Source organism: uncultured Desulfosarcina sp., assembly GCF_963664155.2.
GTDB lineage: Bacteria > Desulfobacterota > Desulfobacteria > Desulfobacterales > Desulfosarcinaceae > Desulfosarcina.
On sequence record NZ_CAXXXH010000001.1, the window covers coordinates 3514941 to 3572611 of the forward strand.

46 protein-coding genes (2 of these 46 cut by a window edge) are annotated in these 57671 nt (G+C 56.9%); 25 read left to right on the forward strand and 21 right to left on the reverse strand.

Going from position 1 to position 57671, the window contains the following annotated elements; translation table 11 throughout:
* From ACHZBS_RS16005 to ACHZBS_RS16015, 3 genes are all read right to left on the reverse strand, one after another.
* Window positions 1-261: the 5' end (the start) of a transporter substrate-binding domain-containing protein gene (locus tag ACHZBS_RS16005; protein ID WP_319407519.1), read on the reverse strand. 504 nt of this gene lie to the left of the window's left edge; 261 of the gene's 765 nt are visible here — the first part of the coding sequence; it begins with the start codon at window positions 259-261; its stop codon lies off the left edge, out of view.
* Between the two features lie 431 nt (window positions 262-692).
* Window positions 693-1049 (reverse strand): hypothetical protein, encoded by a 357-nt coding sequence (locus ACHZBS_RS16010; RefSeq protein ID WP_319407520.1) that lies wholly within the window; start codon window positions 1047-1049, stop codon window positions 693-695.
* 258 nt (window positions 1050-1307) lie between these two features.
* Window positions 1308-4196, reverse strand: coding sequence for a DEAD/DEAH box helicase (locus tag ACHZBS_RS16015; protein WP_319407521.1), 2889 nt, complete (start codon window positions 4194-4196; stop codon window positions 1308-1310).
* Window positions 4197-4376: 180 nt separating this feature from the next.
* Here ACHZBS_RS16015 and ACHZBS_RS16020 point away from each other — a divergent pair, with 180 nt between their 5' ends.
* Both ACHZBS_RS16020 and asd read left to right on the forward strand, forming a co-directional pair.
* Window positions 4377-5201 carry an alpha/beta hydrolase gene (locus tag ACHZBS_RS16020; RefSeq protein WP_319407522.1) on the forward strand — a complete coding sequence of 275 codons (825 nt, stop codon included), beginning with the start codon at window positions 4377-4379 and terminating at the stop codon, window positions 5199-5201.
* Window positions 5202-5530: 329 nt separating this feature from the next.
* Window positions 5531-6658 (forward strand): aspartate-semialdehyde dehydrogenase, encoded by a 1128-nt coding sequence (asd, locus tag ACHZBS_RS16025; RefSeq protein ID WP_319407523.1) that lies wholly within the window; start codon window positions 5531-5533, stop codon window positions 6656-6658.
* 395 nt (window positions 6659-7053) lie between these two features.
* Here asd and ACHZBS_RS16030 read toward each other — a convergent pair whose 3' ends face one another.
* Window positions 7054-8058 carry a hypothetical protein gene (locus ACHZBS_RS16030; protein ID WP_319407524.1) on the reverse strand — a complete coding sequence of 335 codons (1005 nt, stop codon included), beginning with the start codon at window positions 8056-8058 and terminating at the stop codon, window positions 7054-7056.
* Window positions 8059-8468: 410 nt separating this feature from the next.
* On the opposite strand from ACHZBS_RS16030, the gene ACHZBS_RS16035 reads away from it, so the two are divergent.
* The 7 genes from ACHZBS_RS16035 to ACHZBS_RS16065 all read left to right on the forward strand — a co-directional run bounded on the left by ACHZBS_RS16035 (window position 8469) and on the right by ACHZBS_RS16065 (window position 15166).
* A complete protein-coding gene (locus ACHZBS_RS16035; protein ID WP_319407525.1) occupies window positions 8469-8999 on the forward strand; it encodes a hypothetical protein in 531 nt (176 codons plus the stop codon).
* 1 nt (window position 9000) lies between these two features.
* Window positions 9001-10638: an apolipoprotein N-acyltransferase gene (lnt, locus tag ACHZBS_RS16040; protein WP_319407526.1), complete on the forward strand. Its 1638-nt coding sequence runs from the start codon at window positions 9001-9003 to the stop codon at window positions 10636-10638.
* Between the two features lie 3 nt (window positions 10639-10641).
* Window positions 10642-11755, forward strand: a protein-coding gene (gene prfB / locus ACHZBS_RS16045; RefSeq protein ID WP_319407527.1) for a peptide chain release factor 2 whose coding sequence is annotated in 2 segments (ribosomal slippage) — window positions 10642-10698 and window positions 10700-11755 — 1113 coding nt in all. Because the reading frame shifts where the segments join, the coding sequence is not laid out codon by codon here.
* 118 nt (window positions 11756-11873) lie between these two features.
* On the forward strand, window positions 11874-12497 hold the full coding sequence (locus tag ACHZBS_RS16050; RefSeq protein ID WP_394708000.1) for a phosphohydrolase: 624 nt from the start codon (window positions 11874-11876) through the stop codon (window positions 12495-12497).
* Entirely contained in the window at window positions 12494-13144 is a 651-nt protein-coding gene (gene thiE, locus ACHZBS_RS16055) for a thiamine phosphate synthase (protein ID WP_319407529.1), read from the forward strand. The genes ACHZBS_RS16050 and thiE overlap by 4 nt, the downstream gene beginning before the upstream one ends.
* 30 nt (window positions 13145-13174) lie before the next feature.
* Window positions 13175-14137 (forward strand): threonine/serine dehydratase, encoded by a 963-nt coding sequence (locus ACHZBS_RS16060; protein WP_319407530.1) that lies wholly within the window; start codon window positions 13175-13177, stop codon window positions 14135-14137.
* Between the two features lie 21 nt (window positions 14138-14158).
* A complete protein-coding gene (locus ACHZBS_RS16065; protein WP_319407531.1) occupies window positions 14159-15166 on the forward strand; it encodes a potassium channel protein in 1008 nt (335 codons plus the stop codon).
* Between the two features lie 40 nt (window positions 15167-15206).
* Here ACHZBS_RS16065 and ACHZBS_RS16070 read toward each other — a convergent pair whose 3' ends face one another.
* The 4 genes from ACHZBS_RS16070 to priA all read right to left on the reverse strand — a co-directional run bounded on the left by ACHZBS_RS16070 (window position 15207) and on the right by priA (window position 20920).
* The gene (locus ACHZBS_RS16070; protein WP_319407532.1) at window positions 15207-16796 is read right to left on the reverse strand and encodes a SidJ-related pseudokinase; all 1590 of its coding nucleotides are present in this window, start codon (window positions 16794-16796) and stop codon (window positions 15207-15209) included.
* Window positions 16797-16817: 21 nt separating this feature from the next.
* Window positions 16818-17438, reverse strand: coding sequence for an HAD-IA family hydrolase (locus tag ACHZBS_RS16075; RefSeq protein WP_319407533.1), 621 nt, complete (start codon window positions 17436-17438; stop codon window positions 16818-16820).
* 81 nt (window positions 17439-17519) lie between these two features.
* On the reverse strand, window positions 17520-18323 hold the full coding sequence (locus tag ACHZBS_RS16080; RefSeq protein ID WP_319407534.1) for a DUF1573 domain-containing protein: 804 nt from the start codon (window positions 18321-18323) through the stop codon (window positions 17520-17522).
* A gap of 95 nt (window positions 18324-18418) precedes the next feature.
* The gene (gene priA / locus ACHZBS_RS16085) at window positions 18419-20920 is read right to left on the reverse strand and encodes a primosomal protein N' (protein WP_319407535.1); all 2502 of its coding nucleotides are present in this window, start codon (window positions 20918-20920) and stop codon (window positions 18419-18421) included.
* 189 nt (window positions 20921-21109) lie between these two features.
* On the opposite strand from priA, the gene ACHZBS_RS16090 reads away from it, so the two are divergent.
* The 5 genes from ACHZBS_RS16090 (at window position 21110) to ACHZBS_RS16110 (ending at window position 24815) form a co-directional block, all read left to right on the forward strand.
* Complete coding sequence (locus tag ACHZBS_RS16090; RefSeq protein WP_319407536.1) at window positions 21110-21409, forward strand: hypothetical protein; 300 nt, start codon at window positions 21110-21112, stop codon at window positions 21407-21409.
* A gap of 30 nt (window positions 21410-21439) precedes the next feature.
* Window positions 21440-22108 carry a uracil phosphoribosyltransferase gene (upp, locus tag ACHZBS_RS16095; RefSeq protein WP_319407537.1) on the forward strand — a complete coding sequence of 223 codons (669 nt, stop codon included), beginning with the start codon at window positions 21440-21442 and terminating at the stop codon, window positions 22106-22108.
* A gap of 196 nt (window positions 22109-22304) precedes the next feature.
* Entirely contained in the window at window positions 22305-23540 is a 1236-nt protein-coding gene (locus ACHZBS_RS16100; RefSeq protein ID WP_319407538.1) for an MFS transporter, read from the forward strand.
* 40 nt (window positions 23541-23580) lie between these two features.
* Window positions 23581-24153 (forward strand): cob(I)yrinic acid a,c-diamide adenosyltransferase, encoded by a 573-nt coding sequence (locus ACHZBS_RS16105; protein ID WP_319407539.1) that lies wholly within the window; start codon window positions 23581-23583, stop codon window positions 24151-24153.
* Entirely contained in the window at window positions 24141-24815 is a 675-nt protein-coding gene (locus ACHZBS_RS16110) for an FAD-binding oxidoreductase (RefSeq protein WP_319407540.1), read from the forward strand. Before ACHZBS_RS16105 ends, ACHZBS_RS16110 begins: the two co-directional genes overlap by 13 nt.
* Here the strand turns inward: ACHZBS_RS16110 and ACHZBS_RS16115 are convergent, their stop codons facing one another.
* On the reverse strand, window positions 24816-25004 hold the full coding sequence (locus tag ACHZBS_RS16115) for a CooT family nickel-binding protein (protein WP_319407541.1): 189 nt from the start codon (window positions 25002-25004) through the stop codon (window positions 24816-24818). It abuts the gene before it with no gap.
* 215 nt (window positions 25005-25219) lie between these two features.
* Here ACHZBS_RS16115 and ACHZBS_RS16120 point away from each other — a divergent pair, with 215 nt between their 5' ends.
* Window positions 25220-25696, forward strand: coding sequence for a rhodanese-like domain-containing protein (locus tag ACHZBS_RS16120; protein WP_319407542.1), 477 nt, complete (start codon window positions 25220-25222; stop codon window positions 25694-25696).
* 168 nt (window positions 25697-25864) lie between these two features.
* Here the strand turns inward: ACHZBS_RS16120 and ACHZBS_RS16125 are convergent, their stop codons facing one another.
* The 5 genes from ACHZBS_RS16125 to ACHZBS_RS16145 all read right to left on the reverse strand — a co-directional run bounded on the left by ACHZBS_RS16125 (window position 25865) and on the right by ACHZBS_RS16145 (window position 31415).
* The gene (locus ACHZBS_RS16125; RefSeq protein WP_319407543.1) at window positions 25865-27268 is read right to left on the reverse strand and encodes a sigma-54 dependent transcriptional regulator; all 1404 of its coding nucleotides are present in this window, start codon (window positions 27266-27268) and stop codon (window positions 25865-25867) included.
* Window positions 27243-28787 carry an ATP-binding protein gene (locus ACHZBS_RS16130; RefSeq protein ID WP_319407544.1) on the reverse strand — a complete coding sequence of 515 codons (1545 nt, stop codon included), beginning with the start codon at window positions 28785-28787 and terminating at the stop codon, window positions 27243-27245. The genes ACHZBS_RS16125 and ACHZBS_RS16130 overlap by 26 nt, the downstream gene beginning before the upstream one ends.
* The gene (locus ACHZBS_RS16135; protein WP_319407545.1) at window positions 28784-29293 is read right to left on the reverse strand and encodes a hypothetical protein; all 510 of its coding nucleotides are present in this window, start codon (window positions 29291-29293) and stop codon (window positions 28784-28786) included. The genes ACHZBS_RS16130 and ACHZBS_RS16135 overlap by 4 nt, the downstream gene beginning before the upstream one ends.
* 275 nt (window positions 29294-29568) lie before the next feature.
* A complete protein-coding gene (locus ACHZBS_RS16140; RefSeq protein WP_394708001.1) occupies window positions 29569-30132 on the reverse strand; it encodes a hypothetical protein in 564 nt (187 codons plus the stop codon).
* 134 nt (window positions 30133-30266) lie between these two features.
* Window positions 30267-31415 (reverse strand): sulfite exporter TauE/SafE family protein, encoded by a 1149-nt coding sequence (locus tag ACHZBS_RS16145; RefSeq protein WP_319407547.1) that lies wholly within the window; start codon window positions 31413-31415, stop codon window positions 30267-30269.
* Between the two features lie 632 nt (window positions 31416-32047).
* Here ACHZBS_RS16145 and ACHZBS_RS16150 point away from each other — a divergent pair.
* The 6 genes from ACHZBS_RS16150 to ACHZBS_RS16175 all read left to right on the forward strand — a co-directional run bounded on the left by ACHZBS_RS16150 (window position 32048) and on the right by ACHZBS_RS16175 (window position 38602).
* Window positions 32048-34132, forward strand: a complete 2085-nt coding sequence (locus tag ACHZBS_RS16150) for a molybdopterin-dependent oxidoreductase (RefSeq protein ID WP_319407548.1) — start codon at window positions 32048-32050, stop codon at window positions 34130-34132.
* Between the two features lie 70 nt (window positions 34133-34202).
* Window positions 34203-34718 carry a 4Fe-4S dicluster domain-containing protein gene (locus ACHZBS_RS16155; protein ID WP_319407549.1) on the forward strand — a complete coding sequence of 172 codons (516 nt, stop codon included), beginning with the start codon at window positions 34203-34205 and terminating at the stop codon, window positions 34716-34718.
* A 181-nt stretch (window positions 34719-34899) separates the two neighbouring features.
* Window positions 34900-37056 (forward strand): FAD-dependent oxidoreductase, encoded by a 2157-nt coding sequence (locus tag ACHZBS_RS16160; RefSeq protein WP_319407550.1) that lies wholly within the window; start codon window positions 34900-34902, stop codon window positions 37054-37056.
* Window positions 37057-37091: 35 nt separating this feature from the next.
* Window positions 37092-37304, forward strand: a complete 213-nt coding sequence (locus ACHZBS_RS16165) for a hypothetical protein (protein WP_319407551.1) — start codon at window positions 37092-37094, stop codon at window positions 37302-37304.
* Between the two features lie 64 nt (window positions 37305-37368).
* The gene (locus ACHZBS_RS16170) at window positions 37369-37818 is read left to right on the forward strand and encodes a CBS domain-containing protein (RefSeq protein WP_319407552.1); all 450 of its coding nucleotides are present in this window, start codon (window positions 37369-37371) and stop codon (window positions 37816-37818) included.
* 4 nt (window positions 37819-37822) lie between these two features.
* A complete protein-coding gene (locus ACHZBS_RS16175) occupies window positions 37823-38602 on the forward strand; it encodes a 2Fe-2S iron-sulfur cluster-binding protein (RefSeq protein WP_319407553.1) in 780 nt (259 codons plus the stop codon).
* 112 nt (window positions 38603-38714) lie between these two features.
* Here ACHZBS_RS16175 and ACHZBS_RS16180 read toward each other — a convergent pair whose 3' ends face one another.
* The 7 genes from ACHZBS_RS16180 to ACHZBS_RS16210 form a co-directional block, all read right to left on the reverse strand.
* Window positions 38715-39611, reverse strand: a complete 897-nt coding sequence (locus ACHZBS_RS16180; RefSeq protein WP_319407554.1) for a dihydropteroate synthase — start codon at window positions 39609-39611, stop codon at window positions 38715-38717.
* Between the two features lie 153 nt (window positions 39612-39764).
* Complete coding sequence (gene acsC, locus ACHZBS_RS16185) at window positions 39765-41102, reverse strand: acetyl-CoA decarbonylase/synthase complex subunit gamma (RefSeq protein WP_319407555.1); 1338 nt, start codon at window positions 41100-41102, stop codon at window positions 39765-39767.
* Between the two features lie 107 nt (window positions 41103-41209).
* Complete coding sequence (gene acsB, locus ACHZBS_RS16190; protein ID WP_319407556.1) at window positions 41210-43423, reverse strand: acetyl-CoA decarbonylase/synthase complex subunit alpha/beta; 2214 nt, start codon at window positions 43421-43423, stop codon at window positions 41210-41212.
* Between the two features lie 40 nt (window positions 43424-43463).
* On the reverse strand, window positions 43464-45482 hold the full coding sequence (gene cooS / locus ACHZBS_RS16195) for an anaerobic carbon-monoxide dehydrogenase catalytic subunit (RefSeq protein WP_319407557.1): 2019 nt from the start codon (window positions 45480-45482) through the stop codon (window positions 43464-43466).
* Window positions 45483-45531: 49 nt separating this feature from the next.
* Entirely contained in the window at window positions 45532-47100 is a 1569-nt protein-coding gene (locus ACHZBS_RS16200; protein WP_319407558.1) for an acetyl-CoA decarbonylase/synthase complex subunit delta, read from the reverse strand.
* 550 nt (window positions 47101-47650) lie between these two features.
* Window positions 47651-49597 (reverse strand): ASKHA domain-containing protein, encoded by a 1947-nt coding sequence (locus ACHZBS_RS16205; protein WP_319407559.1) that lies wholly within the window; start codon window positions 49595-49597, stop codon window positions 47651-47653.
* A gap of 10 nt (window positions 49598-49607) precedes the next feature.
* Window positions 49608-51491 carry a GNAT family N-acetyltransferase gene (locus ACHZBS_RS16210; protein ID WP_319407560.1) on the reverse strand — a complete coding sequence of 628 codons (1884 nt, stop codon included), beginning with the start codon at window positions 51489-51491 and terminating at the stop codon, window positions 49608-49610.
* A gap of 350 nt (window positions 51492-51841) precedes the next feature.
* Between ACHZBS_RS16210 and ACHZBS_RS16215 the strand changes: the two genes are divergently transcribed.
* The 4 genes from ACHZBS_RS16215 to rapA form a co-directional block, all read left to right on the forward strand.
* Complete coding sequence (locus ACHZBS_RS16215; protein ID WP_319407561.1) at window positions 51842-52375, forward strand: TRAP transporter small permease subunit; 534 nt, start codon at window positions 51842-51844, stop codon at window positions 52373-52375.
* Window positions 52375-53700, forward strand: coding sequence for a TRAP transporter large permease subunit (locus ACHZBS_RS16220; protein ID WP_319407562.1), 1326 nt, complete (start codon window positions 52375-52377; stop codon window positions 53698-53700). Before ACHZBS_RS16215 ends, ACHZBS_RS16220 begins: the two co-directional genes overlap by 1 nt.
* 141 nt (window positions 53701-53841) lie before the next feature.
* A complete protein-coding gene (locus ACHZBS_RS16225) occupies window positions 53842-54984 on the forward strand; it encodes a TRAP transporter substrate-binding protein (protein ID WP_319407563.1) in 1143 nt (380 codons plus the stop codon).
* Between the two features lie 120 nt (window positions 54985-55104).
* Window positions 55105-57671: the 5' portion of an RNA polymerase-associated protein RapA gene (gene rapA / locus ACHZBS_RS16230; protein WP_319407564.1), read on the forward strand. 253 nt of this gene lie beyond the right edge of the window; 2567 of the gene's 2820 nt are visible here — the first part of the coding sequence; it begins with the start codon at window positions 55105-55107; its stop codon lies beyond the right edge, outside the window.

Below are 57671 nucleotides of genomic sequence, written 5' to 3' on the forward strand. Positions count from 1 at the left end.
GATGGTGACCAGGATGTCGGCGGCACCTTCTTTGACCATGGATTGGCAGCGCTTCCAGGGATAAACGGCAATGTCCACATGGATGCCCAGTCCCTGGTCAAACACTTCCATCACAATATCATGGAAGAAACCTTTGAAATGGCCGTCCTCCGTCTGAAAGTTTGCCGGCGGATAATTGGTAAACACCCATTTGACCGTATCCTGGGCAGATGCGGGCATGGACAGACTCAATAGCAAGGTGATGATGCAGAGTGATTTCATCAGGTCGTCGTGGACTCGGTAACTTGATCATCCTGTTTATATAAAGGAATAGGTGAATCTTGCCAGTACCTCTGCAATTTGTCAAATCAGTTTGCCCAATCTTTATGCTTCTCGTCTGAAAATTATCGGCCGGTTTCCAGGCAGGAGATCATCATGGCCTCAAGGTGACGCGTTGCTGTTTGAAAGTTTCCGTCCTGAACCGGAATGTTCCGCTGTTAATACGAATGAAAATGTTGAGAAAGCGTTGAACCTTCGGGGGGCCGGAATCGATCGTAACATAGGGTTCATGGATACCCGATAGGTTGGGGTTGGTTGACCCTGACAAAAAAAGCGGACATCCTCAATTGAAGTCCGCCCGCCATAACCGGCATTCAATGACCGCTTAACTCAGCCTTGTATGGCCGTTGCTGAATTGCTGTTTCAAGACCCTGTCAGAAGTTAATGGCCGAGCTGGGTTCCTGGCTGAACGGTTTCATCTCTTTCCCGCATTTGGGGCAAAAAATGGTGGCCATGTTGTTTTTGTCCATGATCGCTTCACCCGGCAGATCAATGAAAAAAAGACCATTTTTGTTCTGGTTGCAGGCATCGCTGTGACAGTAAAAGCGATGATTGCTGGTACTTTTCTGCGAATCGGATGGCAATGGTTTCATGGGTTGGCTGCACCGAGGACAGAAGATGGTAGCCAGATTGTTGCCGTCCATCACCGATTCCTGGGGCAGTTCGAGAACGAAGGGCCCTTTGTCCGCATGAGTACAAACTTCACTGTTGCAGTAGAATTTTGTCGACATGATTAATACTCCTTGTCTGGATTTTTAAAAGACATTTGATAACCTGTTTGGTATTCAATAGGAAAACAGTTGTATCGCCGGTTATTTTTCGGTGGTGCGGCAACATTCAACTCCAACCGCCTGCCGCGATTTTATCGGTCTATTGTTAGTAAACAATTAGGCAACTCGTGCTTTTTTTCAGATTTTTTATAATGCGACCGATATCGGCAGATGTCAAAACTATCAACCCAAAAATGAGTCGCCGCCTGTTTGAGTCTTTCAGGATAAAAACGCAAGCAATTCCTGTCTATTGAATGATTTGAGCAGCCCCGGGTCGTCTTCGCGCACGATGTCGGCCATCAGCTTACGTTTTTTTTCAATGATGGCCGAGATCTTTTCTTCGAGCGTCCCGAGTGTGACCAGTTTGAAAACCTGTACGCCACGTCGCTGGCCGATGCGATGCACCCGGTCGGTGGCCTGATCTTCCTTGGCCGCATTCCACCAGCGGTCGTAGTGGATGACGACCGATCCGGCCACCAGGTCGATGCCGGTGCCGCCGGCTTTCAGGCTGCCCACAAAAACACGGCAGCCCGGTTCGGTGTTGAACGTTTCGATCAGCCTGCCGCGATTCCGGCTGGCGCCGGTGAGGACCACGTGGCCGATGCCGCTCCGGTTCAAGTGGGCGGCGATGATGGCGATCATTTCGGTGAACTGGCTGTAAACCACCACCTTCTGTCCCGATGTCAGGCTCTCTTCCAGCAGTTCCTTGAACAGTTCCCATTTCCCAGAATCCTGCCGGTCGGGGTGCGCCGGTTGCTTGTCCACCAGGGCGGGGTGGTTGCAGATCTGTTTGAGCAGGGTGAGCAGGGCGAATATATGGATATAGGGGATCGCTGTATTTTCATCCTTCAACGAGGACACGAGTCCCTTGGCTCGGGAGTCGATGGCGTCTCGGTAAAGCTTGACCTGCCTTTCGGTGAGTTCACAGAAGCGGATGTCCTCGATTTTTTCGGGCAGTTCGTCCAGTACGCGACTTTTGAGCCGCCGCAAGGTAAAGGGGAAGATCAGGCGGCGCAACTGCTCCCGATTCTCCGATGTTGTCCGGTCCACCGTGGTCTCCGGCACGAACCGCTGACAAAACGCCTGGTCTGATCCCAGGTATCCGGGAGCCACCACATCCATCAAGGCTTTGAGCTCCAGTATTGAATTCTCGACGGGTGTGCCGGTCAGCCCCAGTTTAACGGCTGCATTGAGCTGGCGGGCAGCCACATGGGTTTTCGTATCCGCATTCTTGATATACTGAATTTCGTCAAACACACTCAGGGAAAAGGGGATCTCCCTGAGTTGGTCAATGTCCCTGAGGAGAAGACCATAGGAGGTGATCAGTACTTCCGTATCCTGCATGGCCGCGGACAGGTCCCGGTCGCCGCCGTAGTAAACAATTGTTTTCAGCGTCGGTGCGTGCTGCTTGAGTTTCATCATCCAGTGACTCAATACGGTTGTCGGGCAGACCACGAGAAAAGGTTTTTTTTCTTTGTTCCGCTGCTGGATGCACGCCATCATCGCCATGATTTGATGGGTTTTGCCCAGTCCCATGTCATCGCACAGCAAACCACCAAGGCGATTCTCCCACAACCACCAGAGCCATTTGAGTCCCGCACGCTGGTATTTGCGAAGGGCGGTGGTAAGCCCCGGATTTTCCGGCGGTGAGGCAGGTTCCATCCCCAGAAAACGGGAGAGGCGGCCGGCGCTGGCATCCGTGCCGACGACGATGGGCTCGTTACCTTCCAGGGCGGAGAATTGAATCAACTCCTGCCGGCTCAATCTTACCGTGTCTTCTTTTTCGCTGAAACGGTCCAGAGGCAATGTGACGGCAAGGGCCGCCATGGTTTCCATGGCTGGTGATTGGGTGTCCACCCAACCGCTGGCGGTACCGATATATCGGGTGGCTTCCCTTCGCGCGCGCAGCAGGTCCGCCAACGAGACGAATTCGTCTCCAAAACCATAGGTGATGGAGAGCCAGCACCAGTCCTTATCGATGGCCGTGGGTGCCAGCGTCATGGTGTTCCAGCGGCGCAGCAGCTGGAGTCCCTTGATATCGGGATCGATGACGAATCGGTTTCCATCGAGTTCGTCGCCGACCGATTCCAGGAAGTTGGGGATCTGATAGTGCTTGAAGGTCATTCGCCGGGGGGTACTGAACTGACGGGCGTTGCCCGGCTTTTCAAGTTCCGCCAGGAGGTTGAGCTCAGGGATATACACGATATCCCCGTAAATGAACCGTTCGAGCCCTTCCCGGGAAAAAAACCGCTGCTCACCTTCGGCCTGCAGCAGTTGGATGACAGGATATACATCCAGGTCCGTTTTGGTATTCTGACTCACCCTGAAAAGACTTTTCAGGGGGATGGGGTGGATCGGCAGGTCGTGCTGGTTGGGAAGGTGTTGACGGAAGGCGTCCAACAGGGGGCGAACCCGGTTTCGTGCAATGCTGGCGTGAAAGATGGTGCCCCGTTGCGGGGCTTTGCAGGTCAAGATGAAGGCGCCGGTCGCTTCATCCACCGACGGATGAAAACGGCATCCGTCTATGCCGAATTCAAGGAAGCAGTGATAGGCGAGCCGAAACCACAGGCTGCCTTCGAGTGCCTGGCGCCTGGATTTCATTTTCAGGTCGTCCAGTTGCCGTTCCGAATCGGTCATTGTCAACAGTCCGAGGCGATGGAGGATTTCCGCCCGGTCCGGAACCTGCTCGTTCCCTTCCGATGAAAATGCCCCGAGCCGTTCGGCAAACCGGTTCCTGTCACCGTTGGCCGACCCATAAGTGATTACGACGTTTCCGTCAGGAGTCAGCACCTTCAGCAGCGTCTGATTTTTGCTCATGCAAAACTGCGCCTTCGTGTTTTTGGGTGTCAGCCGGTCGCCCTGGTTCAACACGGTGGCCAGATCATGCCAGACACTGCTGCGAAATTGTGCCTCCAGATTCAGTCCCTTGTCGATGGTCTTAAATAATGATTTTAGATGCGAGCAGGTTTTTTTGGTTTTTCTCTGACAGGTGCAGTAATGCTGGGGTGGGTTGCCGCCCACGTAAAAAGCGATGCCCGGATGGCGATCCTCGGCGGGAGGGATCAGGGCTATGGCGTTTCTGTGAAATTCTAATGCATGATCGATCATGGACGATGGGTACCTCGCAGTATTCAAAATAAAAATTCTTTTTAAATGTGGATGCTATTGGAGTCAAGACCGACCGTGGTTTTGAAATCACATGGCAGCATCTTCAGAATTGACCGGGAGTATGGTATGCATCATGATGAGCCTTAAGCGGCAACCCGACAAACAAAGGATGGCCGGAAAATGGCCTATTTCAGGACCCAGGATGGATGCAGCCTCTATTATGAAACCATAGGCTTCGAGCTCGCCAGGCCGGTGGTTATTTTTTTGAACGGCACCCTGCAGACGACCATGTACTGGAAGGTGATCGCGGCGTCGTTAAAACCCGAGTTCCGCTCCCTGCTATACGATGCCAGGGGACAAGGAGAGAGCGAACTGGGCGAACTGCCGCTTTCCCTGGATTTGCATGCTGAAGACCTTTCCGCCCTGATTCGTCACCTCGAACTGGGGTCGGTCTGCCTGGTGGGATTGAGTCATGGGGCGCTGTTGGCCTATGCCATGGCCCGACGGAGGCCAAAGACGGTCAGTCGACTGGTCATTTGCTCCATCGGGGTTCGGGCACCGATTCGTGCCCGGCTCATTGTCCGGTCATGGCTGAAGATTATCGAGGACGGAGGGATCGAGGCCCTGGTGAGCGCAGCGTTGCCGCATGTTTTTGGCGAGGACTATCTTATCCGGAACAGCCGGATTCTTGATCGCATCGCCAAAACCATCATTCGACGTAACCGGGCGTCGTCCCTGTTGGCGCACTTATCGGCCATGACCGGCTATCCCAGCCTGAGATCCATGCTGGAAAAGCTGGATGCGCCCGCGCTGGTGATGTGCGGTTCGGACGACCCCCTGGTAAGCATCAACGGAGCGGCGGAGGTGGCCGAGAAAAGCGGGGGCCGGTTCCTGATGGTCAAGGGTGCCGGACATTCCATTCCGGTTGAAGCGCCTGAGTTGTTCCTGAAGACCATTGCACAATTTTTGTCGGGCCGGTGGACGGATATGCCTGAGGCCATCTGACCCATCACCGCCGTATCGTTCGTTGAAACGATCCTTTTCACTCGGATCGATGAGACCCACGATGGTTTCGAAATGGGGAAATGGCTATCGTCCATTCACCATCACGGCAAGCCACGGGCAGGCCGTTTTCGATGGCTCTTACCGCGGGTCGCTTTCACTCGGTGAAACCGACGGGTTCCTACCCGCTGATGGTTTATAAAACACCTTGACAACCCGACCATCCGAACTTTATTGGAATAAGGATCGCAGTGTTGGTGATAGCAGCCAGTCTGCCGATTAAAAACGTTTCTGGTGAGTTGATTATATTAAGATCAAGGAGTTGTTATAAAATGGTCAGCGTAGGCATTGTTGGATGGCGCGGGATGGTCGGGTCGGTCCTCATGGATCGGATGAAGGCTGAACACGATTTTTCAGGCTTTGAGCCGGTATTTTTTTCCACATCCCAGGCTGGAAAAACCGGTCCGGACATCGGCACCGGGCCTCAGCCGGTATTGGATGCGAACGATTTGGGCCAGCTGGCCGACATGACGGTGATTGTTTCATGCCAGGGCGGCAGCTATTCGGAGCAGACACACCCCGCGCTGCGGCAAAAGGGATGGAACGGCTACTGGATCGATGCCGCATCTACACTGAGAATGAAAGACAACAGCGTCATCGTATTAGACCCGGTCAACCGCAACGTAATCGACAACGCCCTTGAAACCGGCATCCTCGATTTTATCGGTGGCAACTGTACGGTTTCTCTGATGCTCATGGCCCTTGGCGGATTGTTTGCAAAGAACTGGGTGGAGTGGATGACTTCCATGACCTACCAGAGCGCCTCGGGAGCAGGGGCAAACAATATGCGGGAACTGGTGATGCAAATGGGAATGCTGGGCGACAGTGCCAAGGGACTGTTAGGTGACCCGGCATCGTCCATCCTTGATATTGACCGTCAGATTACCCGGACGCTGGCCGAACCGAATTTCCCGATCCAGCACTTCGGTGCGCCCCTGGCGGCCAGTCTGATCCCCTGGATCGATAGGGCTTTGGATAATGGCCAGACCCGGGAAGAGTGGAAGGGGCTGGTGGAGACGAACAAGATCCTCGGGCGTTCAGACTGTCCCATTCCCATTGACGGACAATGTGTCCGTGTGGGGGCCATGCGCTGCCACAGTCAGGCATTAACCATCAAGCTGACCAGAGAGATTCCTTTGGACGTGATTGAAAACGCCATTGCATCGGCCAACGACTGGGTAACGGTGGTGCCCAATGAAAAGGCTTCCACTTTGGCGAACCTCAGCCCGGCGGCGGTTTCCGGTACGCTTTCCATACCCGTGGGGCGTATTCGCAAAATGAACATGGGGTCACGCTATCTGACCGCCTTTACCGTGGGTGACCAGTTGCTTTGGGGGGCGGCCGAACCCTTGCGTCGGGTGCTCAGCATTATCCTTGACCGTATCAACGGCACGGCTTGACACAGAGATCGGCGTTGAATCCCATCCGTTGTCCCAGCAGTCGGTGAATGCAATAGACTACGTGTTATAAATACGTAATTTATACCAAATTTTCGAGTGTTGTTTTTTGTCTATATTGCTGTATTATGAAAGCAATGGGTGTGCGCTTTTTGTTTTAGCTCCTCTGATCCACCGGATTCGAGGAGCTTCTTTTTGAGCCATACCGTGTCGAGGTCCCGCCTGCCGCAGGCTATCAATCGACAGGCTTTTTTTTGCACCGGTCCGATGGTGATACCACAATCCCTCCTTGACCCGCGGCAAGCCTGAAGATGGCAACCTTTGCATATCGAAACCCAGTTACTTGTCTTTCTGCCCGCCTTTCGCTTTTACGCTGTGGTCAGCGGCAATGAATGAGATCAGAATTGGCAGGAAACGCCCGCTTCAAAAGTGAATGAGCGCCAGACGACCTCGTTGAGACGGGTGTCGGAGGTGGTGCCGTCATCTTTGTAGATGCGGTCTGTCCCGGCGTCGGTGGTCATTTCCTTGACTTTCATGCCCGCATGGATACCCCAGCGGTTTTTGATTTCGAACAGGACCGCTGCCCCGACCACATATCCGTTGCCCTCGGCGTCGTGGGAAAAGCTGACGGGGTGGGCGTAATCCTCGCGCAGATTCCAGTTGGCGTCGGCACTATAATCCACCCAGTGGTATTCACCGGTGAACATGATCCCGACCTTGGTAAATGGCGTGTTTGTGCCGGGGATCGAAAAAAGGAGATCCGCACCGAGCCAGGGGCCCTTCCAGCAGGTCTGATAGCGGCTGTCCAGGCCGGCGATGGGTCCAAGGACCGATGGGTCGGGTGAAATCACCTGATAGCCATCAACGATGTTCAGATCCTGTTCGGAGACGGCGTAGCCAAGCATGGGGCAAACGACCATGGTTGACTCAAAAAAGGAAAAGCGGGGGCCGATACCGACGGATCCATCCCACACATCGTTGCCGTCTACCCCGTTCAGGGAGCGGGAGAATTCCTGGGTTCGGTTGTCGCCATCATAGTCCAAGTCCCGATTGTCGCCGGAGACCACCGTTCCGAAGTCCAGGTAGCCCCGCACATAGACACGATCCTTGATAACGGTGCGATTGGCCAGTTTGAGTTGATAGATTTTTATATCCGACCAGGTGAGTTCGGAGCGGACGTTGGGATCGCTTCCCTGGGCGTTTCCGGCGATGTGCCAGTTCAGTTTGTCGGTGCGGTAGCCGGCGGACAGTTCGACGGTGATGGCAGCCCAACTATAGGTATCACCGGTTTTAATTTTTTCGGCGGTGGATTCATCGTTGGGTGCAGGGGATTCTGAAAAAGCCCGGGGAACAGGAAGAGAAACGTACAAACAAAGAATCAGCGCCGTAACGAGGTGTCGCATGAGCAGTCTCTTTCTGGGGTTCGTGGTCGCGGTTTGAATATAAAATTGGCCCGGATGGATCGCATCAATGGCGGATTTCTGCCCGAGCAATTTTAGTTGTCATCTCATGAAATCGGATGAAATTCAAGCGTTCTGGGTGGCAACAGCCGGCTTGACTTGCCCGGGTCGGTGATTTAAGGTTGGGCCGCTTAACGTTCGGCCCACGATATTCGGTGTCCCGGACGGTGGTTTGAAATGCGTTTTGCTTGTTGAATGATGCGGCGGTTATTTTTCGATACGGGGCAGTGACCGGAAAAAACGGTGCTGCATTTTTAGGCCTCGGAGAAGGATTATTTTTTCAAAGGCCCGTCCATCTGCCACTGTTAGGGTAGGCGGCAATCATCAACTTCGACAGAAGACCCGAAGGCTTCATGACCGATACCGAAAAAATAGAAAACCCGGTTGCCCGCGCCGGTGAGCAGCTTTTTCAATTTGCCATCGATCGAGGCGACATGAACACCATCCTGGATGTTGTGCCGCCGCTGCAAGTACCTGAAAAGCGGGCGATTTTGGAATACGAGATCCAACTGCTGAGAATCATCTCGGTGGGGTGGGCGATTGCTTTTTTTCTGACCGACCCTGGCCTGAAAGCAAGCCTTGGCCAGCATTTCTGGGAGAATGTCAGAGCCTTTTCCACAACGCTTTCCGCCTCCGCATCGCTGACCATGGGATCGGAGATCGACTATTTCAAGATCCTCAAGCACCGCCTTGATTTTTATGTCGGCGCACTGGAGGCTTCCGGGCAGATTCCGGATCCGGCCATGGCCATTGGCCTGGCTTTTGCCGGGGTCTGTGGCGATAAGGAAGATGCCTGTGCCATATTGGCCGGCAGCAAGATGTTTACCATCACCATCAATGCCGTTCGGGATTACCTGTGCGGGGCCGCTGTCAAACAGGATTGACGTGACCATTGCCTTTAAATCGAAATGGCTGCCGGCCATTATCAGCGGCCTGTTGCTGACGACGGCATTTCCCAAACTGGGGATTTCGCTGCTGGCCTGGTTCGCTCTGGTGCCTCTATTTATCGTGCTGAGGGACCTGCACCCCAAAGAAGCGTTCAGGATCGGTATGATCGCCGGCCTGGCCCACTACCTAACCCTGTTGTACTGGGTGGTGTTCACCATGCGTATCTACGGATACCTGCCATGGTGGCAGTGTGTCTCCCTGCTGGTACTGCTTGCCGCCTACCTGGCCCTTTATTTCGGGTTTTTCGCGCTGGCATTGACCCGCGTTTGCCGAAAGCCCCTCCACCTGGTTCTGCTTGCACCGGTTTTCTGGGTGGCGCTGGAGTATGCCCGTAGCTTTCTATTGACTGGATTCCCTTGGGGAATTGTTGGATATTCCCAGTTTAATCGGTTGCATATCATTCAGATCTCCGATATATTTGGAGTGTATGGGATTTCTTTTCTGGTGGTGCTTTTCAACGCTGCCGTTTATATCCTGCTGCTGTTTCTTGCGCAGAAAAAATGGCGGGGGTGTCCGGTGGACAGGACGCAGGCCCTGCTGGCCGTTGTGCTGTCCCTTTTCCTCATCAGTCTTGGGCTGATTTACGGGAACATGCGGATCAAGGCCATGGATGAGGTCATAGCAGGGGCTTCATCACCCCGTGTGGCGGTGGTTCAGGGCAATATCGATCAGGCCCGGAAATGGAATCCGGCATTTCAGATCGGCACCACGAAAAAATACGCGGAGTTGACGCTGTCGGCTGTTCCCCATCAACCGGATCTGGTGGTGTGGCCGGAAACGGCCACCCCGTTTTACTTCGAGGCCAGCCCTAAGCTTACGCGGCTGGTGACCGATGCCGTCCGGCAGGCGGGCGTCCATCTGCTGGTGGGAAGCCCTAGCGTTCAGGGGCAGCCCGGCAATTATGCTTACTACAACAGTGCCTATATGGTGGCACCGGACGGCCGTGCCACCGGGCGGTACGACAAGGTTCACCTGGTTCCCTTCGGCGAGTATGTGCCCCTCAAACACGTGCTGTCGTTTGTAGGCAAGATGGTGGCGCAGGTGGGCGACTTTTCATCCGGAGAGAAGGGTCGAACCCTTGCCTGGGGAGAAAATGAACCCCTTGTCGGTGTACAGATTTGTTTTGAGATCATTTTCCCGGGGCTTTCCCGATCCCTGGTGAAAAATGGTGCTGGCCTGCTGGTCAACCTGACCAACGATGCCTGGTTCGGAAAAAGCAGTGCCGCGTACCAACATTTTTCCATGGCGGTTTTCCGGGCTGTCGAGAACCGCCGCAGCCTGGTGCGTTGCGCCAACACGGGGATCAGTGGATTTGTGGACCCCGCCGGCCGGATTGTGGCGAGCACCGCCCTGTTCGAGGATGCGGTGGTCGTCCGAGCGGTTCCCGTACTGACCGAAAAAACCGCCTATACCCGGATCGGGGATGCATTGCCTATTGCCTGCCTGATCGTGATGATTGCGCTGATGGGGTGGCCCATGCGTCGAGTGCGACAGGAGGCATATGGTGGCATACCGCTGAAAATTCCTGATTGGATTAAACGACGGGTCAGCCGGAGGGTTGACAAGAGGAGATAAACGATGAGTACCGAAGCCAAACAGACATTGAAGGAACATAGACAGAAGCTCGACCAGCTCAAGGAGTATCTTTGACCTGGCTGACCAGGAAAAACGACTTCAGGAAATCGAAGCGGAAATTTCCCGGGATGGGTTCTGGGACGTCCCGGAAGCCACCACCGCCATTTTGAAAGAGCGTACGCTTCTGGGCCTGCGGCTCGGCGCCTTTCACGCTCTGGAAAAAGACCTGGAAGAGGCGGGAATTCTTCTGGAACTGGCTGTAGAAGAGGCGGATGCCGATACAATGACGGAAGTATCCGGCCAGATCAGCCAACTGGGCCGGCGGTTGCACCAATTCTCCCTGGATATGATGCTGGACGGCGACGACGATCAGAACAATGCCATCATCTCCATTAATGCCGGTGCCGGCGGAACCGAGGCCCAGGACTGGGCCGAGATGCTCTTCCGCATGTATTTGAGATGGGTGGAGGGCAAGGGCTTTAAAGCCAGTATTGTCGATTTCCAGCCCGGAGAGGAGGCGGGGATCAAAAGTGTTACCTTTACCGCCGCTGGCCAATACGCCTATGGCTATCTCAAGTCGGAGAGCGGGGTCCACCGGCTGGTGAGAATTTCTCCCTTCAATGCCAGCGGCAAGCGCCACACATCTTTTGCTTCTGTTTTTGTCTATCCGGAACTGGACAATGAGATCGAGATTGACGTGGAGGATAAGGACCTTCGCATTGATGTCTTCCGTGCCAGCGGCGCCGGGGGGCAGCACGTGAACAAGACCAGCAGCGCCGTGCGCATCACCCACCTGCCCACCGGAATCGTGGTCCAGTGTCAGCAGGAAAAATCCCAGCACCGGAATAAGGACATGGCAATGAAGGTGCTTAAATCGAGGCTTTACCAAGCTGAAAAGCGCAAACAGGATGAGCGGCTGCAGGAGATCCACGACGGCAAGGACGATATTGGCTTCGGCAGTCAGATCCGCTCGTACGTATTGCACCCGTACCAGATGGTCAAGGACCACCGGATCGGGTTGGATGTCGGCAATGTAAACAGCGTGCTGGACGGGGATATCGACGTGTTTATTGAAGGGGTGCTGTTGTCGGGCAAGGCGAAGGTGACGGGTCCTTGAAAAGTCCGGAATTTGCGTTACGCTTCACCCTTCATCACGGCGGCGTACGACAAGTATTTTGCATCCCTCGGGATCCGCAAGCCTTGATCTCGAATTTTTTGAGTTCATCATCGTTAGTGTGGAACCATTGAACACTTGCATCGACCCGAAAGCCATCATCACGGCCTTCTATCCCGCCGGCAGCCGTACCCGGAACCTGCTTCTGCGCCACGGTGAACTGGTGGGCCGTAAGGCGATCGAAATACTTGACCGGTCTCCGTGGATTGATGCCGATCGCGAGTTTGTCGTCCAGGCCGCGATGCTTCACGACATCGGCGTCGGCCGGACCCGATGTCCGGAACTGGGATGCACGGGAACCCTGCCCTATGTGTGCCATGGCGTCGAGGGCAGGGCGATTCTCGATAAACTGGGCCTTGGCCGCCATGGGCTGGTCTGCGAGCGTCATGTGGGTGTGGGAATCAGCGCGGATCAGGCCATGCGGCGGAAGCTGCCCCTGCCGGCCCGGGACATGATTCCCCTTTCCGTTGAAGAACGATTGATCTGCTACGCGGACAAATTCTTTTCAAAGACAGACGATGGCAGGCATGAAAAAACCATCGATGAAATCATCGCCGGCCTGACCCGATACGAAGCGGAATATGCGGACCGTTTCCTGACGCTTCATCGGTTGTTTAACCGGAACCCGGTCAATACGGCCGGGTTCGCAGCCACTATTTCAATACATGGGAAGACCCAGTCATGACTCCGGACGACATTCGCGACGCACTTCGATTCTATTTTATCACCGATGACGGGGTGGATGGCTTTTCCGCCCGGGATCAGGTGCGCGTGGCCATTGAAGCCGGTGCCACCATGGTCCAGTACCGCAACAAGTCCTTTTCCCTGGACGATTTCGAAGCGGTTGAGGCCATCAGCCGGATCTGCCGGGAAAACCGGGTGCCTTTTATCGTGAACGACAACGTACTGCTGGCCAGGGCCGTTGGTGCCGACGGTATTCACGTGGGACAAGATGATGCATCGCCCCGGCTGGCCCGGCGGGTGGTGGGGCCGAAGGCCATTGTCGGCGTATCGGTTTCCACCATGGCAGAACTGGAGCGTACCGATCTGGCTTTTTGCGACTACATCGGCACCGGTCCCACCTTTCCTACCGGTACCAAGGCCGATGCCAAGGCGGCCCACGGACTTTCCGGGCTTCGGGATATTGTCAACCGGTCCCCTGTCCCGGCAGTTGCCATCGGTGGCATCGGCCCGGCCAATGCGTTGGACTGCTTTGCCCATGGTGCCGCGGGAGTCGCCGTCATCAGCTGCATTACCCGTTCCAACGACCCCGTTGAAGCCGCTGCAGCGATGGCTGCTGCATGCGGGGTCCCGGCCAGACAGGGGTGGTGATGGATACATCGACTGTCATCGGCGCCGACCATGCTTGACATCCATGGACTTTCCCAGGCTGCGGCAACGCGAATCCGGCCCCACATCCGCCAGACACCCCTCGAACCGTCTACCGACCTGGGCCGCAACAGCGGCGGGCCGGTGTTTCTCAAGCTGGAAAACATCCAGCATACGGGTTCGTTCAAGGTCCGCGGCGCCCTCAATCGCCTGATGGTCCTCGACCCCGATCAGAGAAAGGCCGGCATCGTCACCGCCTCTTCCGGCAACCACGGCCTTGCGGTGGCTTTCGGCATGAACCGGCTGGGAATAAAAGGGGTCATTTACCTGCCCGAGCGCGCTTCTCCACTGAAGGTTCAAATGCTCGAAAACCTGGGGGCTACGATCCGTTTTCACGGATCGCACTGCGAGGTGACCGAAGCTCACGCCCGGCGGCAGGCTGAGAAAACCGGCCAGGTATATATTTCTCCTTACAACGATCCGTTCGTGGTGGGCGGGCAGGGGACGGTCGGGCTGGAGATCCTGGGCCGGCTGCCCCGAGTGGACTGTATCATGGTGTCGGTGGGCGGCGGCGGGCTGATTGCCGGCATCGCCGGGGTGGTCAAGGCGCTGCGCAAAGAAACCCGCATCGTGGGATGCCTGCCGGAACACTCTCCGGCCATGGCCGCATCCGTTCAGGCGGGTCGAATTCTGGACATTGAAACCCGGGACACCCTCTCCGATGGAACGGCCGGCGGCATCGAACCGGGTGCCATCACTTTCGACCCCTGCCGAAGGCTGGTTGACGACTGGGTGCTGGTGACCGAGGATGAGATTCGCGGTGCGATGGTTCGGGTATTCGACAATCACCGACTGGTGATCGAAGGTGCGGCAGGGGTGACGGTGGCCGGCTTTCTCAAAATGGCTCCCCAGCTGACCGGAAAGACGGTTGCCCTGGTGATCTGTGGCGGAAATATCGATGTGAGCCTGTTTAAACGGCTGATCCGTTCAACGTGATTAGGTAGGCATATAGTCACTATGGGAATCAGAAGACGGTTATACTTTGCAGCGGCCATACTCATCGGGACCATACTGATGGGAAGCACGGGCTACTATATTCTCTTCGAAGGCAAATCCAGCTATATCGATTGCCTTTACATGACCGTCATTTCACTGACCACCGTGGGTTACGGCGAAGTGCTGGGGATTACCGGAAACGTCCGCGCCCAGATCTTCACCATGCTGCTGATTACCTTCGGCATGGGTATCATCCTATACAGCATCAGTACCGTGACGGCCATGCTGATCGAAGGCGAGTTGACCGGCATGCTCAGGAGAAGAAAAATGGAAAACAAGATCAATGCCCTGTCCGGCCACTATATCGTCTGCGGCGGCGGAGAAACCGGCTTCCCCCTGGCGGTTGAACTGGTGACCAGCAAGGCCAGTGTGGTGCTTATCGAGCAGGACAACGCCGTCATCGAGCGAAGCCGTCAGATCAAGGGCCTCTTCCATGTCCATGGGGATGCCACCGACGACAAGAACCTGATTGCCGCCGGGATTGAACGGGCCACCGGCATTACCATCTGCCTGCCGTCGGACAACGACAACCTGTATATTACCATGACCGCCCGCATGCTCAATTCCACGGCACGAATCATCAGCCGCATGACCAACAGCCGGCTCAAGCCCAAACTGCTCAAAGCCGGTGCTACCTCCGTGGTCTCCCCCAACGCCATCGGCGCGTTGCGTATGGCTTCCGAGATGATTCGGCCGGCAGCCGTGGACTTTCTCGACAACATGCTCAGAAGCGAGCGCGGAGAGTTGCGCATCAACCAGCTTGACGTTCACGGCAACTCCACCCTGGCGGGAAAGACGATCATGAAATCCGGCCTCAGAGACCAGTTCAACCTGCTGCTTTTGGGCGTGCGGCGAAAAGATGGAGGATTTGAATTCCGGCCGCCCAGTTCTTTTGTCCTCGAAGCGGGGATGACCCTGATCGTCATGGGGGATATCGAGAATATCGACCGGGCCCGGGAGGCCTTGTAGTTGATGTTTCACTCGAACCGCAGATCTGGGGTGGAGGTCGTTACGTGCGGTTTTTCACTGTCTCAATAAACCGGCCGGCGATGCACACGGCGGACATCGCGGCCACAGCCTCGATGAGTTCGGGCAGCGATATCTGGCGATTGAAACCACCCAGGTGGGGGCCGCTGTTGATGAGGATGTCTTCTTCCCCCCGGGTCAATCCATCGAGTTGGTCAGCCGAATATCCCCGTTCTTTCAAGAAGGCGACAAATTCGCCGTCGGTCAAGGCGTTCTGATCGGTGCGGCGCAACAGCTCGGTCATGTAGCGGTCCACACCCATCTCCGCGATCATGCGACCGGTGAGGCCATCCAGATCCACCGGCAGGGATCCGTTTGCCGATTTGCCGGTAAAACCGAAATAATAATTTTCGAATATCTCCATAACCATCGACTTTAACAGCGGTCGGTCAAACAGGTCTCTTGCATCTACCGGCTGACCGTTGTCGTCCAGCCCGACTTTCGATTTATCCCGACCGCGGAAATGGCTGCCGGCCACCAGCAGCAGGCTCAAGAAGTGGCTGCCGATGTGCCGGTACAGGAGGCGGCTGTCACCGCAGAAGGATTCCAGGTGCTCGAAGTCCCGCAGCCCGGACAACCCGAGATTGGGAAATGCGCAGGAATCCAGCCACTGGTCCAGTCGCCCCGATCGGAACCACTGGTAGCGCCCCTGGTCATCCCGGCGCAACCGCTGGGTGCGGTTGTGAAACAGCGCGATGGGCGCATCGTGGATCACCCCTTTGGCGGTAAGCCTGCCTAAAAGGAAGGCGTTGCGTCCAAGCATCTCCCGAGCGGATAAGGTGTCGACCCGGTGGTGGTTGGGGTAGACGAAATAGTCCCGGTGGGCGATAAAGGCGATGGCCAACCCGTCGGGGTGCCTGTTGACGGTGTCCGGCGGCGCCAGTGGAATGCCCTTGAGGCGAAACACACGGGGGTTGTCAACACCCAGGGGCGTGGGAATGTGAAACCGGCAGTCGACGCTATAATCCGGCATTTTGAGTGCTTCCATCCAGCTGATCTCCTTGGCCAGACCCGTTGCCGTGTCTCCTTTTTTAGCCAGTTTGACAACCAGCAGATGGTTTTTTTCAGACGTTTCGACCACCAGGCTCCTGCCGATATACCGGGGGGTGCCAGTCATCGTCAGCCCGTTTGATGAAAGCAGGGTCGTCCATGAGATGGTCGGCCGGAATGTGCCGCTCCTATCGCCGATCCGTGGCCCGGCAATGCTGACCGGCAGGCTGCCCAGCGCTTCGGCCACGCCCCGGTGAGCGCTGCCGTCCGTTTTTAGGAGAAGATGGCGCAGGGACGCCAGCGCTTTCGATCCCAGGCCGTTATGGCCCGGCGCGGTGGCCATGTCGGTCATTACCGACGCGGCTTCCCGGAAGAGGAAATAGGCTTGTCGGACACTGCGAAAGGTGTTGGATTGCAGGAGCTGCTCCAGGGCGAAAAGGGTCTGTCCGTCAAGAACTCCCGGGTGCTTTCGCGCCAACCGGCGAAGGTCGGCAACGGCGTGGTAGGTGGCGATGAAATCAAAGTGAGGATCATTCAGGGCGGCTTCGGCGTGGATTTTCAGGGTGTCGGGGAAGGTGTTCATCTTGCAGTTCTTCCAAGTCGCCTACAGACCCAGCAGACCGGCAATCTCGGCCAGGTGCCGGATGTGGTGGTCGGCTGCCAATTCCCGGTTGCGGTAGGCCACAAAGGGAATGCCGGCGGCCTTGGCCGCCGTTTCATCCACCGGCGAGTCGCCCACATAGACCACCTCTTCAGGTGAAACCGAAAAGTGCTCGATTACCTTGACCAGGGCTTCGGGGTGCGGTTTGGGAAACTGAACGTCCAATGCGCAGACGACCAGGTCGAAGAGGTGGTCGATGTGGTGGTCCGCCATCACGCGGGCCATGGTGTCGGTGCGGTTGGTGGCCACCGCCGTTTTAAAGCGGGGGCGAAGCGTTTCCAACAACGGCACCAATCCCGGTTCCATCCGCATGAATTTCAAAAAGGGCAGGTACCCCAGCTGTCTGCGGTAAGCCTGGGCGTCGTCGCGGGTCGCCTTGTCGCTGATCAGGTACGCCAGGGATTCATCGACGGTGTGCATGTGGACATAGGCCAGCTGTTCCGGCACCATTGCCGGCAGGTGGCAATGCTCAAGCACCTGGTTGTAGTAGGCCCGGTTGGCTTCCTGGGAATCGAACATGACGCCGTCGCAGTCGAAGGCAACGACCTTTACAGGGCGTTTCACTGTCAAATCTCCTTTCCAGGAAATTAAAAAGCACCGGCAGACCTGTGTCGATGCTTTTCGATGGTATCGATAGTCGGCCGGCTACCCGTCACTGGCACTTTTTTTCGGCGAGGTGGGCCCGGATGGAGGTGTCGCCGCAATGATCTGGCCGTATACCGGAATGATTATCGTGGGCTTGATATCGCTGTCCGTGGTCAGGATCACCGTATCCGCGTAGCGCCCGGCAACCGTTTTTTTGTTTTCGATGGTCAGGATATAACCGTCTCCATCGGCCTTGCTGAATTCCTGGACATTAAAAGCGATATCGTTTCCGTTTCTGGCCTTTGCTTCGAGAATTTTGAATGGATAGGCCTTTTCGCGGGTGATGGTGATCGCTTTTTTAATGTCGGTTCCCGCCTGGCCGACCAGACGGGCATAGGCGGGGTCCATTCGGGCAAAGTTCAGTACCGCCCCGGTAATGTTCAACGTGACCCGGGTGTTGGCCGTGTCGTTGGTGAAGACCTCGATGTTCTTCTTCAGGGACCTGCCGCCGTAACCGCTGGTGTTGACCTTGATGCTGATAGTTCCCTCGCCGCCGGCGGGGATCTGCCTCGGGTATGAGGCGACCGAGCACCCTCAGCCGGTCTTGACCTGGGTTATGGATAGGGGGCCGCCGCCGGTATTTTTGATCGTAAAGCCATGGGTGATCAGGGTACCGTCCACCACCGGGTCGAACTCATATTTAAGTTCGGGCAACACCGCAGCGGGCTTTTCGACGGCTGCGACGGCAGGTGATGACTGGGCGTTTGGATCCTTGCCGGCGGCCTGGTCCGACGCGCCGACGATGGCTGCGGCGGCCCACAGCAATACAACCAGTGCCGTGATCGCAAGAATACGTAATTTCATGGGTTGTTCTCCTTGTTGAAAAATATGCGGATAAACGTCGCTTTTTCTTGTTGATCAAACCATTATGTTTAAGCTTCGGCGCCGATCCTGTCAAGCTACATCAGAAAAAACGGGTCGACGTCGACGGTGACTTTGACGCCACTGCCGGCGGATGCACTGTGGTGACCCAGGATCAGTTCATTGGCAAAGCGGTGAAGTTTGGCCGTGTCCGGGCTTTTGAGCAGGATCTGCCAGCGGTGGTGGTTGGCAATGCGGGACAGCGGCGCTTCGATGGGACCCATCACTTGAATCGGTTCGTGAAACGATGTTCCAGCAGCCAGCATTTCCCGGCAGTTTTCTCCCAATGCCCTGGCATGGGCGGCGGTCTGCTGAGTATCTTTGCCGGATATGCGCACGGCAATCATGCGGGTATAGGGCGGATATCCCAGGGCTTTTCGAAAGCCGATTTCATGGTTGAAAAACGCCTTGAAATCCTGATCTCTTGCAGCAAGGATGCTGAAATGTTTTGGGTTATACGTCTGGAGAATCACCCGGCCAGGTTGATCGCCGCGTCCCGCCCGTCCCGCCACCTGGGCCAGCAGCTGAAAAGTCCGCTCCCCGGCGCGAAAGTCCGGGAAATTCAGAGTCAGGTCGGCGCATACCACCCCCACCAGGGTGATGCCCGGGAAATCGTGTCCTTTGGCTACCATCTGGGTGCCTACCAGGATGTCGATTCGGCGGTGTTTCAGATCTTTCAGCAGGGTGACGATCGAACCTTTTCGGGCCATTGTGTCCCGGTCCATGCGTGCCACGCGTGCTTCTGGAAACAACTGGTTCATGGCCTCCTGGATTTTTTCGGTTCCCACGCCCAGCAGCCTGATTTTGTCGGAGCCGCAGGACGGGCAGGTGGATGCGGCAGCTTTGGAAAAGCCGCAGTAGTGGCAGCGAAAGGCATTGGCCCGTTTGTGCAGGGTCAGGGAAATATCACAGTTTTTACATCGAATGGGCTGCCCGCAGTGCCCGCAGATGGGAAAGGCGGAAAAGCCCCGCCGATTGAGAAAAATGAGGGCCTGGTTTCCATCGTCCAGGGTTTCCCGGATTGCCTGCTGAAGCGGCGCGGTAATGTAGCGGCGAATGCCCCGGTCGTCGCGACTCCGGGAAAGATCCACGGTCTGAATGGCCGGCAGGGGTTGGCGGTTGACCCGCCGGGTGAGGCCGGCGGTTTCGTATTTGCCAACGGTGACGTTGTACCAGGACTGCACCGAAGGCGTTGCCGATCCCAGGATGGCCAAGGCGTTGTGGTGACGGGCGCGGACTACGGCCAGGTCTCTGGCGTTGTAGCTCAGTCCGCCTTCCTGCTTGTAGGAGGTGTCGTGTTCTTCGTCCACAATGATCAAACCGACATCGCCAAAGGGTGCGAAGATGCATGAGCGGGCGCCGATGGCGATGGTCGCGTCCGCTTTGGCAATGCGAAGCCACTGGTCGTAGCGTTCACCTTGGGACAGGCCGCTGTGGAGCACCGCCACCGTTTCTCCGAAGCGGGCGCGGAACCGGCGTTCGGTCTGGGAAATCAGGGCGATTTCCGGTACCAGCACCAGCACACGAAGCCCCTTGTCCAGGGCGGCCTGCGTCAGGCGAAGGTAAATTTCGGTTTTTCCGCTGCCGGTGACGCCGGCCAGCAGAACCGTTTTGAATCCATTTCCGAGCATCGGTGCCATGGTGCTAACCGCTTCGGCTTGCTCGGCGGTGAGGGAGGGCGGGGTATCCGGTTCGATGGCGTCGCCGAACGGGTCCCGGTAGACCGTCTTTTCATAAACAGCGACCTGTCCGGCCTTCTGCATTGCCCGGATGAGTGTCGGGGCGGTGGGAATGCGTGATCTCAGCACCGGGATACTCAGGTCACCTTCGGTTTCCAAAAGGTGCCGGATGTTCTGGCGCTGCAAAGACAGCCCGGCGGAGACGGGCGCGATATTATTAACGGTCACCCACCGGATGGTTTTCGGCTGGACCTGACGCGCTTTGACCTGCCGATCCATCTGAATCCATCCCCGCTGGCGCATCTTGTGGACCAAGGCCCATGAAACGGGCTGACCGATCTCTTTTTGCAATTGCTTGATGCCGGCCGGTCGTTTTGCCAATGTCGACAGGATGATCCCTTCCAAGGGCGATAGGGGGGACGATGCCAGGGCCTGCACGCCAGCTTCGCCGAGGGTCAGGACGGCGATATCGGCAAGATTCAGTCCGGATGGCAGGGCGGTATTGATTACCTGTCCCAAGGGGTGCATGTAGTAGGCGGCAATCCATTTGAAAAACGGGATCATGGTTGCCGGAAAAAGGGGCGTGTCGTCAAGTACATCCAGGATATGCTTGATTTCCAACGGATCAATCCTGCTGGCTGGCTCCCGGGCCGCGCCGATCAGGTAACCGGTGACTGTTCGTCTGCCAAAGGGCACCAGCGCCCGTTTGCCCGGACAGGCATGCGGGGCGAGATGCGCCGGGATGCTGTAGCTGAAGATGTCATAGACCGGCAGGGCCACGGCTACCGATACAATTTGCCGGTGATGACCGATTTGATTTTGCTTGACAGGGCTCACGGCATCTTTTAGTTTGAATTTCATGGTGTTGCGAACAATTGCCCCAAAGGCACGCCTCCGATTCGGCGTATTATAGCCGCGGAAAGATGCGGTTTCAACCATATCATGCGTTGCAAGTGTTCCCAATACCTGCTAACATCTTTAAATTCGATGGGTTATCCGCCAACCGCAACGGTGCGGAGGCAATTATAAAACCACAAAGGAGGAAACGGTATGAACGGGATCCTGAAACGCGTGATTGTCCTGCTGACCGCGATTGCACTGGTCGCGGTTCCCTGCATGACCTGCTTTGCCGAGGGATTGGAACAGGATGACGATGTCATTGCCGGGAAAATGGCCGGTGATGCTCTGGTTGCCAGACCCTTGGGACTTTGTGCCACGGTGATCGGCGGAGCGATTTTTGTCGTATCCCTGCCATTTTCCGCCTTGGGCGGAAATACCAAACCCGCCTATGACTACCTGCTGGCAAATCCTTTCAAATTCACCTTCAGCAGACCGCTGGGTGAGTTCTAACTTTTTTTAACCAAATCAATGTGATACAAAATGCGCCCGGTGATCCATCGCCGGGCCCGAAAAGGAGGATGTGTGCCCGTACATCTTGTCGAACACCCGCTGATCAGACACAAAATTGGCCTCATGCGTGGGCATGATGTCTCAACAAAAAATTTCAGGGAGTTGGCCAATGAACTGGCTACGCTGCTCACCTATGAAGCCACCAAGGACCTGGAAACCGAAACCATGACCATCCAGGGATGGGCGGGTGATGTGGTCGTCGAAAATATCAAGGGCAAGAAGATTACCGTGGTTCCGATCCTCCGTGCGGGATTGGGGATGATGGACGGCGTGCTGAACCTGATTCCGTCGGCCAGGGTGAGCGTCGTGGGGTTGTATCGCAACGAAGAGACTTTGGAGCCGGTGCGCTACTATGTAAAGATGACCAGCAACATGGAAGAGCGGATCGCCCTGATCCTGGATCCCATGCTGGCCACCGGAGGCACCCTGGTGGCTACCATCGACCTCCTGAAAGAATCGGGTTGTCGACAGATCCGTGGGCTGTTCCTCGTTGCCGCGCCCGAGGGGCTCAAACGGCTGGAAAAGGTCCATCCCGATGTGGATATTTACGTGGCGGCTATCGATGACAAACTTAACGATATCGGTTATATCATTCCGGGGTTAGGCGATGCGGGAGATAAAATTTTCGGGACCAAGTAACCCGGAATCCTGCAAGAACGGTTTTCATTCAGCGCCCGGTTGACAGCCGGGCGTTTTTTTATATCTGAAACGTTAAAAAGAAAGATCGCGACAACCCACTGCCTGCATCGGTTTTATCTGCAGTGCATCCCGCCTGACCGGGTGATATATGCATTTCAACACCCATGGGACTGGGCGTATCGCGAGGCCGGGATACATGAACCCATCTTTGTTGACCACACTGCGTGTATTCATTCCCTTTGCCGCCGGATATTTCCTCTCTTACCTCTACCGCGTGGTCAATGCGGTTATCGCTCCGGACCTGGTGGGAGATCTGGGCATCGGCCCGTCGGCCCTGGGTCTGCTGACCGCCACCTATTTCATTTCCTTTGCCTCATCGCAGTTGCCGCTGGGTGTGCTGCTGGATCGTTTCGGCCCTCGGCGAATGGAAGCGTTTCTGCTGCTTTTTGCCGGGCTGGGTGCCTACCTGTTCTCCCGGTCCGGATCGTTGGCCGGTCTGGTGGTGGCCCGCGCCTTTATCGGCTTTGGTGTGTCGGCCTGTCTCATGGCGGCCTTTAAAGCATATACCCTGTGGTTTCCCAAAGAGAAATGGCCTCTGGTGAACGGTTTTCAAATGGCCGCCGGGGGACTCGGTGCCTTGGCGGCGACGGCACCGGTGGAGGCGGCCCTGCAGGTGACCGACTGGCGTGGCGTTTTCATGGTGCTGGCGGTGCTCACCCTGATGGTGGCCGTGGCCGTATACACCGTGGTTCCCGAAAAGCCGTCCAGCGGTGCTGGCGAAAGCTTCAAACATCAGCTGCGGGGCGTCAGGAAGGTGTTTACCAGCCTTGACTTCTGGCGAACAGCCCCGTTGACCACTATGTCCCAGGCGTCCTTTCTTTCCATACAAGGGCTTTGGGCCGGGCCCTGGCTCAAGGATGTGGCCGGACTGGAGCGCATGGCGGTGGCCAATGTGCTGCTATGGATTGCCGTGGCAATGATCGCGGGCTTCATTGTTCTGGGATCGCTGGCCGAGCGATTGAGCCGCTCAGGCATCAGCGTGCTTGCGACCGCCGTGACCGGGATGGTCCTGTTCATGGCCGTGCAGGTGATGGTTCTGGCGGCCCCGGTTCGCTGGGCGATGCACGTGTGGGTGCTGTTCGGCTTTTTCGGCACATCGGGCATCATTGCCTATGCGGCACTTTCCCAGCGATTTCCGGTGCAATTGTCCGGGAGGGTCACCACGGCCGTCAATCTGCTGGTGTTTATCGCCGCCTTCATCGGGCAGTGGGCCATCGGGGCCATTATCGGCCGCTGGCCTGTCGATGCAAGCGGGCATTACGCCCTGGCGGGCTATCGCACCGGTTTTTTCGTCATGCTGGCCATCCAGACGATGACTTTGCTCTGGTTTTTCACAGCCAGCCGGATGATCAGGAACTGCGGAAAGAAATAGTGCCACCAATCCGCCTTCGGCAACACGACGGGAGACATTCATGAAAATTTATACCGGCACGGGAGATCGGGGCAAGACCAGCCTCTTCAGTGGAGAACGGGTCTCCAAGAGCAGCCCGCGCCTCGAGGCCTATGGCGATCTGGACGAACTCAATTCCGTGATCGGAGCGGTTGTTGCTGCGATGAACGAGGATCAACCGGCGCTGAAGGATGAGATTATGGCTATTCAGGCGCTGCTTCTGGAAGCCGGCGCCTGGCTGGCGACGACCCCCGGCGCCGCGTCCACCCGTTTTTTGAAACCGTTCACGAAGGACCCCGCTGAAATGCTGGAAATCGCCATCGACCGGATGAACGCATCCTTGCCCGAACTGAAACATTTTATCCTGCCCGGCGGGCATCTGTCTGCTTCGCTGGCCCATATGGCCCGCACCGTCTGCCGGCGAACGGAACGGTGCGTCATCGAACTGGCTGAACATGAGGACAGGGATTCGGGGCCTACCGACACCCTGACGCATATCCTGGTGTTTCTCAACCGGCTTTCCGATTACCTTTTTGTTCTGGCCCGATACTGCAATCATATCCAGGGGCAAGGGGATGTGCCGTGGCAAGGGTAAGCGACACACCCCGCTTTACCGCCAGCCTGGTCGACCGGCACTGGCTGGCCCCCGGCATCCTTGAACTGCGGCTGACCCGACCGGTGGAAATCGACTTTATTCCCGGCCAGTTTATGCGATTCGCGATGGACGGCTACGAGCGGGACTACACCCTGGTTTCGACCCCGGATGCCGAGACCATCGATTTCTGCGTCGCCGTTGTGGACGGGGGACGGTTTTCCGGAGACATCCTGCGGGCCGACATCGGGACTCCATTCCAGTTGACCGGGCCCCACGGCCATTTCGTTTTCCAGGGCCCGGCGAATCCGGCGGTGTTCGTGGCTACGGGGACCGGTGTAGCCCCATTTGTGGCCTTCTGTCGCAGCGGAGTGAACGCCGGCCTTCTGCTCCACGGGGTGGATACACCAGACCGTCTGATTTACCGGGAAATTTTCCAATCGGCGCTGCGTGAATATATCCCCTGCATCAGTGGGCCTTTTGAAAATAGGGATAGCGTGGAGAACGCATTTTCGGGTCGTGTCACGCATTATCTGGAGCAACAGCTGACACCGGGTCCCTATGATTTTTACCTGTGCGGTCGGGGGGGCATGATCCGTGATGTTACTGCATTAATCGACGAACAGTTCAGCGATTCGCGGCTTTTTATCGAGTCCTACGATTGATTACACCGGCAGAAAAACCATCCGTTTTTCGCTGTTGTCGTAGCGAACCATTTTGGCCTTCAGCGTCCGTTCTTCACCAAAGATATTGACCAACCGCATGCCATTGCCCACTTCCTCGATGAGGTCCACATTTTCCAGCACTTTTTCTTCAACCCCGTTCTTCACGACAAAGACGTTGACGTCGCACATGATGCTTCTCCTTGAGCATGAAAGTATGTTATTGCTTTTTCCGTCAGGCTCCGGCCGACAAGTATTGTGGACAATTCGTTCACCAAATGCAATACCCGTTTCCCCGTGTCCGTTTTCATTGGACCCCAAAAAACGGGTTGATTGTGATCCTAAAATGGCTATTTTGGCTTTACTGAGCTATTTTATCCCTCCAGAATAAAAAGAGTGGCATTCGATTGGTCAAACAGGCAACCAAAGAAGCATTGATCCTTATCCTTGCCGCCATTGGCATTGCTCTTGCCGTTTATGCGGTCAGACCCGATAAGATAGGGATCGCCCCTGCAAGGGTAACCCCAGGCAATATCCAGCAGGCACCGGGCGACATTGGTTTTTCTGAAATTTCCCTCGATGATGCCGTGCGCCTCTATGAAAAAAAAGGTGCTATTTTTGCCGATGCCCGCCATGCTGCCGATTTCGAAGCGGGGCACATCAAGGGGGCCGTTCACCTGTATGCGGCGGATCAGGAGACCTGGCTGCATGACTTTCTGGCCGCTGTCGACCCTGCCAAAGTAATTATCACCTATTGCGATGGTGAGGACTGCCACCTGGCCCCGGCACTTGCCGAACTCTTGTTTTTCAACGGATTCAACAATGTCCGCTACCTTAGAAACGGGTGGACACGATGGCGTGAAGGCGGCTTTCCAGTGGAATGATACAATTTCGCATGAAGGCCGAACTGCCCGGTATAGAGTACACGGACGGCGTGCCCAAGCTCAACATTCCCAAACCCGGGTCTATCAGTCCGAAGCATGTCGCCGCACCATAAAGCGGAATGATATCATGGAAAAGGGTATGGGTGTTTTTTCGGCCATGCCCTTTTTTTATGACGATTGCCGGTAAGGGTCCGCAGTGATGCCGTAGCGGCGCATGATCTGCTGAAGTGCCTGACGTTCCAGGCCGCAGGCTTTGGCCGCCTGGGTGACATTTCCCTGGCTGAGGGTAAGCATGTGCCCGATATAGGCAGCATTGAAGGCGCTCAGGTTGTTCTCTTTGGCCTCTTTGTAAGGTAGGTCCAGAAAAGGGGTGATTTCCGCGATTGCCCCCGGTGCCGGTTTTCTCCCGATGCCCACGTCCTTGGGTGTAATTTCGTCACCAGCGGAAAATAGAATCCCCTGCATGATCATGTTCTCCATTTGACGCACGTTGCCTTCCCACCGGAGGCCGATAAAAATATCCATCAATTCCAGAGAAAAACGCTTGAGGGGCTTGTCCAGCTTGGTGCAGTGCTTTTCCAGCAAATGGTTGGCGATCAGCGGAATGTCCTCTGGGCGTTCACGAAGCGGCGGCAATTTGATGGGCAGGACGTTGAGACGGTAGAAAAAATCCTCCCGGAACTCGCCTGATTTTATTTTTTCCGGCAATGGCTGATTGGTGGAGGCGATGATTCTTACATCTACGTGGACCGGCCGGGCGTCACCCAGGGATTTGATCTCCTTTTCCTGCAGCACCCGCAGCAGTTTGGTCTGGATGGTGGGTGTGATGTCTCCGATCTCATCCAGGAAGATCGTGCCAGTGTGGGCCTCCTGGAACAGGCCCTTCTTGTCACGGGTGGCATGGGTAAAGGCTCCTTTCTTATAGCCGAACAGTTCGCTTTCCAGAATATGCTCCGGAACGGTGGGGCAGTTTACGGCAATAAAAGGGCGTTTGCTGCGATTGCTCAAGGCATGAACCGCCCGGGCGGCCAGATCTTTGCCGGTACCCGATTCGCCGGTGATCAATACGGTGAGATCGTTTTTGGCCACCATTTGGATGGTTTCGTAAACCCGCTGCATCATCGGACTTTTTCCCACCAGTTCCTGAAACATGTCCGTGGAGCGGCACTCGTGGTGCAGCCTCAGGTTTTCTTTCAACAGGCTGCTGCGCTCGAAGGCCTTTTCCAGGCGCATGACCAGGGCATCATGATCGAAGGGCTTGGTGACGAAATCATAGGCACCCCGTTTCATGGCCTCCACGGCCATTTCGATGTGCCCGTATGCCGTCATCATCATCACGGTAATTTCTTCGCCCCGGTCGGCTTTAACTCGCTCCAGCACCTCGAGTCCGCTGATACCCGGCATTTTGATATCCGCCAATACCAGGTCGTAGTCGGTGGCGCGGATCATTTCCAGGGCGGCTTCTCCTGAGGATGCGGTATCCACCCGACACCCCAGTTCAGGCTCCAGACTGCGTTTCAGCAAGGTGAGCATGTCCGGTTCGTCGTCAACGATCAGAAGATTCTGTACCATGGTTTATCTCCCTGAAAGCGGGGGGCGAGACGGGCAAAGACAGCGTAAAGGCAGCTCCCTTGCCGAGCTCGCTTTTTACCGTAATATTGCCGCCGTGTCCCTTGATAATGCCGTAGCTGACCGAGAGCCCGAGGCCAGTGCCTTCGCCGGTGGGCTTGGTGGTGAAAAAAGGATCGAAGATCCGCAGCAGGTTTTCCTTTTCAATGCCATGCCCGGTATCCGACACCTCCACCGTGATCCGATTGGCCGGCTGGTTGAGTCTAGTGGTAATGGTAATGGTGCCTTTCCGGTCTACCGCATGAATGGCGTTCATCAGCAGGTTGATGAGCACCTGCTTGATTTTTTTCTCGTCCATGAGCACCGGCGGAAGGCCTGGCGTGAAAAGGGTTTCGATTTGAATATTTTCCAGATTGCTGTGGTGACGTACGAAACCGATTACATCGTCAATGATGGCTTGGATACCCAGAACCTCTTTCTGAGGGCTCGATGTCCGGGCAAAATTGAGCAGATCTTCCACGATGGCTTTGCAGGATTTGACATGCTTTTCTATCGTTTTCAGGTCGTTAAAGCGATCAGTCAAAGGATCCTCACCACGCAGCAGAAGTTGGGTGTAGCCTAAAATGATGCCCAACGGATTGTTGATTTCGTGGGCGATTCCGGAGGAGAGTTCGCCGATGGAGGCCAGTTTGTCCGCCTGGGCCATCTGTTTTTGCATCAGTCGGCGTTGCTCGATGTCCTTGATCAGAAAGTGAATGGTTTCTCCCTCGTCGGAAGGGCTCTTGGCCAGGCTGCCTGAAAGCAGTACCCGGCGGCTGGTGCCGCCTTCTAAAACGAGGTCGAATTCCTCGCTGGAAATAAAGCCGCGGTCTTCGATATGGCGGCTGATGGTGTTCCAGTCTTCGGGGTCGGATAGAAACGACTGGAAAAAACGCCCCTCGACATTGCCGTCGCCGGGAACGCCCAGCCCAACCATTTGTTTGCCGGCCGGGTTGAGGTTGACGATCCGGCCGTCGGTTCGCGTCACCAGGATCATATCTTTAGATACTTCGAAGATGCGGCGGTACTTTTGTTCCGAAATGACCAGGGCCTCGGTGCGTTTTTCCACGAGCTGCTCCAGGTTCTGGTTGAGGTAAAGCAGTTCTTCGTGGGCATTCTGAAGGGCCTGGCGGTCTTTCATAATAGTCCCGTAAATAGCCCATGTACGTTCGAAGAAGAGGGTGACCGATCCCACCATGACAAAGGTAAAGGTGTTGGTGGCGCCGGAAAAGGGTCGTATGGCGGACCACAGGTCCTGCCGATTGGACAGCAGAAAAATCTGTTTGAGCAGATGGCCGGCGGACCGGGAGATGGCAAATACGAATAGAGCGAAGCATACCCACAACAGGTAGGTGACGATGATGTTGTTGGGGTCCATTTTTTTGAGTCGCAGGCTCAACCCGAAACTGAGAAAAGCGAAAAGGATCATCAGGATGGAGCCGACCACATCTACGGTCCAGATGGGAATCAACGATACATTCATTTCCGGACACCTTCACCGGATTCACTCGGCCGGACCTCTTTAAGCATGTGGCGTAATCCTATCCACAAACAGACCATGGCCGGGACACACAGCAAATGATCGAGTTTTGCCAGGTAATAGACAGTCGCCAGCCATTCGCGACCGTCTGCTGTTGCGACTTGAATCTGCCAACCGCTGATATTTCCTACCTTGACGGCCTGGATCTGCTCATCCAGAAAGTGCACCAGTATGGTGTCCACGTTCCAGAGGATGAAGAACAGAGCGGCATACTGGAAGTAGCGCCATCCGGGCACTTTCACCAATCCCGCCTGCCGGAGCCAATAGATCAGGAGCATCATCGAAAAGAGGAAGAACAGGTGGGCGAACTGGTGGACCCAGACTCCTTCGATGCCCGCATGGCCCTGGGTGGCAAAGGCAGGCGCACTTGAGAACAACGTGACGCATAAACACCATGCCGCCATTTCGTAGCGCGATATCTTGTCCGTCATGTTTCGGATGATGTTCACGGTTATTGGTTGATAACCTCTGAAGGGTCGGCCTGATTGCCCCTGGTCATAAATACGATGGCATTTGCTCGCCGATGCAGCCCGACTCGCCGTGTTGCTCGGTGCGCCGATAGCGCTGCTATTGACGCTTTTCCCGCCTTGCGATCCGGGCGCCTCGGCAATCTCGGTGCGTCACCGTATTTACGAACAGGGGCGCTAAGGCTTAGCTGAATGTCAGGTCGCCGCAAGTTGATCGATGGCCGAAGGAGATGCTTACAAAACCTTTTCTCTTTGTTCTAATGACCGGGTTTGTCGGCGGCATCCAGCATTTTCTGTACTCCCTTGAAATAGGGCAGATAGGGCCTCATGTACTTAAACAGAATCCGGCTGAGGATGTACATCGGTATGAATGTGAACATGTAACCCACACCCTTGTCGAACACGAGGGAAAGGGGCGCGGCAATCGGGAAATCAACATCGGCGAAGCGTGAGCCTAACCACCCCATGGCAAAGGGAATCGGCCACAACACACCGGCGCTGTACGCCGCCATGGTGAAAAAACTCTTCCCCCAGACATCCGTGGCTTCTTTGTTTAGCGCCTTGTAGCTCGCCTTGTCACCGGCTTGGTAGGCCACAATGGACAACCGCTCTTTCTCCAGTACCTCCGCCGTCATTTGATCCACGTAGCGTTTATTGAATTTTATAGCCAGGGAAACGGAAATTTCACCGATAATGACACAAAGAAAAGAAAGGCTGAAGGTGCCAATCAGGAAATTGGCGATAGGGAGATCGGTCATCCTGTAAAAAAAGATCAGGAAGATATCCGTGTTGAGATAAATGCTATGAAAGAAGTTTCCCATGGACATTTTAGCAGATTGAAAAGATTATCTTGAGGCAAATTCGCCGGAGTGCGATTAAAAACCAAGACCGGTGCCGGCAAGTCATCCCGGCACCGGTCTTTCGTTGGGTCAAAAAAACACCGATCAGTGGAATCCTAAAGCATTTGAATACCGAAGAAGCCTCTCAGCGTATAGCGCAGCCCGATGTAAAGCGCCAGGGCGATAAATATCCCCTTGAGGACTTTTTCGGGAATGTACTTGCCGGTTCGCGGGCCGATCATGGATCCGATGAAAATACCGATCAGTTCAACGCCGATCAGCGGCCAGTGAACCATGACCCCTTTGAGAACCATGAAATTGAAAATGGCGAAAATCATGCCGATCAGCACGGAAAGAGCGGAGGTGCCCGCGACGACGAACATGGGCAGGCCCACCACGCTGGTGAGGAAGGGAACATACAGAAATCCGCCGCCTATGCCCAGGAACGAGGCCAGTGCCGAAATAAAGAAGCCGCCTGCCAGCGCCCACAGGGGACTGAAGGAGAAGGTCTGACCGAAAAAGGAGATCTCGGTTTTAGCCAGGCTCCACTTGGCAGTCTTGACGCCCTGGTCTTCAATGGCGACTTTGGATTTGGCAGCAGTCTCAAAGGCCTTGGCGGCGGCTTTGGCTGCCTTTTTAGATGCCTGGCCTTTGGGTGTCATTTCATAGACCATGAACCCGCCGATGATGAATACCACCAGGCCGAAATACCCCTGGTATTGGGAGAACTTGACTTTGCCGGCGCTGGTATACACCACGATCAGGGTGGCCAGCAGGGCACCGATGCCCAGAAAGACTCCCAGGGAGGCAACCAGTCGTTTCTGTTTCCAGTAGTTGAAGCTGGAAACCAGGGCGGATGTTCCCACCAGCCATTGGTTGGAGACCCGGATGCTGTCGGTAATGGTCTTGTTCAAGCCGGGAGCCGTATCCTTAAAGGTTTTAGCGTAGGCACCCAGACCATAGATGGTAATGTGTCCGACACCGGCCATGATACCCCCGAAGGCGCCGACCGTCGAAAAGATCCAGCCCACCCAAATGGCCCATAAAAAGCCAATCAGGGGATTGAGCTGCGGCGCGCCGGGAATGCCCAGATACCCGGGTTTGGCGTTGGGGTCGATGTGGCCTTTTTCCGTTCCCTGGGGAGCTTTGGCAATGGCGTCTTCAAGGGTGGCGGCAACTGCACTGCCGCTGGACAAAATTACCGGTGCAACCACAATGGAAAACAGCAGCAGCAGTATGGTGAGCAACGTAAACTTTTTATTCATGGTTATCCTCCCGGATGTTGATAATGCTGACCGAAACCCTTGTCGGTCACCTTCGAATTTCAGGATGAACAGTATTCATCCGCCTTCTAAATTACTTTGATCTATTCCAAACATCACCTCCAATCATCAGAAATAAATGGGTTGCCCGGTGTCGAGCAAGTTACATGCCATGGACGTCCTGATGGCATAGTTGGTGAGAAAAGTCAATAAATTAATAAAAACAGTGGGATGCGATTTCTTGTCGGGCATTGTCCACCGCCGTGGATTTCTTTGATCCAGCCTTGCCGGCAATTTAAGTGCAAAAAATTTATTGCTATTTATTTATACAACTGAATATATTATATTTATGAAAAAACAAATAAGTGCAATAAAAATATATCGACGCATTAAAAAAAGAGCATCCACAGTGTGAAAAGGTATAAGCAATTACCGTAAATGACCAACCTGTTTTTTGGTTGGTGTGTAAAAAACTGAAATAACAGTTCATTCTTTTTCAATCGGATTGCAGCCTCGCTACCGGATGAAAAAAAATTGGTACGCTTGTTGCTAACAGTTGCAGGAACCAATACCGCTTTTTTAGTGATCAACACCGCCAGGCGGTTCACTTTGTTTGAGGAAACTGGAGGAATCTAATGGAAAAAGATGTTTACAGTCTCTGTTTCATGTGCTCGGTCCGATGCCCGATCAAGGTAAAGGTCAAAGACGGGCAGGTTACCTGGATCGAAGGAAACCCTCATGTGGCCGGCATGGAGGGCAGCTTATGTCCCCGTGGTGCAGCGGGGACCTCGTTGCTTTATGACCGCCAGCGCGTGCAGAGCCCGATGATCCGCGTCGGCGACCGAGGCTCGGGGAACTGGCGCAAAGCCAGCTGGGATGAGGCCTTGGACTACGTGGGGGACAAGCTCAAGGCGATTATCGACCAGTACGGCGGCCACAGTGTGGTGCTGGGAGAACGGACCCAGCTGGCGACCCATGTGAGCAAGACCTTTTTGAAGGCCATCGGTTCCCCCAACCATTTCACCCATGATGCCCTGTGTAAAGGATCGGTCAACACGGCTTGCCGCTCCCTGTTTGGATACACCGACGGTCAAATCGGCGTCGATTACCGCAACACCCGACACATCGTGCTCTATGGCCGAAACATATTCGAGGCCGTTTCGGTTAAAGAGGTCAACAACCTCATGGCGGCCATGGAAGAAGGGGCCAAGATGACCTACATCGACCCCCGCGTCTCGATTACCGCCACCAAGGCCCATCGGTACTGGATGATCCGGCCCGGCACCGATTTGGCCCTCAATTATGCACTGATGCATGTGATCCTGGATGAACGGCTCTACGATGCACCCTTCGTCGACCGCTGGGTGCATGGCCTGACCGAACTCCAGGACTTTGTGGAACCGTATACACCGCAGTGGGCCGAAACCGAGACCGGGATCCCCGCTGGTGAGATCGTTGCCCTGGCACGGGAGCTGGCCAAAGATCGCCCCTCGGTGGCGTTCCATTACGGCTATCGAGGCGCCAGCCACACGAATGAAATATACTTGCGTCGATCCATCCTGATGCTCAATGCCCTCATGGGTTCCGTTGAGGCCAAGGGCGGGATCTTCTTTAAAAAAGGTCCCGGCGAAGCGGGCGGCAAGGCAGCCCGTAAACTGGTGGAACAGGATTTTCCAAAAATTGAGGTGCCGCGTTTCGACAAGGTGGGGACACCCGATTTCCCGCTGCCGGATCCGGCCCACGGGGTTCCCCACCGATTGCCATATGCCATCATGAACGCCGACCCTTACCCCATCAAGGCCCTGTTCAACTACCGCTTCGAACCGCTCATGTCTATCGCCGATACCGAGTTGACCCGCAAGGCTCTGGATCAGCTGGACCTCATCGTCACCATCGACATCAACTACAGCGATATCGCCTGGTACAGCGACGTGATTCTTCCCGAATCCACCTATCTGGAGCGGACCGATTGTGTCCAGCAGGCCAACGGGCTCAAACCCCAGATGTTTTTGCGGCGCCAAGCGGTGCCACCCCGATACGACACGCGGGAAGGGGCCATGATTCTCAAGCAGATCGCCGACCGCATCGGCACCGGTGACTATTTTCCCTATGAAAACATGGACGAACTGGTTCGCTGGCAGTTGGAGGGCACCGGATTCACCATGGAGGATTTCGACGCCAAGGGATTTGTGGCCTATGGCAAGGCAAAGATATTCTGGGATCGCATAGACGGCCTCAAATTCAAGACCCCGTCCAAGAAGATCGAGTTCAAATCCTCTCTCCTGGAGGATGCCGGGTTCGAATCCTTTCCGGCTTACGTGTCGATGCCGGTGCCTGAGGCGGGACAATTCAGGTTGGTTACCGGCCGTAACGCCCTGCACACTCATATATCAACCCAGAATGTGGAATACCTCAACGAGTTGTGTGGGGAGAACGTGCTTTGGATTAACGCCCAAAAAGCAGCTGAACTGGGCGTTGCCGACCGGACCATGGTTGAGATTGCGTCCAGCCGTCACAATGGAAAGATGCGGGCCTATGTAACGGACCTGATCCACCCCGATTGTGTATTTCTTCTGCATGGATTTGGCCATCAGGCCAAGCGGGCCGAGCGGTCCTATAACAGGGGCGTCAGCGATGCGGCTCTGCAGGAGAACCTCTACGACAAGGTGGGCGGAAGCCCCGCCTATCACGATACTTTTGTCAATGTAAAGGCCGCCTGACAGGCCGATTAGCCAAACGGGAGTCGCTGCCGAAGCGGTCCCCGCCGTCATTTAACAGGATAAGAGGACTATGAGCAAATACTATCTGTTTCAGGACACCAAGAAATGCATCGGATGCCATGCCTGTGAAGTCCAGTGCAAGGCCAACAAGAATCTACCGGTGGGCCCTCGGTTGTGTCAGATCATTCAGGTTGGGCCGAAAATGATCGGCGGACTTCCCCGTGCCGCCTATATTTTCATGCCCTGCTTTCACTGCGAAAATCCATGGTGTGTGGCGGCCTGCCCTACCGGTGCCATGCAGCAGCGAAGCAGTGACGGCATCGTTTTTGTGGATCACAGCCTTTGCGTGGGATGCAAAACTTGCATTTCCGCCTGCCCCTGGGGGGCTCCCCAGTGGAATCCAGAAACCGGCAAGGTAGTCAAATGCGACTACTGCAAGGATCGGGTCGATCAGGGCCTGGATCCAGCCTGTGTGACCACCTGTACGACCCACTGCCTGAAGTTTGGGAAAGTGGAGGATATGACCCAGATCCGTCGGGAGCGCCACGCCCAAACCGTCGCATCGCTGGAGCATAGTTCATTCTAAGGGAAATATTAACTGTTTACGATGTTCATAGCACCCATACCCCTCCCTCCAGGTCCCTCCGGGCTATTCCCGGGGGGACCACTCCGCTTATAGCCCGGGCCGTAAGCGTCTGCCGTCAAAAAATCGGCCATGGCATGAGCTGCGGAGGTCAAAGGTCTCACGGGTGGGCAAGAGGTTATTCATGTCTGACAGCCAGTGTCCGGTCACGGAAAGCATTCATTTTATCGATGATGTCATCGGCACGGGGGGATTGAAGCACCCGAAAAGCCGGCGCATCGCCGAAGAAATTCACAGTCTTTTGGATGACGTGGCCTGGGGACGTGCCGGTGACGATCATCTGCCGGCTGTCCAGGCGTTGATTCAGGATCTTCTCATTGACACCGCTGAGCTTGAAGGATACCGGCTTGGAGAACACCTTCACCAGACGATTAAGACCCACGGCGAAGTGTTCGAAAGCCATGTGAAAACCCATAATTGCCCCACGGGAACCTGTGAGTGGCTGACGCCGGCACCGTGCCAGATGGCCTGCCCGGCGGGCATTGACGTCCCTACCTATGTGACCCTCATCGGTCAGGGGCGGGACGCCGAGGCGATCGACGTGATCCGGCGGGACAACCCCTTCCCCTGGGTTTGTGGCCTGGTGTGCACCCGACCCTGTGAGTTCATGTGCGTACGCGGCCGCATGGACACACCCGTTTCCATCAAATTCCTCAAAGCGTTTGCCGCCGAACGGGCCATGTCCGAAGGAACTTATCGCAATCCGGACAAAGCGCCGGATCAAGGCAAACGAATTTGCGTGATCGGTGCAGGACCCGGTGGTCTGAGTGCAGCCTACTACCTGGCCCTGAAAGGATACGGAGTTCACGTTATTGAAGCCCTCCCCACGGCCGGTGGAATGATCATGGTGGGCATTCCCCGCTACCGGCTGCCCCGGGAGGTTATCGACCGGGAAGTGGCCATGCTGGAAGAGCTGGGCGTGACCTTTGCGTTCAACACCCGGTTCGGTGAAGATGTGACCCTGGACGACCTGAATTCACAGGGCTATGAGGCCTTTTTCTTTGCCATCGGTGCCCATAAGGCCTATAAATTGGGCATTCCCGGAGAGACCGATTTCCCCCAGACCCTGGAAGCCATCGACCTGCTTCGGCGGGTGGCCTTGGGCGATCGCCGGATGCCGGGAAAACGGGTGGTGGTGGTCGGAGGGGGCAACGTGGCCATCGATGCCGCGCGAACCTGCCTGCGTCTGGGCTGTCCAGAGGTGACGATTGCCTACCGCCGAACCCGCCATGAAATGCCGGCCGACGAGGAAGAGGTGGAACAAGCCGAGGAAGAGGGCGTTCGCTTCTCTTTTCTTACCATTCCGGCCAAAATCGTGGGGGAAAACAACAAGATTACTGCACTGAGCTGTGTCCGTGCCCAGTTGGTTCAACGCGAAGGCAGCAGTCGCATGTCTCCGGTTCCGGTTCTCGGCAGTGAGTATGCCATGGATGCCGATGTGGTGATCAGCGCCATCGGCCAGAAAGTCGACCAGCTCTGCATGGGCGACCTGAAATCCATGGGCTGGACCCGTCGGGGAACCATCGATGTGAACATGGTTACCATGGAAACATCGCTGGAAGGCGTTTTTGCCGCCGGAGATGCGGTCACCGGTCCGGCCACGGTGATCGAAGCCATCGGAGGCGGCAAGCGGGCTGCCGAGGCCATTGACCGGTACCTGCTGGGTATTCCTCAGCCCCAGATGCCGCCGGTTCCGGTCCGCCGGCGCCGTGAGCCCTGTATCGAGCTGCCGGCCAGCACCAAAACCGTCATCAAACGGCCGACCATGGACATGCTGAACCTGGACCGCCGCCGGACTACCTTTCAGCAGGTGGAGCTGGGGTATACCGAAAACATGGTCCGCGAGGAGGCCCGCCGTTGCCTGCGTTGTGATATCTGCCGCCGCTGCGGACGCTGTGTGGAGATCTGTCGGGACAAGATGGGCATCTCAGCGCTGGAAATGGGCTACCTGAATTTCGACCATCCCGGCCATACCGACCTGCGGGTTACGGAGGAGCGCTGTATTGCCTGCGGGGCCTGTGCGGCCAACTGCCCCACCGGTGCTATGCGAATTGAAGACCGGGGCGACGAGCGGCTGTTGATCCTGTGCGGTACGATCCTCAACCGCCAGAAGCTGGTCTTTTGCAGTTCCTGCGGAAAGGCCATGGGTCCGAAGAAATATCTGGATTTTATCAATAAACGGGTGAGGTCGGTGGGGCAGATGTCCGCCGATACCTTGGTCTGCGAAGACTGCGCCCGGACAAAAACCGCCCGATTCAACGTGGATACACTGCCGGTTTAGCCGGCCGCGGTGGCGTACATAAGGGGGAGATGGCCATGGTTTACCGCAAGGGACAGAAAGTAGAAATTTATCGGCGCAGCCAGGACGAGAGTTGGGAAGCATACATGGACCGGTTCGTCGGCCTTCACGGTATCATTACCGACCCGGATACGGCCATCAACGACCCGGATAGCCTGATCGAGGTCAGTCTGGAGGGAAAAGGGACGCATCGGTTGCCCCAGGACTGTTTGAGGCCCATTGACAGTTGATTCGTGTCCGCTTTTGACAGGATGGTATGAGCGGCGGGTGGGATTCCAAAGGAGCATTGGACATATGCGGGTTCAGGATGTGATCAAAAAAAAACGTCACGTGGTCCACACCATCCCGGCCCAACGAACCGTCGAAGATGCCATTGTCCAGATGACCGAACGCCGGACATCTGCGCTGATTGTCATGGACGGTGAGCAACCCGCGGGAATTTTTACCGAACGGGATGTGCTGCGGTGTCACGTGGCCTGGCGCCATCGCCTGTTTCGGGAAATGCCCCTTTCCGAAGCCATGACCGATAAACTGATTGTGGCCCAGCCCGACGACCTGGTCAGCAGTGCCATGGCCATGATGATTAAAGCCGATATCCGGCACCTGCCGGTGGTGGAAGACCAACGGATTTCATTAATGCTCACCATTTCCGACTTGGTGAAACACCACGTGGGCGAACTGACGGCTGAGCTGCACTACCTGCAGGAATACATTACCGACCTTCAGGACGCCGTACAGGATTAAAGCGATGATTACGATAACGATTGACGGTACCTCCTACCCTGCTGAAGAGGGTCAGACCGCTCTTCAGATTGCCCGGGAAAACGGAATCAGCATTCCGACCCTGTGTTTCCATCCGGCGCTGAAACCCTCCGGGTCGTGCAAGCTTTGTGCGGTTGAAGTGACCGGACGGAGCGGCGGCCGGCAGATCGCCATGCTGTCGTGCATCCTTAAGGTTTCCGATGGCCTGGAGATTAAAACCACGGGACCCATCGTTGAAGCGGCACGCAAAAAGGCCTTTAAGAACCTGCTGCGCATGGCGCCTCAATCCTCCCGGCTGCGCCAGATGGCCATGGACCACGGGGTGGACATAGAACCGCCACCGGATGGATGCGTGCGCTGTCGCCTGTGCGTCCGTGTATGTACAGAGATCGTCGGTGCGGGAGCCCTGAAGATGAAAAAAATTGATGGGGTCAGTTGTGTGGTGCCGGAGCCGGACCGCTGCATTGGATGCGGTACCTGCGCCAACATCTGCCCCACTGCTGCGATCCGGGTGGAAGATCGGGAGAATGTCCGGACAATAATGATCCGGGATGAATTGATCGGCAAGCACCCCCTGGAGCGTTGCGAGGGATGCGGCCGCTGGTTTGCAACCACCCGGTTTGTCGACTTCATCGAGCGCCGAACCGCCCCTCATCCCCATGTGAAGGAGATCCACAAATACTGCCCCACCTGCGCCAAGCTCTTTTCTAACCGGACCCGCGCGCTATTCGATCATTCCGTGAAGACGCGTATGCCGGGACACTGATGATTTGAAATTTGAGATTTGAAATCAGCGTCCGGCACCAGCTTGCCAAAAAAAACAAGCCCCCTCCAGAATCTGGAGGGGGCTTGTCGTGCTTGACGCTTCTTTCGGGCACCTAAATTTCCAGCCAGGAGTCGGAGTACAGGGTTTTGCCGAGGATGACGTCTACGGTCTTGGCGTAATCCAGCAATTCCTTGGAGAGACTGGCACGGTCGGGTTCGGTGCCGTCCAGCATGCCGTAGATCAGGTCAACGATATCCTGGCGTTCGCCTTTGCAGATGGCGGTCTGCTGCTCATCGCGGGGATCGGTGATGATCGATTGCATGCCGCACTTCATCAGCATCACCGTGTAGGTCTGGTTCAGGATGGGGCGCAGGTGGTCGGGTGGGCCGTTGGAGATATTGGAAAGGCCGCAGGTGCTTTTGGCGCCCGGAGCTATATCCGGAATCATCTTCTGGAACTCCATGAGGCTGATGGCCTGGGGCTGCTGGATGTTCACCGGGGTCACGATGCCGTCCACCCAGATTTTCTCGTTGGGGATGCCGGCTTCGTTGGCGAAGTAAAGCAGTTCCACGCACAGGGCGGCGCGCTCGTTTTCGTCGCGGGGAAGGCCTTCGGGCCCCCACATCAGGGCGACGAAATCGGCATTGTACTCGGCCGTCATGGGCACCATGCGCTCGTAGCGCTCCGGTCGGCACATGATGGAATTGACGATGTGCGGGGTGCCGGAAGGAACCTGTTTGATCACCTTCAGGGCCGCTTCAATGGCGTCGATGTTGGAGGTGTCCAGAGCCAGGGGCAGATCCGGCACCACGTCCTGAACCACCTGGACCACCCACGGCATCAACTCGTGCCCGTCTTTCTTGGCGGGCCCCAGGTTGATGTCGATGTAGTCCATGCGCTTTTCCTTCTGGAAAAGGGCCTCTTCCTGGATCGGTTTGGGATCCCGCTCCTTGAACGCGCGGCCGATTTTTTTCGAAATAACATTCAAACTTTCGCCGATGAGTAGCATACGACTTTCCTTTCTTTTTCTCGGCATCATGCTCCGGCCAGTGCTTCGGCCACGGATGACGCTATTGCCAACATGATGGCCGGCGTGCCGGCCAGGAAACGACAGTCAGGACGGACTGTGAATGCCCGCCCTGACCGTTAGATCACACAGCGGTTACGCTCTGAGGAAGCCGGGGATGTGTGCGGCCTCCCGGGGACCGACGGTAATGGTCCAGCCGGGCAGTTCCTCTTCCACGTCGCCCACGATTGAGGCGGCATAGCCGGGAATGACCAGTTCCTGATGCTTGATCTTGTCGGTGATGCCGCTTTTTTTGACGAACATGCCTACGTCATCGCCGGCGAACTTGCCGGCAGCCCAGGCGGTGAGCACGGACAGTCCTTCGGAGTCCTTGATCAGCAGCCAGGTGGGTACTTTGCTGGCCTCGATTTCACCGGACACGATAAAGTAGGTCAGGGCAAAGTTGGTGGTCACCAGCACCCTCGCGTTTTCGTCCGGGTTGTTGATGGGGTAGATGCCCTCGGTGACGGTCATGGGCCGCTGCGGGTCGGTGAAGATGTTGAGGCGCTCCAGCAGCAGCGGGAACAGGGACTCGCCGACAAAGTCGGACATCACCACGATGCCGCCATACTTGGCCACGTACATGGCGCTCAGCATGGTCTCCGTGTCCAAATTGGAGGCCATTTCACAGGGAAAGGCGATGGTGGGAAAGCCCACGGCCCGGTTGCCATTCTTCAGGGCGGCGCGGCGCAGGGCGATCATATCCTGATGGGACTGTTTGGGGTCCCGTGAACCAGGGTCCAATACCAGGTCCTTAAGGCCCATGCCGGTGAGTTTATCCGACAGCGGAACCAGGCCTTCGATGGAATCGGCCTTGATGGCCAGAGGCAGGTCGTTTTCCTTGGCGATAGCGCCGAAGGCGTCGACGTTGGCCTCTGTGGCCGCATACATCAGGGGGCGTTTGAAGGCGCAGGCCGCCACGCCGGCTTTCATCACGTCGGCGTCTTCGGTCATCAGGATCAGGTTGAATTCCGAGGTTTCGGCAACTTGTTTGGCGACGGCGGCAAAGGCGTCGGCGTTGCCACCGACATCTTTGACGGCCACCAACTCCGGCCGCAGGTTCAACCCCACGCGTTCGAACTGCAGGGCGTTCCAGCCTTTGAGCTTGGTTTCCAGATCGGCTGCAGCAATATCGCTGCCGATCTGGGCTGCCAGCAGGGTGGGGTTGTAAAAGGTTTTTTCGTGGCGGTACTGCACCGTCTCACCGCCGGTGGTTGCCTTGCGCACGCCCTTGCCCACCACGACGGGACGGATAGGCGGTGCGGAGGCTTCGGAGAGTTTCTCCCGCGCTTCGTCGGAGACGTAGGGGCAGCTGTCCAACTCAGCCTTGCCGGATGCCAGGTTCATGGCGAAGGCAAGACAGGTGGGTACCCCGCATTCCTTGCAGTTGGTCTTGGGCAGGAGTTTAAAAATCTGAATACCGGTTAATGCCATACTATTCTCCTTTTATGTATGGGCAATTCTCCCGGTCGAAGCGACCGGGGAATCGGTTCATCGGGTGTGACGGGGCGGACGGTCCCGCCCGCCTCGTCGTTTATTTCTTATCCGATCAGCGGATCCATGGACAGGGCCGGGTGGCCTTTTTCCTGGAGGAAGGGCAGGATCTCCTCCTCGGTGATGCCCACGGTTTCATCTGCGATCATATCGTAAAGATTCGGTACGCCCATTTCGGCGCCCCGTTTTTCGATGCGTTCCTTGAGTTCTTCCTTTAGCATTTTGGGCATCCAGACCATCCGAAGAAGGCCGCCGTCACCGAGGATAAACTTGCCCTGGGTGATGTTGAACTTGGAGTGGCCCACGAAGCCCGGCGAGGAAGCGCCACCGCCCATGACTCCGGCCAGGGTGGTGAATTTCATGCCGCAGGGGGTTTCGCCAGCGTAGTCGCGGCCCACGGTCATCACACCGTTGCAGGACGGAAGCATGGCCGCGATGCATTCGCAGCAGCCACAGGTGGTCATGGGGTCATGAACCAGGGAGTAGAAGTTGTAGTGGGTAACGGCCCCGCGGGATGCTTTGTAGACGAAGTCGTTGACACCCTTCCACTGGCCCAGCTTCGGATCGATGCACTCGCCCTTTTCGATGGGCTGGTTGGGGCCGGTGGGGTTGATTTCGTAGGAGGCCTTGCAGTCCATCCAGTTATAAGCGCCGCACAGGCCGGTTCTTTCCGGGCTCACCGAGCAGACATGGCTGGGGGCGAATGACTGGCACAGGGTGCAGGAGTAATAGATTTCGACGTCTTCGTCGGTCATTTTTTCGACACGCTCGTCACGTGTTTTGTACTCGGCGCGGGCGCGCTTGGTGAGTTTGTCCACGTCGGCTTTCTTGGTCATCAGGGTCACCTGGACCTTGTCGAGGATCTTGCCGAAGTCCTGGTGGAACTTGGCGTGCAGGACGACACCGATGTCTTTGAGGGTAAACCCTTTTTCGATACCCGCCTTGCTGATGCGCACCCAGGAGATGTCGCGCTGACCGATGTGCATGATGCCCTGGATGTAGTTGATCAGGTGGTGGATCTGGCGCTCCAGAATCGGCTCGAAGTCGGTCTGAAATTCGCGGCCGGCTACCTGGATGTAGATGCCCAGGGGGAAGGTGTCGCCTTCCTTCAGCTCGCCCACGTCCGGACCGTCAATGATCACCTTGCCGTCTTCGATCTCGTTCATTTCCGCCATCTTGACCAGTTCGGTGCACTGGGTCTTGCCGCCGCCGCACTGGGCGAACAGGTCGGCGCCGCGTACGCGTTCACCCTCGTAAGCAGGGCCGAAGGCGCAAGGGATATTAATATCGGAAACGATGGTCTTCAGGCCGCGAACCTCGACGGAGCGCTGACAAATCTCGCTGTGGGGCACATTGGCCACGACGTGCTCGTAGGTGCAGATACCCGTGGGCAGGATTTCGGGAATGTCGGTGTCCGCCAGGGTCGGGAAACCCCAGTTGACGCAGCCGGCAGCGGCCACGCCCCACTCGGTGCCAATGTCGCCCAGGGCGTTGACGAAAGCAAAAATTCGGTCCTTGTTGTAGAGCAGGATCTTTTTGTGATCGCCGGGTTTCACCCCACCGAAGGCCATGGCCGCCCGGTTGGCGAAACCGAGGGCAAACACCGCCGAGGAGATGTCCGGACCGAAGGGAACGATACGGGTGTTCCATCCGATTTGCACACCCAGTTCGATCAACTGTTGAATAACGGAGGTGCCATTGTGGTTGGCCGCACAGAACATGTAAAGGCTGCGTCTCTGGTACTCTTCGATAATATCCTTGGCGATTTCAGGTGTGGGTGCCGCACCAACAATTGCCGCAAATCCAGGGGCGGAGCCGTCAACAAATTCGACGCCCCTTTTTCTCAGAATGGTGTCGTCCGCCGGACCCACCCAGATTTTACCGGCATCGATGTCCGGGTCCTCTTCAGGCAGGTAGAAATCCGGTTGTTCAAGAATCCGCAAAGCTTCTATTATCTCGTAGGAGAAGATGGCGGCCATGCCGGCGTCCAGCAGGGGCCCCAGATAAGGCAGGTGGTTTTTCCCTTTGACATGGGGGGGCAGCAGGCCCCGGGCGAATGCCAGGGGTTTTTTGAGGTCTTCCAGGGTTTCCACTTTCATTCCGGTGAGGGAATAGATCACCGGAAGGTAGTAGGCGGTGTTGGGGAAACCGATTTTGGTGTCGGCGTTATAGGTATCAAGTGCCTTTTTGAAACGGCCTTCAGCGGTGGAAACCACTTTGTACCCACCCTGAATGGCTGCAAATGCGACTAATTTAGACATACGATATTCCTCCTTCGTTGAGGATCTGGTTGAAAATTAACTACCCTTCCAGCGCCTGACGGTCCGCCATATCCATGAGGACACGCTCCCTGGCCTTGTCGATGCCCAACTCTTTGCGCTTCCTGTCTATGTGGGCGATCATCAGGTGGGCATGCTTGATCGGATCGGCTTCCAGGTCCCACTTGCCGCCGTACATCTTTTCCAACTCCTTGGAGATATAGTCGTGGAACACCGGGGCGCCGGAGGTGGGCAGGTGCAGGCCGAAAACAGTGTAAACGCCCGAGGCGACGAAGTAGTGGCCGATGGATATGGCTTTTTCGCTCATCCATTCCGGGGCGCTGCCGGCCGCGGGCAGGTCGCAGATATCCTTGCCCAGTCCACCGGCCTTGACCACTTCGGTGGCCGCCAGCAGGATGCGGCTGTTGTCCACGCAGGAGCCCAGGTGCAGGACCGGCGGGATACCCACCGTCTCGCACACCTCGGCCAGACCCGGTCCGCAGTGCACCGCGGCTGCTTCCGGCGTCAACAGCCCTTCCATGGCGCAGGCGATGCCGTTGCAGCCGGTGGTCAGCACGATGACGTCATTCTTGATCAGCTCCTTGACGACCTGAATGTGGGCTTCGTTGTGGCGGGTACGGGCGTTGTTGCAGCCCACCACGCCGGCAATGCCGCGGATGCGGCCGTTGATGATGTTGTCGTTGAGGGTATAGTAGCTGCCGCGGAAGGTGCCGCCCAGGTGATACTGGATGGACTCCACACCAAAACCACCGATGGCGGAGGCCTTGTACTGGGGAATCATCACATCCGCCCCGCGGTTCTGGAAGTTGTCGATGCCGATGCGGACGATCTTTTCGGCATCTTCCAGGGCGTGGTGTTCGTCAAACTCGATGTGGATGACACTGTCCTGCTCCATTTTGGCGATGGGGTGGGTGGTGATCAGTTTGGTGTGAAAGCACTCGGCCACGTTGGCCACATTCTGGAAAATACACTGGATGTCCACCACCATGGCGTCACAGGCGCCGGTGATGATGGCCATTTCCTGCTGCAGGTAGGTGCCGGCCTGGGGCACGCCGTGGCGCTGGAAGAGTTCGTTGGCCGTGCAGCAGATGCCAGCCAGCTGAATGCCCTTGGCACCCTTGGACTTGGCGTATTCGATGATTTCCGGCTTCTGGCAGGTGGCCACGATCATCTCGGAGAGTATCGGCTCATGGCCGTGGACGATGATGTTGACGTGGTCTTCCTTCATGACGCCCAGGTTGGCTTCGGCCTGCAACGGATAGGGGGTGCCGAAGAGCACGTCCTGGAGGTCGGTGGCCAGCATGGAACCGCCCCAACCGTCGGCGATGGCTGCGCGGGTACCCTGTTTCATCAGGTTTTTGTAGTCCTGGTCCACGCCCATGTGGGTGCGGTGCATGATTTCCACGATCTCGCGGTCGATATTTCGCGGGACCACGCCGTATTTCTTCCATTTTTCGTATAGCGGTGCCGGGGCGCGTTTGGCGTAAAGCAGGTTCCCGTGGGGTTTCCCCCATTCGGCCATGGCTTTTTCAGCCACTTCCAAAGCGATTTCGTCGATATCCCGATCCTTGACCTCACCATCCTCTTCCACGGTGACGGCAACCTCCAGGAAAGGGGCGATCTGTAGCAGCTTGTTGGGATCCTTGATCTTGTAAGCATCAGTCTCTTTGCGGGCCACACTCAGGAACACCTCGGCCACACCGCGGCCGTGGTCGGAATGGGCGGATGCACCGCCGGCGATCATACGGATGAAGTTACGGGCCGCAATGGTGTTGGCCGTGGCGCCGCACAGGCCCTTGCGGGTGTCTTTGCCTTCGATGCCGCCCTTGGGCAGGGGCAGGCGACAGGGGCCCATGGCACAGTTTTTACAGCAGATGCCCTGGATGCCGATAGCACAGGGCTTCATCTGGGCTGCACGGTCGAAGACCGTATCGATGCCCAACTTCTGGGCCCGGGCGATCATTTCCTGCGTTCCAACATCGATGGATGAGGCGACGGGGTCGGCCAGTTTGGCGCCCTTATCTTTGGTTACTTCTGCCATTAGAGGTTCCTCCTCGTATTGATTTCGGCAAGGGTTAACTTTTCAAGGTTTAGTGCAGTGAGACACGTCGGTGGATCCAGTTGAGCCGGGCGAGAATCTTTTCGGGTTCCGTCTTTTGCTCGGCGGCTGCGGTCATCGGAATGACCCGATCCTTTTCGCCGGTAGCGTGTTGTGCGGCCATTTTTTCCCGTTCGGCGGCGCGCTTCTGGCGCAGGGCGTCTTCGGCGGCTTCTCTTTCAGCGACTTCCTTGGCGGCGGCTTCCTTCTGCGCCTTGGCTTTGGCATCCGCCTCGGCCTTGGCCTTGGCTTCGGCATCCGCCTTGGCTTTGGCTTCGGCCTCAACCTTGGCTTTGGCATCCGCCTCGGCTTTGGCCTTGGCGGCGGCTTCGGCATCCGCCTTGGCTTTGGCTTCTGCCTGTGCGTCTACCGCCGGTGCAGCCGGAGCAGCTGCCGGCGCCGGTTCGGCTTTCTTTGCAGCGGCGGGTTTAGCGGCGGGTGCGGCGGCCGGTTTGGCGGCCGGTTTGGCGGCGGCCTTGGGTGCAGCGGCGGCTTTGGCCGGGGCGGCTTTCTTCTCTTCTTCGATGGTCAGGTCCGGTGCCGGTGCCAGGGCGGCCAGATCCACGGTAACGCCTTCCAGCCGTTTGGCGATGGGGGCGATATCGGCGGCGCTGCCACCGTCCATGGCGATGTCGATGAATGCCTTGACCAGCCGGATGGACTCGGGGTGACGCATGATCAGGATGTCGGAGCCGGCCATGAGGTAAGTCACGGCGCCCACGGTTTCCATGAGGATGCCGCGTTTTTCCGGGTCACCCAGCGTCGGCGCTTCGTCCACGCCCTGCTTGGCTTCCTTGCACTTCCAGATCTCATTACCGAGGTTGTTGATGATGGGCATCTGGAGTTTGTCGTCGCCCTGGGCCATGGCGGCCATTCTGAGGCGTTCCATGACCGAGTAGCTGTACTCCAGGCCGTAGCCCAGGCCGCCGGTGGTGGGGTCGATGATCACTCGATCCATGGGCATGCCCAGATTTTCCAGCAGGATATTGACCTGCTTGGCCAGGTTGACGTCGATGGGAGACGAACTGATGATGGCGTGGCCGTAACCCATGGCAGCGGCGCCGATGCCCTTGTGGTTCTTGTCTTCCACCGGGCCGAGGGTCAACTGAACGTCCGGGCAGTCCTGGGCGATCTGCTTGAAAACCGCTTCGTCTTTTTCGTGGTTGGCGATGCCCCAGACCACCAGGGGGACATCGATGGCACCCAGCACTTTTTTCACCGTAGCCGATGCACTCGCCGGGCTGGCGTCGGTGCCGTTGGGGTCAATGCTCTTGAGTTGGAGAACGATCATTTCAGCACCGTATTCCTCAACACATTTTTTTGCCCATGCGGCCGGGTCCGAGACCACGTCCTTAAAGGGTTCCATTGCCGCTGCCGGCCACTCCTCGGGTACCATGTCCCAGATTTCCATGGCTACTTTCGGTTTGTGGGGCATTTCCCCCTCAAACTGATAGAGTGGGTAGCAGGTTTCGCCTCCAACGGTAATGGCTTTATCGCCTTTACCGATCGAGATCGCCTTAATCGCACCTGCATAGGATTCCTTATAGAATTCGAAACTCAAAGTTACCTCCTTATCAGCTACCGGTTAATGATTGAGGTGTACTACAGCAATGCGGTGGTTCATTGTTCGTGTGGCAGGGCGCAGAACCCCGGCCACTAAATGGAAAACTTAGGCCCCCTTTCGTATAGGTATTTTTTATATATAGAATTAAAAGCGGTAGATAAAAAACCGTGGAAAAAGGTTGGTGGGCAAAGGATGGGGGTGCGGTCAGCGTGATGGATCGTTTTTGTGTTCATGTAGCACAGCATCGTCAAAACAGTCCCCTGGTACGCAAATAATGACTCATTTGTCAGTCGGAAGAACAGCTTGTGATTTGTTGCGATATGGGCCACCGGGGCCGAGATGGCTTACCGCTTCCCAAAGGCGGAAAACCAAGAATTATTCTTATAGGTTGAATGGTTTATTTGTCAATAGAGGAGTGGGATTAAATCCCAATTATTACTAGATTGCCTTCCGTACACGACGGGCATCGGCGGTCGTTAAAACACCTACTGAAATAACCGCTGTTATCCTTTATAGTTATGACCATATGCGCGTCAACCGGTCCCGGTCAGGATGGCTGCCGCCGCTGAGCCATCCGTTCCTTGAGCCGCGGAAACTGGTTGATGTCCGTGTGGGGCAAAAACAGGGCCGCCACATAATTATCCATGTATGAGGGGGTTTCGGACAGCTCGAAATTGGTCATGCTGCGGGTCACCTCCACCACATCCTTGCGGATCCGGTTGGTCAGGCTGCTCATCTTGGCCCCCAGGAGTGAGCTGTTGCCGATAAAGGTGACTTTCTCGGCATCGATCTCCGGCAGCAGTCCGATGGTGATTGCTTTTTCCAGGTCCACGTAGCTGCCGAAACCGCCGGCCAGGATGATGCGGTCGATGTCCTGCATGCTCATGCCCACCTCGGTCAGCAGGGTCATGCAGCCGCTGAAAATGGCCCCTTTGGCCCGGATCAGATTCTCGATATCGATTTCGGTAAGGGCGATGTCTCGGTCGATCTGAGTCTCGCCGGCCCAGGCCAGCACGTATTCCCACACCCCGTTGTCCTCGCGGATGCGGTTGGTGGACAGATCCCGGTTGAACTTGCCCAGATTGTTGATCAGGCCCAGTTCGAACATGACGGCGGTCATGATGATCAGGCCGGATCCGCAGATGCCCTTGGGGCGAACATTGCCGATGGTCATGAGCATGGGCTCCCAGGTGGCCGGATTCAGGGATAAATCCTCGATGGCGCCTCTGGCCGCCCGCATGCCGAATTTGATGCCGCCGCCTTCGAAGGCCGGTCCGGCGCTGCAGGCGGCGCAGGCCAGCCATTCCCGGTTGCCGATGACGATTTCGGCGTTGGTGCCGATGTCCATGAACAGGGTCAGCCGGTCGTCCAGGTACAGCCCCGACCCCATGACGCCGGCCACGATATCCCCGCCCACGTAACTGGAAACGGCCGGATAGACCAGGGCTGTGACGTGATCCCGCAGATTCATGCCGATATCGACCGCCCGGATGGGCGGGTAGAGGGTAGACGCCGGTACGTACGGGGAACGGCGAAGGTAGCGTGGATTGACCCGAAGCAGCAGCTGGGTCATTGTGGTGTTGCCGGCCAGGGTGATCGCGGCGATATCGTCCGGGTCCACCTTGGCGCGCTGCACGATTTTGCCGATGATGGTATTGATGGTTTCCGTAACCACCTGGTGGAGGCGGTCCAGTCCGCCTTCCTTTTCCGCAAAGACAATCCGGCTGATCACGTCTTCACCATAGCTGATCTGGCCGTTGAATTCACCGTGTTCGGAAAGGACCTCACCACTTTTCAGGTCGATGAGCTGGCCGTAAACCGTCGTGGTGCCGATGTCCATGGCGATGGCATAGTTGCGGGCGGCGGTGTTTCCGGGCTGGACGTTGATAATTTCGGTCTTGCCGCTGTCCATCACCGGGCGGGCCAGGGTGGCGGTGACCCGGAACCCGTCCTTGCGCAGTGCATCGGGAATCTTGCGGATCACCGGCAGGCTGACCGTCAGGCGGTGTTCGTCATGGTGCAGCTTCAGGTGGCTGACCAGCCGGGTGACATCGGGCAGGTGGTCCTGGTGATCGGGTTCGGGCAATTCAATGTAGATTTTTTCCACCGGCGGCAGAAACAGACCCTTTTCCTTCAGGTCGTTGAGATCCATCTGACGGATGCGGGCCGTTCGCCGCGGGACATAGTGCTGGCTGAAGACGCTGGCGTCGATGGCCGACTCCACCGGCACTCGGATGGTCACATCTTCGGTGATTGTCGACCGGCAGGCCAGGCGATAACCTTTTTCCCGGTCCGCCTGGTTCAGCTTCTCGCTGATGCCCCCTTCCACTTTGCCGGTTTCAACGATGACCCGGCATTTGCCGCAGACGCCCTCGCCGCCGCATGAGGCGTTGATGTGGACACCGGCCTCCATAGCCGCCCGGATCAGGCTTTCGCCGTCGTTTACCTTGATTTCGCGGTTATGGGGGAGAAATTTGATCGTATGGGTGGTCATGGATAATTCCTCAATTCATTTGTTTAAGATCGTCGAAACGGCAGCTCAAGGCGGCCATGCCGTCTTCCATGGCGGTGAACACGTTTACCGGCAGGCTGTTGAACAGGCTGATCATACCCTGGTTGTCGGGCGCCGTATAGGCGGTAAATCCGGCAATACCGTTGTCCCGGGCGCCTTCGAAGAGTTTTTTCATCAGCCGCCGGCCAAGCCCTTTCCCCTGCCAGACGCCGCTGACGGAAAAGGCCACCTCGGCTAGGTTGCAGGACGGGTCCAGCAGATACTCGCCGATGCCCACCACCTTGCCGAAGCCGAACTCGCCGACCACTGCCAGGATGGTGAGATTTTTGATGTAATCCACCTGGGAGACCGCTCCTACGTCGTCGGTGACAAAACTGGTCTTCTCGTGAAAAAAGCGCGAGACGATATCGTCTTTGTCCAGGGTGTAAAAATGCTCCTGGATCCGTCGTTCGTCAACCGGTTTGGCCGGGCGGATGGTTACCGTCTGGCCTTCAATTTCTAATGTCTCTTCCAGGCGGAGGGGATAAACGCCGTGCAGGGAGCCTTTCAACGTTCGCTCGGCGCCGATCAGGTTCATCTGTTTGGCCTGATGCAGCAGTTCGTCCCGAAAATCCGGGTGGGCGATGCTGATCATGGCCATGGCCCGTTCCTGAAGACTTTTACCGAACAGGTTCACGACGCCGAATTCGGTGGCCACGTAATGGACGTCGGCCCGGGGCACCACGACAGTCGTATCGCCCAGGATGGGAACGATGCGGCTTTTTTCCCCACTTGCGGCGGTGGCGGGAAGCATGATGATGCTTCGTCCCCCCTCGGACTGAAAGGATCCGCGAATGAAATCGAGCATGCCGGTGACACCGGAAAAGTTGTTGAACTCCAAGGCATCGGCTGCCACCTGGCCGGTCAGGTCCATGGCCATGGCAACGGACAGAGAGACCATCCGGTTGTGGGCGGCGATGATGCCCGGCGCGTTGACATAGTCCGACGGGTGAAATTCAATGGCCGGGTTGTCGTTGATGAATTCGTACAGGCTGGGAGACCCGATGGCGCTGCTGGCCACCATCTTTCCGTTGTTTACTCCTTTGCGGCGATTGGTGATCACCCCCCGGGCAGACAGGTGCATGATTTCGTTGGTCATGTATTGGGTATGAATGCCCAGGTCGTTTTTGTCCGACAGGGTCATCAAGGTGGCCTGGGGGGCCGTGCCCGGGCTGATCTGAAGCGTGGAACCATCCTCGATGAGCCGGGCAATCAGCCGGGATATGGTGTTGGCTGCCTCGGATTCGGGGACGGTCGGCAGGGTCAGGACGGGTTCCTGTTTTTCGACCACCAGGTGGACGTCGTTGACGTGAATGAAGCTGCGGCCCAGCACCCGGGGCATTTCCGGGTTCACCTGGACGATCACCAGATCCGCGGAAGTGGCCGCCGCCAGGGTAATATCCACGGAAACGCCCAGGCTCATCCAGCCGAAATCGTCGGGGGGTGTCGCCTGAATCAGGGCTACATGGACCGGCAGGCGCCGGCTCTTGAACAACCGGGGCACGGCGGACAGGTTCAGCGGGGTCAGAAAACGGGCCTGTTCGGCCAGGTGTCTGGATTTGGCCGACCCCATGTAAAAGGAACGGATGTTCAGGCGCTGGCCCCGAGAACGATGGGCGATCAGCGACAGCGGGGCGGTCTCCAGGGACATGAGCCGCACGATCTCCAGATCGGTGAACCAGGCGGTCGCTTCGGCCAGGGTTTTTACCAGATGCTGGGGTTCCCCGCAGGATGAGCCGATAAATACCCGCTGACCGGGCCGAATGTGCCCGATGGCATCTTCGGCCGTGCATCGTTTCTGCACGTAGCTGTCGGCCCAGTATAAATTCCCTGCCATCGACGCTCCTGTGCCCGTCGGACACCGATGCTCGATTCGATAGGCCCGACGGACGATCTCACCGGTTGTTTGAATGCCTGAACCGGATCGCGGTTTGAGCGTATATTCATAACGGGTCGCAGCGCCTTTATCAAGAAAAAGTCCTGGCGCAGCCCTCCTCCGGCAATCGGCGTGAGACTGGTTTGACGGAAACTGAATCCGATTCACTTTCTCTGTCTGTTGACATTGCGATGCATATATTGTAACGAGTTGAAGCTTTTAGCTATTTGTGTGCAACGCCGATCAAGTCGGCGGACAAACAGGCGGTTTAACGGAAACGCATTTTTTGCTGACTTTTTCAGGCGGTGTTCATGCTCAATTGGTTGAAGGTTTTCAGCGGCGTCATCGACAGGTTCAACGAAGCGGTGGGCCGTATGGTTTCCTGGGTCTCCCTGTTGCTGGTGCTGGTGGTTTTTGTGGATGTGGTCATGCGGTACCTGTTCAAGACCAGTTTTGTTTTTACCCAGGAACTGGAATGGCATCTCTTTGCCTTCATCTTCCTCATCGGCGCCGGCTACACCCTGCTTCACGACGGCCACGTGCGGGTGGATATCATCTACCAGCGCCTGGGGGTCAAGGGGCGGGCATGGATCAACTTCCTCGGCGTGATCTTTTTCCTCATCCCCGGGTGCTACCTGGTGATCAGCACGTCATGGCATTTTGTCAGCAACTCCTTTTCCATGCTGGAAGGCTCCCCGGACCCCGGGGGCATCCCCTTTCGTTTTATCGTCAAAGGAACCATGACCGTGGGGTATGTCCTATTGCTGCTCCAGGGACTCTCTATGGGGGTTCATGCGCTGCTGCAGATTCTGGGTGCTGAAACGGTTGAAGAGGAGAAGGCCTGATGGCGTACCTGCCCGCGTGGATGTTCCTGGCCCTGACGATCCTGCTGATGGTTGGTTTTCCGGTTACCTTCACCTTGATGGGGACCGCCATGTGCTTCGGCCTGATCGGCTTCGGCTGGTCCTTTTTCAACCTGCTGCCCCTGCGCATTTGGGGCGTGATGACCAATGTGACGCTGATTGCCGTGCCCCTTTTCGTCTTCATGGGGGTCATGCTGGAGCGCTCCGGCCTTGCCGAAGAGCTGCTGGACACCATGGGTCTGCTGTTCGGCCGCATGCGCGGCGGACTGGCCATTTCGGTGGTGGTGGTGGGTGCCCTGCTGGGGGCTTCCACCGGCATCGTGGGGGCGACGGTCGTGACCATGGGCCTGCTGGCCGTGCCAACCATGCTTCGTCGTGGCTATAACAAGGAACTGGCCACGGGCACAGTTGCCGCTTCCGGTACCCTGGGGCAGATCATCCCCCCCAGCATCGTTCTCGTCCTGATTGGCGACATCGTGGGGGTTTCCGTCGGTGAACTCTTTATGGGGGCGGTTCTTCCCGGGATGCTGTTAGTGGGGCTGTTTGTTGTTTACATCGGAATCATTTCCTGGCTGCGCCCCAAGTGGGCGCCGGCCATTCCCAAGGTCGAACTGGATGCCATTTCTCCCGGTCAACTGCTGGCCCGGGTGTCCAAAGCCATGTTTCCGCCCCTGTTTCTCATGGTGGCCGTGCTGGGCTCCATTTTTGCCGGCATTGCCTCCCCCACGGAGGCGGCTGCCGTAGGTGCCGTAGGTGCCACCCTTCTCACTGTGGCCAACCGTAAATTTTCCATGCAGATTCTCCAGGAGGTGATGCAGACCACGGTCCGCCTGACCTGCATGGTGTTCATCATCCTTTGCGGGGCGGCGCTATTCGGGCTAGTCTTCCGCGGGTTGGGCGGCGACGGTCTGGTGAGGGAGTTTCTGGGATCCCTGGCCCACAAATACAGCCATAACGTGGTCCTGGCCATCGTCATGGCGCTGATTTTCGTGATTGGTTTTTTCCTGGATTTTATTGAAATTACCTTCATCCATGTGCCGGTGCTGGCGCCCATCATGATCGAATTCGGCTTCGATCCGGTGTGGTTCTGTATCCTCATCGCGGTCAACCTGCAGACCTCGTTCATGACGCCGCCCTTCGGGTTCTCCCTGTTTTACCTGAAGGCAGTGACGCCGCCGGAAATTTCTACCGGTGATATATATAGGGGCATCATTCCCTTTGTCGTGGTTCAGATCATTGGTCTGGCCATCGTGGTCCTCTTTCCCCAACTGGCTACTTGGCTGCCGAAGGTTGTTTTCGGTCCTTGAAAAATGGACAATTTGATGCACACTCGCTTTGACAATTAAGTAAATGCTATGCAGCAAATCGGGTTTATACGGATTAAGCATTCGGGCCGTCGGCATTTATTGTGATGGATTTTCACTAACAACGCGCGTAAGGAGGAGATGATGAAAAGACGTGATTTTCTGAGAAAAGCAGGTTTGGGGGCAGCAGCGGCTGCTGTGGCGACAGCGGGTGTCGTCGGCTGCACGAAGAAGGAAGAAGATAAAAAGCCAAAAGCAGCAGCGGTTGTTACCAAAAAAACATACGAATGGCGTATGGTCACCACCTGGCCTCCCAAACTGCCGGTGCTACAGGACGGCTGCGAGCGTCTGGCCAAACGTATCGAAGAGCTCTCAGACGGCCGTATAAAAATTAAGGTGTTTGCTGCAGGTGAGCTGGTGCCGGCTCTGGAAAGCTTCCAGGCGGCTTCCGACGGCACCGTGGAAATGGGCAGCGGGGCCTCTTACTACTGGGCAGGCAAGGAGCCGGCTACCCAGTGGTTTGCCGCCGTGCCCTTTGGTATGAACGCCCAGGGCATGAGTGCTTGGTTTTACGGCGGCGACGGATTGAAGCTGTGGGAGGAAACTTACGCCCCCTTTAACCTGATTCCCCGTCCCGGCGGCTCAACCGGCGTCCAGATGGGCGGCTGGTTCAACAAGAAGATCGAAACCATCGACGACTTCAAAGGGTTGAAGATGAGAATCCCGGGCCTGGGCGGGAAAGTCCTGGCCAAGGCCGGCGGCACGGTCGTGCTGCTGCCTGGCGGTGAAATTTTTACCTCGCTGGAGCGAGGCGTAATCGACGCCACCGAATGGGTGGGTCCCCTGCACGACCTGCGCATGGGTTTCTACGAGGCCGCCAAATACTACTACTATCCCGGGTGGCACGAACCGGGTACCTACCTGGAATACTTCTTCAACAAGAAAGCCTACGAGAGTCTGCCCAAGGACCTGCAGAACATTATCGATGCCGCCTGCACCGAAACCGAGCACTGGGTGCTGGCCCAGTTCGAGGCCCTCAACGGCCAGGCCCTGCAGACCCTGATCAACGAAAAGAAGGTGCAGTTGCTCCAGTTTCCCGATAAAGTGCTGGATGACTTGCGTAAGCTGTCCGACGAGGTGGTGGCCGAGGAAGCCGCCAAGACCCCCATGGCTACCAAGGTCAACAACTCGTTCAAGGCCTTTCAGAAGGTGGTCGGCACCTGGGGCACCATCTCCGAGAAGGCCTATTACGACATTATTCAACCCAAGTTTCCCCTGAAGGGATAGTCGGCAATTTAGGAGGCCCGGGCTTCGGGCCGTCAACGATAGAAAATCAGACAAACACAATCGGTTCCGGTTCAATGCCGGAGCCGATTGTGTTTTTGTGCAGGAGCAGTCGTGGCATCGATGACCGAATTTGCGGTGGGCCAGCGCTGGGCCAGTGAAATGGAACCCGAACTGGGCGTCGGGATCGTCGATGCGATCGACGGCCGGCGGATTCACCTGAGATTCCCGAAAAGCGGCATTACCCGGGTATATGCAATAGAAAGCGCTCCGATCCGGCGAATTGTCTTTCATCCCGGCGATCGCATTCAGAGCGGGCGTGGCGAAACCATGACCATCGATTCGGTTGCCTCGGAAGGGGGACTGAATGTGTATCGGGGCCATGGCCTATGCCTGCGTGAAGACCGTCTGGCCGACACCCTGGTGCTCGACACCCCGAGAGAGCGGCTCATGGCCGGGCAGCGGGACCCGTCGACCCTTTTTGATCTGAGGTGCCGCGTCCTGCGCTACCGGCACCGCATGGCCCGGTCCCCGGTGTATGGATTCGTGGGTGGGCGGGTGGACCTGATTCCCCATCAATTCGCCATCGCCGCCGAGGTCAGCGACCGCCGCCTTCCGCGGGTGCTGCTGGCTGACGAAACCGGTCTGGGCAAAACCATCGAAGCCGGCCTTATCCTGCATCGATTGACCACCATCGGACGGATTCATCGGATCCTGACTATCGTTCCCGATGCCCTGGTGGTGCAGTGGTTTGTGGAACTGGCCCGCCGGTTCAATCTGCGGTGCCGCATTTTCGATGATGCGTTTATGGCGGCCGGGCCGCCTTCCACGGCCGGCGACAATCCCTTTTTCGAGGAACCATTGGGGCTCTGCGGCTTCTCCTTTCTGACAACGGCATCGCCTGCGCTGCGGTCTAACTTGACCGATGCCGGCTGGGATATGGTGCTCGTGGACGAAGCCCATCACATGCAGCCGGGGGGGCTCTTGTCCCGGCAGGTTAAAAAGCTGGCCGAAGCCGTTGAGCGCATTGTTCTGATTACGGCCACACCGGGACACCTGGCGGAACGGGGCCACTTTGCCCGGCTGCGCCTGCTGGATCCGGACCGCTATACCGATTACCGGCAATTCAAAACGGAAAGCCAGGCATTCGGTCAGGTGGCACGGATGGCCGAGGTGGTGTCTGATGGCGGCCATGCCGATCCGGATAACGTGAGGCGCCTTGCGAACCTGCTCGGCGCCCCAGCCCGCCAGATCAACGAAAAGCTGGCCCGAACCGCCGGCCGGCGGGAACTGATGCAGGCGCTCATCGATCGGCACGGCACCGGCCGGGTGATGTTCAAAAATACCCGGCGTACCGTGAGCGGGTTTCCCGGCAGGCGCGCGCGTCTGGTTCCCCTTGACATGGATGGCTCCGGGGACTTGATGCGCCGCCGGCTCAACCGGGAATTTATGCAGGATTGCGGATTGGAACCGGTAAACGGGGCCGCCTCTTTCAAAGACGATCCCCGGGTGGCCTGGCTGGAAGACTATCTGCGCAGCCATCGTGAAGAGAAGACGCTGCTCATATGCCGAACGGCCGGGAAGGTCAATGCCCTATACGAAGAACTGGAAAAACGCCTCAACATCAATGTCGCCCGCTACCACGAGGGGATGACCCTGGTGCAGCGGGATCGCAATGCCGCCTGGTTTTCCGAGCCGGGCGGTGCCGCCGTGCTGCTGTGTTCGGAGATCGGCAGCGAGGGGCGCAATTTTCAGTTTGCCCGCTGCCTGGTCCTTTTCGACCTGCCGCCGGATCCGGACTTGCTGGAGCAGCGCATCGGCCGCCTGGACCGCATCGGCCAGACCGGGGTGGTCCAGGTGCTGGTGCCGTTTGTCCGTGGAACCGGCGGGGAGATCCTGACGAGATGGTACCATGAAGCCCTCGACGCATTTGAAAAAAATGTGCCGGCCGCCGGCTGGGTGACCCACCGATTCTTGGGTGAATTGACGGCGCTTGGCGGCGACATGGACAGGAAAGAGGCGGTTTCCCGCCTGGACAGGCTGATCCGCTGCGGCCGGATCGCCGTCATGCGTCAGCAGCGCCGGATCGATTCGGGAAGGGATCGGCTCCTGGAACTGGATGCATTACCACCGGACAAGGTGGACCGTCTGATGGGTGCCATCCGGGAGGTCGATGGTGATCCCGATTTTACGGAATGGGTCGAGCGGCTGCTGGACGTCTGGGGAATTGTGATGGAGCCGATCACCGCTCACATCTATCGATTGCGCCCTGATCACCGCTATGCGGATCCGCTGCCGGGGTTCCGACCCTCGGGTCTGACGGTGACCACGGACCGTTCCATTGCCCTGGCCCGTGAAGATCTCGGATTCCTTACCTGGGAGCATCCGCTGGTAACCGGCGCCATGGAACTTTTCCTGGGCAGCGGGAAAGGAAATGCCGGTTTTGCCCACTGGGCTACAGCCGGGGAACCGGCATTCCTGCTGGAGATGGTATTCGTGGTGGAGGCGACCTCGAAGCCGGACCTTGACGTTGAGCGATACCTGCCCCCCACCCCGTTACGGGTGGTCGTGGATCACCACCTGAAAAATGGGGAGAAAGAGCTGCCCGAGGGGCTGTCGGAACTGCTCACCGAGGGTTCGGCCTCCCTTTTCGCCAAAATTTTTCCTGCTGTTTCCCACCGGATTCCGGA

Bases quoted from the DNA above. Each gene is read 5' to 3' on its own strand.
- ACHZBS_RS16105 (WP_319407539.1), top strand. From the start codon at position 23,581: ATGAAAATTTATACCGGCACGGGAGATCGGGGCAAGACCAGCCTCTTC.
- ACHZBS_RS16180 (WP_319407554.1), bottom strand. From the start codon at position 39,611: ATGCTACTCATCGGCGAAAGTTTGAATGTTATTTCGAAAAAAATCGGC.
- acsC (WP_319407555.1), bottom strand. From the start codon at position 41,102: ATGGCATTAACCGGTATTCAGATTTTTAAACTCCTGCCCAAGACCAAC.
- ACHZBS_RS16125 (WP_319407543.1), bottom strand. From the start codon at position 27,268: ATGGTACAGAATCTTCTGATCGTTGACGACGAACCGGACATGCTCACC.
- ACHZBS_RS16210 (WP_319407560.1), bottom strand. From the start codon at position 51,491: ATGGCAGGGAATTTATACTGGGCCGACAGCTACGTGCAGAAACGATGC.
- ACHZBS_RS16010 (WP_319407520.1), bottom strand. From the start codon at position 1,049: ATGTCGACAAAATTCTACTGCAACAGTGAAGTTTGTACTCATGCGGAC.
- thiE (WP_319407529.1), top strand. From the start codon at position 12,494: ATGACTCCGGACGACATTCGCGACGCACTTCGATTCTATTTTATCACC.
- ACHZBS_RS16100 (WP_319407538.1), top strand. From the start codon at position 22,305: ATGAACCCATCTTTGTTGACCACACTGCGTGTATTCATTCCCTTTGCC.
- ACHZBS_RS16035 (WP_319407525.1), top strand. From the start codon at position 8,469: ATGACCGATACCGAAAAAATAGAAAACCCGGTTGCCCGCGCCGGTGAG.
- ACHZBS_RS16115 (WP_319407541.1), bottom strand. From the start codon at position 25,004: ATGTGCGACGTCAACGTCTTTGTCGTGAAGAACGGGGTTGAAGAAAAA.
- ACHZBS_RS16065 (WP_319407531.1), top strand. From the start codon at position 14,159: ATGGGAATCAGAAGACGGTTATACTTTGCAGCGGCCATACTCATCGGG.
- ACHZBS_RS16220 (WP_319407562.1), top strand. From the start codon at position 52,375: ATGGCGTACCTGCCCGCGTGGATGTTCCTGGCCCTGACGATCCTGCTG.
- ACHZBS_RS16215 (WP_319407561.1), top strand. From the start codon at position 51,842: ATGCTCAATTGGTTGAAGGTTTTCAGCGGCGTCATCGACAGGTTCAAC.
- priA (WP_319407535.1), bottom strand. From the start codon at position 20,920: ATGAAATTCAAACTAAAAGATGCCGTGAGCCCTGTCAAGCAAAATCAA.
- ACHZBS_RS16160 (WP_319407550.1), top strand. From the start codon at position 34,900: ATGTCTGACAGCCAGTGTCCGGTCACGGAAAGCATTCATTTTATCGAT.
- ACHZBS_RS16170 (WP_319407552.1), top strand. From the start codon at position 37,369: ATGCGGGTTCAGGATGTGATCAAAAAAAAACGTCACGTGGTCCACACC.
- ACHZBS_RS16175 (WP_319407553.1), top strand. From the start codon at position 37,823: ATGATTACGATAACGATTGACGGTACCTCCTACCCTGCTGAAGAGGGT.
- ACHZBS_RS16165 (WP_319407551.1), top strand. From the start codon at position 37,092: ATGGTTTACCGCAAGGGACAGAAAGTAGAAATTTATCGGCGCAGCCAG.
- ACHZBS_RS16090 (WP_319407536.1), top strand. From the start codon at position 21,110: ATGAACGGGATCCTGAAACGCGTGATTGTCCTGCTGACCGCGATTGCA.
- ACHZBS_RS16155 (WP_319407549.1), top strand. From the start codon at position 34,203: ATGAGCAAATACTATCTGTTTCAGGACACCAAGAAATGCATCGGATGC.
- ACHZBS_RS16030 (WP_319407524.1), bottom strand. From the start codon at position 8,058: ATGCGACACCTCGTTACGGCGCTGATTCTTTGTTTGTACGTTTCTCTT.
- ACHZBS_RS16130 (WP_319407544.1), bottom strand. From the start codon at position 28,787: ATGAATGTATCGTTGATTCCCATCTGGACCGTAGATGTGGTCGGCTCC.
- upp (WP_319407537.1), top strand. From the start codon at position 21,440: ATGCGCCCGGTGATCCATCGCCGGGCCCGAAAAGGAGGATGTGTGCCC.
- ACHZBS_RS16060 (WP_319407530.1), top strand. From the start codon at position 13,175: ATGCTTGACATCCATGGACTTTCCCAGGCTGCGGCAACGCGAATCCGG.
- ACHZBS_RS16070 (WP_319407532.1), bottom strand. From the start codon at position 16,796: ATGAACACCTTCCCCGACACCCTGAAAATCCACGCCGAAGCCGCCCTG.
- ACHZBS_RS16145 (WP_319407547.1), bottom strand. From the start codon at position 31,415: ATGAATAAAAAGTTTACGTTGCTCACCATACTGCTGCTGCTGTTTTCC.
- ACHZBS_RS16150 (WP_319407548.1), top strand. From the start codon at position 32,048: ATGGAAAAAGATGTTTACAGTCTCTGTTTCATGTGCTCGGTCCGATGC.
- ACHZBS_RS16020 (WP_319407522.1), top strand. From the start codon at position 4,377: ATGGCCTATTTCAGGACCCAGGATGGATGCAGCCTCTATTATGAAACC.
- ACHZBS_RS16015 (WP_319407521.1), bottom strand. From the start codon at position 4,196: ATGATCGATCATGCATTAGAATTTCACAGAAACGCCATAGCCCTGATC.
- ACHZBS_RS16140 (WP_394708001.1), bottom strand. From the start codon at position 30,132: ATGGGAAACTTCTTTCATAGCATTTATCTCAACACGGATATCTTCCTG.
- asd (WP_319407523.1), top strand. From the start codon at position 5,531: ATGGTCAGCGTAGGCATTGTTGGATGGCGCGGGATGGTCGGGTCGGTC.
- cooS (WP_319407557.1), bottom strand. From the start codon at position 45,482: ATGGCAGAAGTAACCAAAGATAAGGGCGCCAAACTGGCCGACCCCGTC.
- ACHZBS_RS16205 (WP_319407559.1), bottom strand. From the start codon at position 49,597: ATGACCACCCATACGATCAAATTTCTCCCCCATAACCGCGAAATCAAG.
- acsB (WP_319407556.1), bottom strand. From the start codon at position 43,423: ATGTCTAAATTAGTCGCATTTGCAGCCATTCAGGGTGGGTACAAAGTG.
- ACHZBS_RS16225 (WP_319407563.1), top strand. From the start codon at position 53,842: ATGAAAAGACGTGATTTTCTGAGAAAAGCAGGTTTGGGGGCAGCAGCG.